General features: G+C 46.4%; 41 protein-coding genes (2 of these 41 cut by a window edge). 19 read left to right on the plus strand and 22 right to left on the minus strand.

All coding sequences use genetic code 11. The annotated features are described in order from the left end of the window. From ACU37H_RS03340 to ACU37H_RS03370, 7 genes are all read left to right on the plus strand, one after another. Positions 1 to 115, plus strand: the 3' portion of a protein-coding gene (locus tag ACU37H_RS03340; RefSeq protein WP_472702946.1) for a carboxyl transferase domain-containing protein. It extends 1,493 nt beyond the left edge of the window; only the last 115 of its 1,608 coding nucleotides appear in the window; the start codon falls outside the window, past its left edge; its stop codon occupies positions 113 to 115. Between the two features lie 111 nt (positions 116 to 226). After that, on the plus strand, positions 227 to 1,018 hold the full coding sequence (locus ACU37H_RS03345) for an enoyl-CoA hydratase-related protein (RefSeq protein WP_472702947.1): 792 nt from the start codon (positions 227 to 229) through the stop codon (positions 1,016 to 1,018). 105 nt (positions 1,019 to 1,123) lie between these two features. After that, on the plus strand, positions 1,124 to 3,190 hold the full coding sequence (locus ACU37H_RS03350) for an acetyl/propionyl/methylcrotonyl-CoA carboxylase subunit alpha (protein WP_472702948.1): 2,067 nt from the start codon (positions 1,124 to 1,126) through the stop codon (positions 3,188 to 3,190). Positions 3,191 to 3,215: 25 nt separating this feature from the next. Next, a complete protein-coding gene (locus ACU37H_RS03355) occupies positions 3,216 to 4,361 on the plus strand; it encodes an acyl-CoA dehydrogenase family protein (protein ID WP_472702949.1) in 1,146 nt (381 codons plus the stop codon). An 84-nt stretch (positions 4,362 to 4,445) separates the two neighbouring features. Continuing rightward, positions 4,446 to 5,303, plus strand: coding sequence for a hydroxymethylglutaryl-CoA lyase-like TIM-barrel protein (locus ACU37H_RS03360; protein WP_472702950.1), 858 nt, complete (start codon positions 4,446 to 4,448; stop codon positions 5,301 to 5,303). Positions 5,304 to 5,357: 54 nt separating this feature from the next. After that, positions 5,358 to 6,050, plus strand: a complete 693-nt coding sequence (locus ACU37H_RS03365) for a CoA transferase subunit A (protein ID WP_472702951.1) — start codon at positions 5,358 to 5,360, stop codon at positions 6,048 to 6,050. 140 nt (positions 6,051 to 6,190) lie between these two features. Continuing rightward, positions 6,191 to 6,850: a CoA transferase subunit B gene (locus ACU37H_RS03370; RefSeq protein WP_472702952.1), complete on the plus strand. Its 660-nt coding sequence runs from the start codon at positions 6,191 to 6,193 to the stop codon at positions 6,848 to 6,850. 258 nt (positions 6,851 to 7,108) lie between these two features. Here ACU37H_RS03370 and ACU37H_RS03375 read toward each other — a convergent pair whose 3' ends face one another. Next, on the minus strand, positions 7,109 to 8,002 hold the full coding sequence (locus ACU37H_RS03375) for a phosphodiester glycosidase family protein (protein ID WP_472702953.1): 894 nt from the start codon (positions 8,000 to 8,002) through the stop codon (positions 7,109 to 7,111). Positions 8,003 to 8,134: 132 nt separating this feature from the next. On the opposite strand from ACU37H_RS03375, the gene ACU37H_RS03380 reads away from it, so the two are divergent. Beyond that, positions 8,135 to 14,407: an alpha-2-macroglobulin family protein gene (locus ACU37H_RS03380; RefSeq protein WP_472702954.1), complete on the plus strand. Its 6,273-nt coding sequence runs from the start codon at positions 8,135 to 8,137 to the stop codon at positions 14,405 to 14,407. A gap of 239 nt (positions 14,408 to 14,646) precedes the next feature. Here the strand turns inward: ACU37H_RS03380 and ACU37H_RS03385 are convergent, their stop codons facing one another. Together ACU37H_RS03385 and ACU37H_RS03390 are read right to left on the minus strand one after the other, a co-directional pair. Beyond that, positions 14,647 to 17,109, minus strand: a complete 2,463-nt coding sequence (locus ACU37H_RS03385; RefSeq protein ID WP_472702955.1) for a glutaminase family protein — start codon at positions 17,107 to 17,109, stop codon at positions 14,647 to 14,649. Positions 17,110 to 17,412: 303 nt separating this feature from the next. After that, positions 17,413 to 18,300 (minus strand): OmpA/MotB family protein, encoded by an 888-nt coding sequence (locus ACU37H_RS03390; RefSeq protein ID WP_472702956.1) that lies wholly within the window; start codon positions 18,298 to 18,300, stop codon positions 17,413 to 17,415. 196 nt (positions 18,301 to 18,496) lie between these two features. On the opposite strand from ACU37H_RS03390, the gene ACU37H_RS03395 reads away from it, so the two are divergent. Beyond that, positions 18,497 to 19,573, plus strand: a complete 1,077-nt coding sequence (locus ACU37H_RS03395) for an NAD(P)/FAD-dependent oxidoreductase (RefSeq protein ID WP_472702957.1) — start codon at positions 18,497 to 18,499, stop codon at positions 19,571 to 19,573. A gap of 25 nt (positions 19,574 to 19,598) precedes the next feature. Here ACU37H_RS03395 and ACU37H_RS03400 read toward each other — a convergent pair whose 3' ends face one another. The 4 genes from ACU37H_RS03400 to ACU37H_RS03415 all read right to left on the minus strand — a co-directional run bounded on the left by ACU37H_RS03400 (position 19,599) and on the right by ACU37H_RS03415 (position 24,517). Further along, positions 19,599 to 21,641 (minus strand): protein-disulfide reductase DsbD family protein, encoded by a 2,043-nt coding sequence (locus tag ACU37H_RS03400; RefSeq protein WP_472702958.1) that lies wholly within the window; start codon positions 21,639 to 21,641, stop codon positions 19,599 to 19,601. Between the two features lie 179 nt (positions 21,642 to 21,820). After that, positions 21,821 to 22,687: a dTDP-4-dehydrorhamnose reductase gene (rfbD, locus tag ACU37H_RS03405; RefSeq protein WP_472702959.1), complete on the minus strand. Its 867-nt coding sequence runs from the start codon at positions 22,685 to 22,687 to the stop codon at positions 21,821 to 21,823. A gap of 6 nt (positions 22,688 to 22,693) precedes the next feature. Continuing rightward, positions 22,694 to 23,242 carry a dTDP-4-dehydrorhamnose 3,5-epimerase gene (gene rfbC / locus ACU37H_RS03410; protein ID WP_472702960.1) on the minus strand — a complete coding sequence of 183 codons (549 nt, stop codon included), beginning with the start codon at positions 23,240 to 23,242 and terminating at the stop codon, positions 22,694 to 22,696. A gap of 144 nt (positions 23,243 to 23,386) precedes the next feature. Further along, the gene (locus ACU37H_RS03415; protein ID WP_472702961.1) at positions 23,387 to 24,517 is read right to left on the minus strand and encodes a DegT/DnrJ/EryC1/StrS family aminotransferase; all 1,131 of its coding nucleotides are present in this window, start codon (positions 24,515 to 24,517) and stop codon (positions 23,387 to 23,389) included. Positions 24,518 to 24,665: 148 nt separating this feature from the next. On the opposite strand from ACU37H_RS03415, the gene ACU37H_RS03420 reads away from it, so the two are divergent. After that, a complete protein-coding gene (locus ACU37H_RS03420; protein ID WP_472702962.1) occupies positions 24,666 to 25,952 on the plus strand; it encodes a 3-deoxy-D-manno-octulosonic acid transferase in 1,287 nt (428 codons plus the stop codon). On the opposite strand, the gene ACU37H_RS03425 is transcribed toward ACU37H_RS03420, so the two are convergent. After that, positions 25,933 to 26,655 (minus strand): DUF8457 domain-containing protein, encoded by a 723-nt coding sequence (locus tag ACU37H_RS03425; RefSeq protein ID WP_472702963.1) that lies wholly within the window; start codon positions 26,653 to 26,655, stop codon positions 25,933 to 25,935. The genes ACU37H_RS03420 and ACU37H_RS03425 overlap by 20 nt on opposite strands. A gap of 296 nt (positions 26,656 to 26,951) precedes the next feature. Between ACU37H_RS03425 and ACU37H_RS03430 the strand changes: the two genes are divergently transcribed. The 7 genes from ACU37H_RS03430 (at position 26,952) to ACU37H_RS03460 (ending at position 31,729) form a co-directional block, all read left to right on the plus strand. Continuing rightward, positions 26,952 to 27,521, plus strand: a complete 570-nt coding sequence (locus tag ACU37H_RS03430; RefSeq protein WP_472702964.1) for a thymidine kinase — start codon at positions 26,952 to 26,954, stop codon at positions 27,519 to 27,521. Between the two features lie 37 nt (positions 27,522 to 27,558). Then, the gene (locus tag ACU37H_RS03435; protein WP_472702965.1) at positions 27,559 to 27,780 is read left to right on the plus strand and encodes a hypothetical protein; all 222 of its coding nucleotides are present in this window, start codon (positions 27,559 to 27,561) and stop codon (positions 27,778 to 27,780) included. Next, positions 27,767 to 28,141, plus strand: coding sequence for a type II toxin-antitoxin system VapC family toxin (locus ACU37H_RS03440; protein ID WP_472702966.1), 375 nt, complete (start codon positions 27,767 to 27,769; stop codon positions 28,139 to 28,141). Before ACU37H_RS03435 ends, ACU37H_RS03440 begins: the two co-directional genes overlap by 14 nt. A gap of 6 nt (positions 28,142 to 28,147) precedes the next feature. After that, complete coding sequence (locus ACU37H_RS03445) at positions 28,148 to 28,795, plus strand: heme exporter protein CcmB (RefSeq protein ID WP_472702967.1); 648 nt, start codon at positions 28,148 to 28,150, stop codon at positions 28,793 to 28,795. A gap of 427 nt (positions 28,796 to 29,222) precedes the next feature. Continuing rightward, positions 29,223 to 29,915, plus strand: coding sequence for an ABC transporter permease (locus tag ACU37H_RS03450; RefSeq protein WP_472702968.1), 693 nt, complete (start codon positions 29,223 to 29,225; stop codon positions 29,913 to 29,915). 10 nt (positions 29,916 to 29,925) lie between these two features. Then, a complete protein-coding gene (locus ACU37H_RS03455) occupies positions 29,926 to 30,126 on the plus strand; it encodes a CcmD family protein (protein ID WP_472702969.1) in 201 nt (66 codons plus the stop codon). Between the two features lie 184 nt (positions 30,127 to 30,310). After that, entirely contained in the window at positions 30,311 to 31,729 is a 1,419-nt protein-coding gene (locus tag ACU37H_RS03460; protein ID WP_472702970.1) for a Glu/Leu/Phe/Val family dehydrogenase, read from the plus strand. 73 nt (positions 31,730 to 31,802) lie between these two features. On the opposite strand, the gene ACU37H_RS03465 is transcribed toward ACU37H_RS03460, so the two are convergent. From ACU37H_RS03465 to ACU37H_RS03515, 11 genes are all read right to left on the minus strand, one after another. Then, the gene (locus ACU37H_RS03465; protein ID WP_472702971.1) at positions 31,803 to 33,497 is read right to left on the minus strand and encodes a RagB/SusD family nutrient uptake outer membrane protein; all 1,695 of its coding nucleotides are present in this window, start codon (positions 33,495 to 33,497) and stop codon (positions 31,803 to 31,805) included. Between the two features lie 81 nt (positions 33,498 to 33,578). Next, entirely contained in the window at positions 33,579 to 36,590 is a 3,012-nt protein-coding gene (locus ACU37H_RS03470) for a SusC/RagA family TonB-linked outer membrane protein (protein ID WP_472702972.1), read from the minus strand. 266 nt (positions 36,591 to 36,856) lie between these two features. Then, on the minus strand, positions 36,857 to 37,906 hold the full coding sequence (locus ACU37H_RS03475) for a glycoside hydrolase family 43 protein (RefSeq protein WP_472702973.1): 1,050 nt from the start codon (positions 37,904 to 37,906) through the stop codon (positions 36,857 to 36,859). Between the two features lie 103 nt (positions 37,907 to 38,009). Continuing rightward, entirely contained in the window at positions 38,010 to 38,969 is a 960-nt protein-coding gene (locus tag ACU37H_RS03480; protein ID WP_472702974.1) for a glycoside hydrolase family 43 protein, read from the minus strand. A gap of 130 nt (positions 38,970 to 39,099) precedes the next feature. After that, positions 39,100 to 40,266: a glycoside hydrolase 5 family protein gene (locus tag ACU37H_RS03485; protein WP_472702975.1), complete on the minus strand. Its 1,167-nt coding sequence runs from the start codon at positions 40,264 to 40,266 to the stop codon at positions 39,100 to 39,102. A 30-nt stretch (positions 40,267 to 40,296) separates the two neighbouring features. Next, positions 40,297 to 42,366 carry a beta-L-arabinofuranosidase domain-containing protein gene (locus tag ACU37H_RS03490; protein ID WP_472702976.1) on the minus strand — a complete coding sequence of 690 codons (2,070 nt, stop codon included), beginning with the start codon at positions 42,364 to 42,366 and terminating at the stop codon, positions 40,297 to 40,299. Positions 42,367 to 42,450: 84 nt separating this feature from the next. After that, a complete protein-coding gene (locus ACU37H_RS03495) occupies positions 42,451 to 44,301 on the minus strand; it encodes a glycoside hydrolase family 2 protein (RefSeq protein ID WP_472702977.1) in 1,851 nt (616 codons plus the stop codon). Positions 44,302 to 44,315: 14 nt separating this feature from the next. Beyond that, positions 44,316 to 45,314, minus strand: a complete 999-nt coding sequence (locus tag ACU37H_RS03500) for a glycoside hydrolase family 43 protein (RefSeq protein WP_472702978.1) — start codon at positions 45,312 to 45,314, stop codon at positions 44,316 to 44,318. Between the two features lie 30 nt (positions 45,315 to 45,344). Then, the gene (locus ACU37H_RS03505) at positions 45,345 to 46,559 is read right to left on the minus strand and encodes a sialidase family protein (RefSeq protein WP_472702979.1); all 1,215 of its coding nucleotides are present in this window, start codon (positions 46,557 to 46,559) and stop codon (positions 45,345 to 45,347) included. A gap of 40 nt (positions 46,560 to 46,599) precedes the next feature. Next, the gene (locus ACU37H_RS03510) at positions 46,600 to 48,126 is read right to left on the minus strand and encodes a RagB/SusD family nutrient uptake outer membrane protein (RefSeq protein WP_472702980.1); all 1,527 of its coding nucleotides are present in this window, start codon (positions 48,124 to 48,126) and stop codon (positions 46,600 to 46,602) included. 51 nt (positions 48,127 to 48,177) lie between these two features. Beyond that, positions 48,178 to 51,222: a SusC/RagA family TonB-linked outer membrane protein gene (locus ACU37H_RS03515; RefSeq protein WP_472702981.1), complete on the minus strand. Its 3,045-nt coding sequence runs from the start codon at positions 51,220 to 51,222 to the stop codon at positions 48,178 to 48,180. 278 nt (positions 51,223 to 51,500) lie between these two features. Here ACU37H_RS03515 and ACU37H_RS03520 point away from each other — a divergent pair, with 278 nt between their 5' ends. Beyond that, a complete protein-coding gene (locus ACU37H_RS03520) occupies positions 51,501 to 54,521 on the plus strand; it encodes a ligand-binding sensor domain-containing protein (protein WP_494407583.1) in 3,021 nt (1,006 codons plus the stop codon). After that, entirely contained in the window at positions 54,511 to 55,284 is a 774-nt protein-coding gene (locus ACU37H_RS03525; protein ID WP_472702982.1) for a response regulator, read from the plus strand. Before ACU37H_RS03520 ends, ACU37H_RS03525 begins: the two co-directional genes overlap by 11 nt. Positions 55,285 to 55,398: 114 nt before the next feature. Here ACU37H_RS03525 and ACU37H_RS03530 read toward each other — a convergent pair whose 3' ends face one another. The 3 genes from ACU37H_RS03530 to ACU37H_RS03540 all read right to left on the minus strand — a co-directional run. After that, complete coding sequence (locus tag ACU37H_RS03530; RefSeq protein WP_472702983.1) at positions 55,399 to 55,602, minus strand: hypothetical protein; 204 nt, start codon at positions 55,600 to 55,602, stop codon at positions 55,399 to 55,401. 275 nt (positions 55,603 to 55,877) lie between these two features. Beyond that, positions 55,878 to 57,554 (minus strand): arylsulfatase, encoded by a 1,677-nt coding sequence (locus ACU37H_RS03535; RefSeq protein WP_472702984.1) that lies wholly within the window; start codon positions 57,552 to 57,554, stop codon positions 55,878 to 55,880. A gap of 47 nt (positions 57,555 to 57,601) precedes the next feature. After that, a protein-coding gene (locus ACU37H_RS03540; protein ID WP_472702985.1) for a sulfatase family protein crosses the window boundary here: on the minus strand, positions 57,602 to 57,671 show its 3' end. Its footprint extends 1,343 nt past the window's final position; the window shows 70 of its 1,413 coding nt (coding positions 1,344–1,413); its start codon lies off the right edge, out of view; its stop codon occupies positions 57,602 to 57,604.

Consider the following 57,671-nt stretch of genomic DNA (forward strand, 5'->3'; position numbering starts at 1 on the left):
CTGGGACGACGGCATTATTGACCCGGCAGACACCCGCAAGATCATCGCCATGGGCATTGCCGCTTCTCTCAATAAGCCGTGGGAAGATACTAAAAATGGCGTGTTCAGGATGTAATGGAGTCATGGCTTATGGTTGATAGACCATAGGGTATTCCATAAAACATTTTAGCTCTTAAAAACAGATAACAACTTTAAGGATCATACCATAAACAATGGACTATTAACCATGAGCAACTTCACTACACTCGACATAGAATACAGCTACAAGACCAGCACCATCTGGCTCAACAGGCCGCAGGTACGCAATGCCTTTGACGAAGTGATGATCCGCGAGTTGATCGAAGCGGTCAAAGAGCAGGGCGAACGTCAGGATGTGCGGGCTATCGTGCTGCGCGGCAGAGGCAAGGTCTTCTGCGCCGGCGCCGATCTCAACTGGATGCGCAATGTAGCCCAATATGATCATGATCAGAATTATGAAGAAAGCTTGCAGCTGGCAGAATGCTTTCAAACCATTTACACCTGTCCCAAACCAACGCTCGCCGTCGTACACGGCGCCGCGATGGGGGGTGCCAATGGGTTGCTGGCCGCCTGTGACTTCGCGTTTTGCGAGGCCGATACGATCTTTTCTTTATCGGAAGTGAAGATCGGTATCATTCCTGCCTGCATTGCGCCCTATATTATCAAGCGCATCGGCGAATTTCCTGCGCGGGAGCTGATGCTTACCGGGCAGCGTATCGACGGCGAGAGGGCACAAAGCCTCAAACTGGTCAACAAATGTTTTAAAGATATACATGAAACGGAAGCCCATTTACAGGCCACCTTACAATCCCTGATGACAAGCGGCCCCCAGGCGATTGCTCATTGCAAGAACCTGATCGACCGGGTAGTAAACGAATTAACAGCGGAAGAAACTTTATCCTATACCGCTAAAATGATCGCCGACATCAGAGCCTCAGAAGAAGGACAGGAGGGCATGGCAGCATTCCTGGAAAAACGAAAACCGGGCTGGGTAGACTAGTGCAAGCTTTGTATTTGTAGCGAAAGCTTAAGCGTTATCTACTGTAGCACAAACACAACGAACTGCTAAACCTGTGACTAATACTAAAAATAGAGCCGAGTTGATATGATACAAAAAATACTAATAGCCAATCGGGGGGAAATTGCTTTGCGCATCCAACGGACGGCACACAAGATGGGGATACCGGTAGTGGCGGTGTATAACCAGGCGGACAGCGATGCCGCTTTCGGGAAACAGGCTGATGAAGCGGTGTTGCTGGAAGGAGCGCAACTGAGCGACACGTATCTCAATATTGAAAAGATCTTATCCGCCGCCCGCCAAACCGGCGCCGATGCTATTCATCCTGGTTATGGCTTTTTATCAGAAAACGCCTTGTTTGCCGAAGCCTGCCAGGAAGCAGCTATTGTTTTTATCGGTCCAAATGCCACGGCCATCAGCACCATGGGAAATAAGATCGCGGCAAGAGCAACAGCCGAGAAAGCCGGTGTTCCTGTAACGCCCGGTATTACCGGCACTGCAGCGGAGCTTTTGGAAAATTATCATAAGATAGGATTTCCATTGTTGATCAAAGCCGCTGCAGGCGGCGGCGGCAAAGGTATGCGCGTAGTAAAAGAAGAAGCTGCCTTCAAAGACGCATTGGAAGCGACTTCGCGGGAAGCCGGCAGTTATTTCGGCGACAGCAGCGTGTATATCGAAAAATATGTAGACCAGCCGCGACATATCGAGGTGCAGATCATCGGAGATCAGCAGGGCCATGTGTGTCATTTGTTTGAGCGTGAATGTTCCCTGCAGCGGCGACATCAGAAGATCATCGAAGAAGCGCCTTCCCCTACTCTCACTCCGGAAGTGAGGCAGGCTATCTGCCAGGCAGCGGTGCAGCTCGCGGCTTCGATTGGCTACTATAGCGCAGGCACCATGGAGTTCCTGGTGGATGAACAGCTCCGCTTTTATTTCCTGGAGATGAATACCCGCATACAGGTGGAACACCCGGTGACCGAGCTCACTACAGGCATCGACATCGTAGAAGAACAGATCCGGATCGCGAATGGAGAACCACTCTCCTTCGCACAAGAAGACATTGCACAAAAAGGGCATGCTATTGAATGCCGCATCTACGCAGAAGATCCGGAAGCCCGTTTTTTACCATCGCCGGGTCAGATCAGCTATTACGAAGAACCTACCATGCATGGCGACGACGGATTGCCTTCGGGATCCTCCTGGAATCAGACCAGCAGGCCTGCTCCGGAAGTAACGATACGGATCGACGGTATGCAAATTGAAACGGGAGATCATATTTCGGGCGACTTTGATCCCATGATCAGCAAACTCATTGTATGGGCTTCCACCCGGGAAGCAGCCCGGCAACAGCTATTGTACGCGCTGCAGCAATATCATATCAAGGGAATCAAAACCAACCTGGATTTCCTGGCCGGCTTGCTGCGGCATTCTGATTATATTCATAACCGGATCTCCACTAAATATATCGATGAACAGCTCGACCAGCTGATTCATCAACAGCAACAGGATCAATTATCGGTAGACATACGGGTGCCACTTGCTGCCGCACTCACCAAAACTTTCGAAGCTACTCTATCCCCGTCCAAAAACATCTGGCAGACCATTGGTTATTGGAGGCATCAATCTGTTGTGGAGCTGATCATCAATGGAAAGCCCCTGCTGGTGCAGGTTGTAGAAGCGACGGCCTCCGAATTGATCTTTATTTATGACCACCAGGAATATCATGCGACATGCCATCATCAGTATGGTATCCATTATCAATTGACTTTGAACGGCCAACTTTATGAGGTAGCGCTGTTCGAACTGCGCCCCGGCCGGTTGGAAGTGTCGTATGACGGCATCACTCACCTGGTGGAAAGAACAGACATTTCCAGTGTCGATGGCGAAGTATTCGCAGTGTCGGAGTCGGATAGCAATAGCGGCACCATCTCATCACCAATGCCGGGTAAGGTCATTAAGATCAACGTGCAGCAGGGAGACGCAGTAAGAAAAGGAGATGTGCTGCTCATCGTGGAAGCCATGAAAATGGAAAACAATATCACGGCTCCTGTTGACGGCATCATCGGAAAGATCAATGTCAGGCAAGGCGATAAAGTAGATGCCAGCTCCCACCTGCTACAGGTAAACCCGGCCGAACCCAACAATACTAACTAAAATATCTAACGATCAAGAAAAATTTATGGATTTCAATTTAAGTGAAGAGCATCAACAAATACGCAGCCTGGTGCGCGAATTTGCCGAAAAGAAAATCAAACCCGTGGCCCAGGAGCTGGATCAGAAAGAACAATTCTCGTATGATCTTACACAGCAAATGGGCGAACTCGGATTACTGGGCATTTACCTCCCACCACAATACGGCGGCGCGGGAATGGACTATCTTTCCTATATCATCGCCGTGGAGGAAATCGCCCGTGTAGACGGTTCACAGGCAGCTACGCTGGCGGCGCATAATTCTTTAGGCATCGGGCCGATCTACAATTACGGTACCGAAGAACAAAAAAATAAACACCTCCCCCAGCTCTGCACGGGGAAAGGGCTGTGGAGTTTTGGACTGACCGAACCTGAAGCGGGCAGTGATTCGCGCGCGTCAAAAACTACGGCCCGGTCAGATGGAGATGATTGGGTCATTAACGGCAACAAGATATTCATCACCAACGGTGCGGTAGACATCAACCTGGGCACGACCGTTCAGACCGTCACCAGTGATCCCAACGGGAAAAAAGAGTTTACAACTATTATCGTAGAGAAAGGTACGCCGGGCTTTAGCCAGCAGGCTATGCACGGCAAGATGATGTGGCGCGCGAGCGACACTTCGCAGTTATTCTTTGATGAATGCCGGGTTTCCAAAACCAACACCTTAGGCAAAACGGGCCAGGGATCGAAGATCATGTTGCAAACCTTAGACGCGGGTCGTTTGAGCATAGCAGCTATGGGCCTGGGTTGTGCGCAGGGCGCTTATGAAATGGCTCTGGCTTATGCGCAGGAACGTAAGCAATTTGGCAAAAACATTTCCAGGTTCCAGGCCATCGCTTTCAAGTTAGCGGATATGGCCATGAAAATAGAACTGGCGCGAACATTTTTATATAAAGCGTGTTGGTTAAAAGATACGAAGCAGCCATTTTCCAAAGAGGCAGCTATGGCCAAACTCTATTGCTCTGAGATTGCAAAGGAAGTTGCCGACGAGGCAGTGCAGGTACACGGCGGTTACGGCCTGATGAAAGAATATAATGTCGAGCGATTTTACCGCGACCAGCGATTGCTGCAGATCGGAGAAGGAACATCCGAGATACAACGTGTCGTTATCGCTAAACATATCGGGTGTTAAGCGAAGCCAATGGCGAATGGCCAATAGCAAATCGTCCATCGTCAGTGGAGCGGAGGCTTGATCACGATTTTCAAACTTTGTTTTATGATCAGTAAGTCACTTAAAATAACAGAAAGTCCGCGCGATGCCCAACAGGGTTTACCCTTTGTCATTCCTGTGGAAACACGGGCTTCCTACATCAATGAGCTGATGAAATGCGGATTTGACGTAATTGATTTCGGAAGTTTTGTATCACCGAAGGCCGTGCCACAAATGGCCGACAGCGACAAAGTACTGGCGCAGATAGACAAAAACCTGTCTGACACAAAACTGCTCGCCATCGTCGGGAATGCCCGCGGGGCAAGAGATTCAGCTGAACAGGAGAAAGTAGACATCATTGGTTTTCCGTATTCCATCAGTAATACCTTTCTTCTGAAAAACATCAATTCTTCGATAGAAAAAATTGATGCTACCGCGCTGGAGATCGGTCATATCAGTTCGGCCAATCAGAAAGCGTTCCGCGTCTTTATCAGCATGGCGTTCGGTAATCCTTATGGTGACCCATGGAATGAAAATATCTTGAAAGATGCAGTGCAGAAGCTGATGGATAGCGGTGTTCAGGCCGTGACCCTGTCTGACACAGTAGGGCTCGCGACTGCCGAATCGATTAAGAGCATCTTTCAATCACTGCTCCCCTCCTGCGCCGGGATTGAGCTGGGGCTTCATATCCACACACAAAAAACAAACTGGCGCGAAAAGATCGCTGCGGCCTGGGAAGCAGGTTGCAGAAGCTATGACGGCGTGATCAATGGCATAGGCGGTTGTCCCATGACAGGCTTTGAATTGCTGGGGAACCTGAACACGCTTGACCTGTTGGACTATTTCAAGGAACAACGGATCGCGCATCAGCTTAATGAAGAACTGATCCGCAAGCTGGCTGTTGATTACAGCGGATTTAAATAAAACATTTGTAAAATACACAAGCATGTAACATATGAAAATGCAAAAAATTAACACATGAAAAAAGTAGTTAACAATGCGAGGGAAGCGATCGCCGGAATACAGGACGGGATGACTATTTTACTCGGCGGCTTTGGACTATGCGGCATACCCGAAAATTGCATCAGCGCCCTGGTAGCGTCGGGAGTAAAACAGCTGACCTGCGTCAGTAATAACGCCGGTGTCGATGACTTCGGATTAGGATTATTGTTACAAAAAAAGCAGATCCGGAAGATGATCTCCTCCTATGTCGGCGAGAACGCAGAATTTGAACGACAATTACTGGCGGGCGAACTTGAAGTAGAACTTATTCCGCAAGGGACGCTGGCAGAACGCTGCCGCGCAGGCGGAGCGGGCATCCCCGCGTTTTATGTGCCCGCTGGTTATGGAACAGAAGTAGCTGAAGGCAAGGAGACCCGTGAGTTTGAAGGCAAGCCACACCTGCTGGAACGTGCCATTACAGGTGACTTTGCCATCGTCAAAGCCTGGAAGGGTGACACCCATGGCAACCTGATCTATCGTGCGACAGCCAATAACTTTAACCAACCGATGGCCATGGCAGGAAAGACCACCATTGCTGAAGTGGAAGAATTAGTTCCGGCCGGCGAGCTGGACCCTACGCAGATCCATACACCCGGAATTTTTGTGCAGCGGATTTTCAAAGGTTCCGGTTATGAAAAACGAATTGAGAAGCTAACGGAGATGAGTTAGGGAGAACGCAATAGGAAGTAGAAAGTAGGGACGTATATAAATAGGCAGCGCGCGGATTACTCCCTGCTTGCTATCCCCCACTCCCTACTTGCCGATTCCTACTAACTAACTACCATCACCGACTCATTAAAAACAATCAAATGTCATTAACAAAAGAACAGATAGCACAACGCATCGCCCAGGAACTTCAGGACGGTTACTATGTCAACCTGGGAATAGGCATTCCGACGCTGGTGGCCAATTATATTCCGGATGGAATGGAGGTGATCTTACAATCAGAAAATGGTTTGCTGGGCATGGGCTCTTTCCCTTCGAAGGGCCAGGCAGATCCTGACCTGATCAATGCAGGAAAACAAACCGTCACGGTGATGCCCGGCGGTGTGTTTTTCGATTCAGCCACCAGCTTTGCCATGATCCGTGGCGGACATGTTGACCTTACCGTACTGGGCGCCTTCGAAGTGACCGATCAGGGCGATATTGCCAGCTGGAAGATTCCCGGTAAAATGGTAAAAGGGATGGGAGGCGCTATGGACCTGGTAGCCTCAGCGAAGAACATCATTGTGGCCATGCAACACACGAGCAAAGACGGAAAATCCAAACTATTAAAGGCTTGCACCCTGCCATTGACCGGTGTGCGTTGTGTAAAAAAAGTGGTGACCGATCTGGCAGTTATGGAAGTAAGTACAGATGGCTTTGTGCTGCTCGAGCGCGCTCCCGGCGTCAGTGTAGAAGAAATTCAAAAAGCTACTGAAGGTAATTTAATCGTAAAAGGAGCAATACCAGAAATGCAGTTTAAATAGCCTCACACGAATGACGCTAATCCTATTGAGTCAGGCAAAATATTCGGGGGCAATTGACATCGACGATAGCGTCCAAACCAGGACTGAAATACGCGTCTGACCGTCCCGGTCTCACGCAGTCATAGCGCCACAAATGTCCAAACAACGCCTATTTAACATCGTAAGATGATGTTTTTGCCAAGCAGGTAAAATCGACAATAGCGTTAAGACCAGGACTTATCCGGGCATTTGTGGCAAACTAACCAATGCTTCGTCTGGTTATTTCAGATACAATACATTAGCCACTTTACGTTCGCCTTCGTGATCCCATTTTTTATTATCGGTCGGATGATTGACCACTCCCTTTCTCCGCACCCATAAGGTAGACGAGCCTCCCCCATCGAAATTGATGGCCGTTTCACATCCAAGCCACCGCATGATCTTCGTAAGCTCAAACAAACTCGTGCCCGCTGAATTAGCATTACGGCCGTCCACGACCAGCATGATCAATGCTCCGTGCTTGTCGATTCCAACACAAGTGCGCGGATGTCTGGCAACATTAAACTTACTGGAATCCAGCACTTCGTTTTTATCGTTATAAAGCAAAAGCGGGCCGCTCAACATAACGTTAGCAGCCGCAAGTTGTTTTTTCCAATCGCTTTCGTCTTCCCGTTTAACGATCCTGGGCCGGCCTTTATGAATAATGACCGCTGCCTTTTGATGAAAGTCGGGCTCATTGTTTTTACCCATATGGCTCTCATTAATTACGTGGCCATCCACCTTGGTAAAATCCACGGCTCCGCCGTTCTTCACATCAAAAAAATTCCCGTTTATCGCTGCGCGTGCGTTATGATTTTGAGCGAAGCTGGTCACCGTACGCAATAACTTTGGCTCTGCAGCCAACGCGAGTTTGTTTTTCCGGCTTTTGCGGACCCTGACATAACTGATATACTCATTAGCCCCGAATAAATTTTTATGGTCAAAATGAAACCGGTACAGGTCTGCTTTTCGACCGATCTGCTCCTTGTGCCATGCAGCATTAACGAAGATGGCCGAATCCAGATCCTGTGCGCGTATCAACAATGGCGCAACCAACATTAACAGGCCGAGAATAAAAGCTTTGTCTACATTAATGGGTCTACTCTTGTTATTTGATTTGAGAGTCCTATCCATTTCCGGTTTAAAAAGTGGCCCGAGGGAAAAATTCATGATTTTTTGATAAAAATACGGTCTTTCTTTATGTAGTTTCGCCAGGTTCTACATCTCAATATAGTGGCGGCTCTTTTGCCCCTTAAAATAACCGGAATGAAAGTCAGTAAAATAATAATCGCCTTAACTGCGTTGATACTTCAGATGACCGCAAACGCTCAAATAAAAAATTACGATGCCGACTGGAAACAGGTTGAGGGATACATGCAGCAAGGTTTACCTCAATCCGCGTTAAAAGTCGTGAAGACCGTATACACCAAAGCTAAAACCGAAGGTCAACAGGCGCAGGTAGTGAAAGCCTTGATCTTTATGACGCAATTGCAGACGGAAAACCGGGACAACAATATCATCACAAGCATTAAAGAGGTAGAGCGCGAGATCGACGCCGCCGGGGAGCCGGTCGCTTCGCTCCTGAGCAGCTACCTGGCGGGTTTGTATCTCCAGTACTTTTCAGCAGAAAGATACAAACTGTATGGCCGTACCAATACTTCGGGATTTAATAAAGAAGATATTGCCACCTGGACAATCGACGATTTTCATCAGAAAATAAGCGCGCTTTTCCTACGTTCGATCGAGAAAGAGGTGCTGTTACAGTCCGTAACCCTGGCTAATTACGATGCACTGATCACAAAAGGAAACATGAGGCGGCTGCGTCCCACCTTATATGATCTGCTCGCGCATCGGGCATTAGACTATTTCAAAAGCGGGGAGCGCGACATCACGCGGCCTGCCGCCCGTTTTGAGATCAACGATGAGGTGGCCTTTGCGACCGCCGAACGATTCGCAAAAGCCTCGTTCTCTACAAAAGATTCACTGTCACTGGAACATAAGGCGCTGCTGATCTTTCAGAAACTGATCGGGCTGCATTTAAAAGATGAACAGCCGGACGCACTGGTAGATGTTGACATCGAGCGGCTGCAGTACGTCTTTTCTAAAATATCGACCACAAAAGCCCGGAACAAACCAGTAGTGATCGTAGACGGCCAGGTGGGTGAAATGACCTCCCTGCAGCCTGCCGATATTCAATCCATTGATATATTAAAAGGTTCATCGGCCACCGCCCTATATGGCAGCCGCGCAGCCAATGGCGCCATTGTGATAAAGACCAGGAATCAAAAACAAACAGCAACGCTCTCCCAACAGCGGGCGCCGCTTGAAGAAAAAGAATGGCTTTACTATACTGCGCTACATGATATAGTAAAAACCTACCCGACCCTGCCCGCCGCAGCACAGGCGCGATACCTGATGGCCGCTTTGCACCAACAGAAAGGATCGGAATACCGGGCCAATGGCGATACCACTCATCGCTATGAACTGGTGAAAGCACAGGATATCGTGGAAGAAATCCTGAAACAACCCCAGGAAAGTGAAGGACGGACCAACGCCTACAACCTGAATCAACAGTTGAAGCAACCCTATCTGTCTTTCCAAATAGAAAAAGTAAATGTTCCTGAAACACCTTTCAGGATGTTGGTGCAGTTCAAAAATCTGCAACAAGTGTATCTGCGCATCGTTCCGGCCACAACCGCGATCAAGAAAGCCGTGCGCAACCCCAGGAATCACAACACCTACTGGAGCCAATTGATCGCAGCAGCGCCGCTCAAAAGCTGGACGCAAGAGCTGCCCCGAAATACGGATCTTCAACAACACACTACCGAAATAAAGATTGAGGGGTTACCAATCGGTGAATATTTTATCATCGCATCTGCAGATGAAGATTTTAAACCGGCTGATAATATTCTCGCTACACAATTGATTTATATCTCTAACATCAGTTTTGCACATTACGGCAACGATTTCTTTGTCCTGCACAGGACGACCGGCCAGCCGCTGGGACGTGCCAGTGTACAAGCCCTTAGGCGAACCTACGATTACAAAATATCCGACTACTCGCAAACGGCATTGGGCACCTATACTACGGATAAAAACGGCTATTTCGAATTTGAGGATATCAGGAACGACGAACGCAACGGTGGTTCTTATTTATTTAATATTTCTTATCAAAAGGACCGGCTTTTCATGGACGATACTGGCAATGATCTATACCTCCATAATGATTATGAAAATGAGGATGAGCCGGAACCTGCCACGTTTCTCTTTACAGACCGCAGCCTCTACCGGCCGGGACAAACAGTTTATTTCAAAGGCATCGCTGTTAATAAAGATCCGAAAGGAAAAAAATCAAAGATACTTACAGGTTATACAACAACGCTTTTTCTATCTGATGCAAATGACCAGACAATAGATAGTATTGAAGTCACTTCCAACGAATACGGTTCCTTTAGCGGAACGTTCCGTTTGCCGGCTAATGGCCTTAATGGAGATTTCACTATTGAAAATGCAGAAGATGAAGGCAGAACGACTTTTAAAGTGGAAGAATATAAAAGGCCTAAGTTTTATGTAGACTTTGAAAAGATAAAAGATACTTATAAGGTCAACGCAACAGTGAACATAACTGGTTTTGCAAAGGCTTATGCGGGTAATAGCCTGGACGGTGCAGGAGTGAAGTATCGTGTGGTGCGCGAGGCCCGTTTCCCTTATCCCTGGCTGTTTTGGGGCCGCTATATGCCGCGTTCCGCACCCCAGGAAATCGCTCATGGCACGCTGGAAACGGACACCGACGGGAAATTTAATATCAGCTTTACAGCCCTGCCTGACCTTCAGATCGATGAAAGCACAGAACCTGTGTTTAACTACCGGGTGTATGCAGATGTAACTGATGTGAATGGCGAAACCAGAAGCGCCGAAGAAGTGGTAGCAGCAGGATATAAATCTTTAATATTGAACGTGACTGTGCCGGATAAGCTGGCGGCAGACAGCCTCCATCAGGTAACGATCAGGACAGAAAACATGTCCGGCGTCTTTCAGAAAAACGAGGTTCATGTGCGGATCATTGCATTGCAACCGGAACAACGCCTACTTCGGACCCGGTATTGGGAACGGCCTGATCAGTTCACGCTTAGTAAAGATGACTACATCCGTTATTTCCCCAATGATATTTACGACCAGGAAGACAAGCCACAAAGCTGGCCAAAAGGAACGACTGTCCTGGAACAAAGAGGCCTCACCGATTCAACAGGCCTGTTCAAATGGCAGCAGGACGGGATCGCACCAGGGTATTATATGATCGAAACGAGCACCCGGGACAAAGACAACCTGGAAGTGAAAGATGTTCGTTATGTTGAGATATTTAATCCGAAAAAACCCGAACCTGTTTATCCGCAATACGTATATAGCACCCGTCCACAAGCCGTAGAACCTGGCGAAACAACCAACATCCATATAGCTACATCAGCGGAAAACGTCTTCCTGATTGAAAATGTCCGCAAAGATCAAAGCCGCTTTTCATTTCACCAACTGAATGAAGGCAGCCGGCGCTTTGAATTTTCAGCGAAGGAAGCGGATCGCGGCGGCTACGGCGTGCATTATGTGTTTGTAAAGGACAATCGTGTATTCCAGCTCAACAAGACAATAGTCGTGCCCTGGAGCAACAAGCACCTGGATATATCCTACAGTACTTTCAGAGATAAAACTTTGCCCGGATCTGAAGAGCAATGGACGATGAAGATATCAGGCTTAAAGAAGGAAAAAGTAGCTGCTGAGTTGTTAGCCAGTATGTACGACGCCTCCCTGGACCAGTTTTATCCGCATCAGTGGAATGCCCCTTCCCTTTGGCAATATTATTATAATCCTGTCAACTGGGATGGCAACGCGAACTTTGGCGATATTGCCGCCAGGACGCAGTACAATATTGATATAACGCATAAGGATTTTGACAAGCGATATGATGTGCTGTTTAGACCTGGAGCATTCAGAGAGTATGGTCAGGAACTGGTGAGGCAGGAACTGATCCAAGGCGCCATGGATGAAGTAGTAGTCGTAGGATATGGAGTGTCAAGAAAAGTTAATTTTGCCGGATCCGTGTCTATAGTCGAATCTGCCGCAGCGCCCAACGCTGCTTCCGGTCAAGCGGCTAAGGAAGAAGATAACACAAGAGCTGCATCATCACAACCGCGAACTAATTTTAATGAAACGGCATTCTTCTTTCCAGACCTCCGGACCGACAAAGAAGGCAATGTCAGTTTTTCTTTTACCATTCCCGAAGCACTAACACGCTGGAAGTTTCAGGCCCTTGCCCACTCAAAAGATCTGGCATTCGCCTACAGCAATAAAGAAATCGTTACGCAAAAAGACCTGATGGTTCAGCCTAATCCACCCAGGTTCTTACGCGAAGGAGATAAAATGGAATTCAGCAGTAAGGTGGTGAATCTGTCTCCTAAAGAAATAACCGGCATAGCCTCTCTTCAATTGTTTGATGCGGCAACGGGGGAAGCGATGGACGGATGGTTTAAAAATGTGATTCCGCAGCAATATTTCACCATTGAAGCGGGCCGCAGCCAGTCTGTGCTCTTCCCTATCGAAGTGCCATATCACTTTAACAAAGCGCTGACCTGGCGTGTGATGGTGAAAGCCGCTGACAGCTCGCTTTCGGACGGAGAAGAAAATGTCTTGCCGGTTGTTACCAACCGCATGCTGGTCACGGAAACCCTTCCGCTACAGATGCGCGGCAGCGGCACAAAGTCCTTTACCTGGGATAAACTGCTCAAAAGCGGCAACAGCGAAACACTCACCACTCAGTCATTAACGGCAGAATACACCTCAAATCCGGCGTGGTATGCCGTGCAGGCCCTGCCCTACATGATGCAATACCCGTATGAATGTGCAGAGCAAACCTGGAATAAATATTATGCGAATACATTAGCAACGCATGTTGTAAGCAGTACGCCGAAGATAAAGCAGGTGTTTGAGCGCTGGAAAACGGAAGACACTGCGGCTCTGCTCAGCAACCTGCAAAAGAACCAGGAATTAAAATCAATCTTACTCGAAGAGACACCCTGGGTGCTGGATGCAAAAAACGAAGCGCAACAAAAGCAGAACATAGCGGTGTTGTTTGACCTGGTACGCATGAGCGGCGAACAGAGTAAAGCTTACGATAAATTAAGGCAACTGCAGAGCCCGAACGGAGGTTTTGTGTGGTTCAAGGGAGGCCCTGATGACCGGTACATGACCCAATATATCATCACGGGTATCGGTCATTTGAAGAAACTGGGCGCGGTGAAAGGATTGCAGGAAGCCCAGCTCAATCGACTCGTTCAGGCAGCACTTCCTTACCTCGACAAGCAAATCAAAGAAGACTATGATGACCTTGTCCGTTCTAAAGCAGATCTGAAAAGCTATGTACCTTCTTATCCTGTCATTCAGTACCTGTATATGCGAAGTTTCTTTCCGAAGGTGAAAATAGCCGAGGCAGCCCAAAAGGCGGTGGATTATTTTGGAGCCCGCTCGCAACAAACCTGGGTCAAACAGAATAAATACATGCAAGCCATGATCGCCTTAACCGGTCACAGAAATCATCAGGAATCGGTTCCGAAAGCCATATTACAATCACTGAAAGAAACCGCGGTTCGCGACGATGAACAGGGCATGTATTATAAAGATGCTGTGCGAGGCTGGTGGTGGTACGAGGCGCCCATAGAGCGGCAGGCCCTGATCACAGAAGCTTTTGAAGAAGTTGCCGGCGATACAAAAACCGCTGATGAGCTGCGAACCTGGTTGTTGAAGAACAAACAAACCAATAATTGGGAAAGCACCAAAGCCACGGCCGAAGCGGTCTACGCGCTACTGCTCAGGGGCGCGGATTGGCTCGGTATTACACCGGAGGTGAAAGTGCAACTGGGCAACTATACGATCATTGGAGGTAACCAGGATGAAACCGCAGAAGCAGGAACCGGTTACATCAAAAAAGTAGTGGAAGGCAACAGAGTAAGACCCGGCATGGGTAATATCACGGTCGCCGTGCAGCAGCCTGCAGGATCTTCATTACCCACCTGGGGAAGCTTGTATTGGCAATACTTTGAAGACCTGGATAAAATAACTCATGCGGCAACCCCCTTGCAGCTGAAGAAGCAACTTTTTATAGAAAGCAATACAGACCGCGGGCCGGTGCTACAGCCTGTGCAGGAAGGCGACAAAATAAAAGTGGGCGATAAAATGAAGGTACGCATTGAACTCCGCGTAGACAGAGACATGGAATATGTACACATGAAGGACATGCGCGCCTCTTCTTTCGAGCCGGTCAATGTTTTAAGTGCTTATAAATGGCAGGGTGGTTTGGGTTATTATGAAACGACCAAAGATGCCAGCACCAACTTCTTTTTCAATTATCTTCCTAAAGGGACTTATGTATTCGAGTATCAGTTGTTCGCCCAGTTAGCCGGAAATTACAGCAATGGCGTCACTACGATACAATGTATGTATGCGCCTGAGTTTACCAGTCACAGTGAGGGCGTAAGGGTGAACATAGAATAGAGCTTGGACCTTCGAGACCGATTACAGGTAGCTGTAACAGACACAAAAAGGCCGCGGTATCGCGGCCTTTTAATTTTATGATCGGATAAATTTTTACTTAAGTGCGCTTGGGGTCTTTGAATCTTGACAATCAATACTAGACGCCCTCATGCCGAACACAGCCGAGGTACCTCCTCCATTTTCAATGATGATGACATAGCTTGAACGGGCTTTACGATAAGGATACTGAAATAGGCAGGTTACTTATTCAACTTATCATCCAGCACTTTCATCCAATACCCTCCTAAAACACTTCTCGCCTGAAATCCAACTTTTTTGCCATCAGTCGTTTCGTGCCAGTCGCTCAGTGGCACTCTGTCCGGAGTTTCTGTAGCGTATTTATATACCGGCTCCACGAGCGCTTTGAAATCCTGCATATCGCGGGTTAATACGGCCGTCCATAAGATCCAGTCGCTCTTGGTATAGGTCTTGCGGCTGTCGAGCGGCAGCCCATAAGTATTTTGATGACGGAGGTAATATTTCATCTCTTTTTCAATCACTGATTTCGGGAAGATGTTGAATTCTAATACCCTGTCCCAAATCAGGTTGTACTTCTGGCTCCAGGTTCCTTTGTTTTCAAAGGCCAGCGCGTAATGATCTCCATCTTCTGCCAGCCGCATCCATTCGGGCACCATCTTAACAGCAATGCCATGGTATTTCTCATACACATCATCCTTGCCTAACATTTTAGCCAGCATCGCGTAGCTTTCAATGCCCATGATCGCTTTGAGTGATAAATTCGCATTCCGCGCAAGATGGCCGGCAAAATCGTCTGTACATAACTGGTTCGCCGGATCAAAGCCTTCTTTCACCAGGTAATCCGTCCAGGTCGTAAGTGTTTGCCAGTGCTGCTTTGCGTAATCTGCATTCCCTTCCACACGCGCGATCGCCGCTGCGAGGATCACCATGTTACCGGATTCTTCCACCGGCATATCTTCACCATACACTTGTCCGTTGGCCAAAGGATAAGTCCCCAGGTCGTGCGCCGCGAAAGGCTTTTTCCATTTGCCGCTTTCGCTGTAATAAAAGATACCGTTCATCATTCCTTTTTCAAGGTCAGGATTATAAACAAGGAACAGCGGAGCAGAAGGATAAGTAAGGTCTACAGTATTGATACAACCATTGCTGAAGTTCTCCTTAGACAACCACAATAGATCACCTTGCGGACTTTGTACTAATTTATGCGCAGCAATCACCTGGCGGTAAGTCATTTCACACAGCTTCGCGTACGCTTCGCCGCCCGACTTCAGCGCATCCTGGTAAATAGTCTGATCTACCTCTTTACATTTTTGCATAACAGCGTCGTATTCGGCGGCAGCTTTTGCCAGCTGATCTTCTATGGTAGAATTGTTATCCTTGTTCCACCAGGGTCGCAGATTCTTTCCAAAATACTGGATCGACCAGATGTCGTCATATCCCAGCAAAATTCTGCCCGAAGCGTTCCTGGCTTTCCCCAGGTTCAGCATCGTAGCTAGTGAGAGCTGTTTTCCGGTAACTTTAGAAGGCACCGCTTTCGTGCCGCCTTTAGCAAAGGCGCTTAACACGGCAGCCTCAGAGTTGGCGATCATTTGTGTGGCATTGCTTTGCTGAGGCACTGCCACATGCACATAACCCCAATCGATGCGCAGATCATCACCCTTCTTGGCCAACACAGGTTGCGCAGTTGTTCCCGCTTTTAAGACGGATAAACCTTTCGAAGTATAACCGCTCGCTACGACTTCCTGTGCAGGCGTGTTAACCGCCAGGTTAGAAGACGTGTTGAACAGGATCTCTACATTATGTGCCGCACCGTTTTTAGACCTGGCATCGAATGTAATATACGACACAGGACGCGCCAGCAGATCCAGATCCGTAAGCACGAGCGGTGAAGTGAAGGTTACCTTCAGATCAACCGGGCCGCAGCTAAAATCGTAAATCGTTTGTGTAGCTTTTAAAGTAATGCTTTTCTGCACCGCATCAGTTACTACAGCGGGCATTACTTTACGCTCCTTTACTAAACCGAAATCCAGGTGACGGCCGCCGGCAGTGTTTTTTACATGTACCGCTAAAACGTTTTTGCCTTTTTTCAAAATACTGGCCGGATTTTTTATCGGGATGTAAATGTATTTATGCACCCATCCGTCTTTGCGATAAATTTCTGTTCCATTCAGGTATACAATGACGTTGTCATCATGATTTAATTTCAGATACACATTCTGCTCATTGTTATCCAGCATGGTAAAAGTCCTTCGCACCCAAAGATCTTCAGAACGCCAGGGCGTTTTGGCTACGCTTTTATCATCGCCAAAGGGCGCCACACCGCCTTTCCATTTACTATCATTAAATCCGTTTTCATACCAGTCACCTGACGGTGCCGCCTCTGTGTACATCGCCCGATAGGCCTTGTCCTCGGATGCAGGCAACAAGACATCGTACGTTTTAGATTCAGCGCCTAAGAACCGGTAGATCTTACCGTCTACTTTGGCATAACCCGTCAAAGACTGGTCGGTGCCGGTCCAATGCCTGGTGGGCGATTCATTCAGTTTGTCTGTGGCCGACCAAATGCTGAAGTAAGGGTCATGTGTAATGAGCGGATAGGCAGGAGCCTGTTGTTGCTGACTCCATCCGAACAAATAAAAAAACAGGAGTAAAAAACTACCTAAGGGCTTTAAATTTCTGGTCATTTAAGAAAATTTTCTTTTAAGATAAATCTGAAATTATGGTTTTGTTATTTATAAGGAAACAGCGGCTTTGCGTCGATGACATCGGGCTAATGTTCGACTTCAAGGCAATCATTTCGTTAATAATAAAAAATGAAGATAAAAGGTTTTGAAAAGAAGGCATTTCAATTTTGTTTCAAAATTTCATCGATTTGTTTCATTCTCAAGCAAGAGGGCTACAGCATTCGCTTGCAGTTTCCGCAACTTACAAAAAAAGCATGGACGCCATTGCATCCATGCTTGATAAATTTATTGATGATTTTGATATTAGATCCCTTCGGGAACTGCCGTAGAATCTTTAGCAGGCGCCTTATCGATCAGGTCCATAAACTGGTCAAGCTTAGGCGTGATGATAATCTGCGTGCGGCGATTCTTAGTTCTGCCCTCTTCTGTTGAGTTATCAGCAACCGGGTTGTACTCTCCACGACCACCAACCGTGAGTCGTTTAGGATCTACGCCGTAATTGTTTTGTAACGCCTGCACCACAGAGGAAGCCCGCAGGGAACTCAGGTCCCAGTTGTTGCGGATATTCGGACGATTGATCGGAACGTTATCGGTGTTACCCTCGATCAGTACATCATAATCCTTGTAGTCGAGAATGATCTTAGCGATCTTGCTCAATGTCTCTCCTGCTCTTTCAGAGATCTCATAACTTCCTGATTTGTAGAGCATGTTATCCGCCAGGGATATATACACTACTCCTTTTAAGACTTTAATGTCAACATCTCTTAATTCGTCCCTGCTGAGTGAGCGGGTCAGGTTGTTGGTCAGCACAATATTGAGTGAATCGCTCTTGTTCTTCTCGTTCACCAGGTGTTGTATATATTTATTGGAAGCGTTGATTTCATCTACCAGTTTGGAGATGTTCACATTTCCTTGCGTGTTCTGATTGATGCTTTTATCCAGAGTAGCCTGAAGCGATGCCAGCGCTTTTTTCAACGAAGCATTGTTCGCACGCTCCTGCGCCAGTTGATCTTCTAAACTTTTAACTCTTGACTGGCTGCTCGCCAGATCTACCTGCGCTGTCTGATACCGGCTATTCAGATTATTGTAATCCGCCTGTAAGGCGCTGAATTTTTTACCGCTGACACATCCTGTCAAAATTAAACCGCTTATCAGCGCCGCTGCCGGCACCAAGCCCATTCGTTTGTTCATTCCTATTTATTTAAGTTCGCAAAAGTTTCAAACGCCTGAAAGCAGGCGCAGAAACATTATTTAATGCATAGGATGACAAATTAAATGCCTAAGTTGCGTCGTCGAGACGAAATATGCAGTAAAGAAATAAGTTATTATTATTAAAAGCAAATTAACAGACTGATTATCAGTAAACAAAAACGATCACCTTAGTAAAATGACGAATCGCGCGAAGAAAGTAATAGTTGTAGGTCAGGGCATTTCAGGGACGCTATTGTCCTGGTTCCTGGAGCAACAGCAGATTGATCACGTTGTGATTGATAACGAACAGGTTGCTACGCCCTCACGCACTGCCGCGGGTTTGATCAACCCGGTGACCGGGCGACGCGTGGTAACGGTTTGGCTCGATGAGCTCATCTTGCCATTTGCCGAAAAAACTTATAATGAAATGGGGGACGCCCTTGCGATCCGGGCGCTTACAAAAACGTCGATTACAGATTTCTTTCCTAACCCTTTTATGCGCGAAAGCTTTTTGAAGAAGCTGCAGCAAAAGGCACCTTATATAGAGCTTGCTGACGACGATCAGCAGCTATCGGACTACTTTAACTATGAATTTGGATCCGGTTTTATCGAACCGGCCTACATTGTTCACCTGCAGCAATTGTTGCCCGCGTGGCGGAAACATTTAAAGGCGAATGACAGGCTCCTCGAAGAAGTCTTTGATTTTTCTGAATTGACGGTTGACGCTGGTAATGTACGCTACAAAAACATCAAGGCGGATCAGATCATATTTTGCGACGGCGTCCAGGGGAATGAGAACCCTTATTTTTCACTGCTGCCGTTCGCGTTGAATAAGGGCGAAGCGCTCATCATTGAGGCACCGGGCTTACCTCCGGATCAGATCTACAAAAAATCGATGATGCTGGTCCCATTTGGAGCGCCGGGAATTTTCTGGACAGGCACCAACTATATCTGGGAATTTGAAGATGACCGGCCTACAGATGCTTTCCGCCAGGCGACCGAACAGACGCTTCGGAGCTGGATCAAAGTACCTTTTAAGGTCATCGATCATAAAGCGGCCATACGACCCGCCACCATTGAAAGACGTCCGTTTGTCGGCTTTCATCCTGTTTATAGAAACGTCGGCATACTAAATGGCATGGGAACGAAAGGTTGCTCGCTGGCACCCTACTTTGCGTTTCAGCTGGGGGAAAATCTGCTCAACGGCGCACCTATTGAAAAAGATGCAGACGTTGCCCGGCATGCCAGGATATTAACCCGCTCTGCGCCATAAAGGTCTCAAGCAGACCTGCTGCAGACTACTGTTGTCGTTTCTTGTATTCTTCGATGGCTTTGTTGAGCCAATCCTTAAACTCCTTCACTCCTTTGGACGGATCATAACCGTAGCCCTGTTGTATCAGCCTTTTTTCATCACCATCCAGGAAAAAATAATTTGGCTGGGAATTGCTACCGAAGCGACTTACCTGAAGGTGCGTGTTATAGTCGCCTAACGTTTCGACTTGCTTTCCCAGATCTTCGGAATAGAATTGCTCGCCAACAGGCAACATGACGCTCGCATCGCGCACGTCAACAAACAAAGATGCGATTACAAATTCGTTTTTGAGGATCGACATCACCTCAGGATCGCTCCAGACCTGCGTTTCCATTTTGCGGCAGTTGACACAATTGATCCCGGTGAAATCAAGCATTAAAGGCTTTTTCAGCTTTCTGGCCACTTCCAGCGCTTCCTTATAATCGAAGTAAGTCACCATGCCATTATTGACCACCACATCGGGTTCATTTTTTTTCATCACATCGGCATACTTCTGAGGTTCCGGTAGTCCGGCTTCACCCTCTCCGGAGGCGCTATTGCGACCGATACCTGAAATGTTAAATCCCCTGGGCAGGTCATCAGCGTTAAAGTCTTGCGTACCCATGGGCGGCAAAAAGGCTCCCAGTCCCTTTAACGGTGCGCCCCACAAACCGGGCGTCAGGTATACCACCGTTGCAAAGGATGCAATCGCAAAGAACAAACGGGTAACTGTCAGGTAGGGAATACCAAAATCATTTTTAGGTAGCTCGTCATCATGCTTGAATTTAAGTTTACCTAATAAATACAATCCCAGTAAAAGGAAGATCACGATCCACAGGACAATAAACACTTCCCTATCCAGAATGCGCCAGTTTCTGGCTAGATCCGCATTGGATAAGAATTTCAAAGCCAGCGCCAGCTCTAAAAATCCGAGCGTTACTTTGATCGCATTAAGCCAGCCTCCGGCCTTTCCTAAGACATTCAGCTTGCTTGGAAAGAAAGCGAACAATGCAAACGGCAAGGCCAGGGCTACAGAAAAGGCAAACATGCCGAGCAGCGGCCCCCAATAACTGCCTTTGGACGCGAGCACCAATAAATTACCAATGATCGGACCTGTGCACGAAAAAGATACAATCACAAGTGTAAGCGCCATGAAAAAGATTCCCCAGAAGCTCCCAGTGCCGGCTTTACTGTCGGCTTTGGTTGACCAGGAACTTGGCAGTTGTATTTCAAATGCACCTAAAAACGAAATACCAAATAGCAGGAAAATAGCGAAGAATATTACGTTGGCAATCCAGTTGGTCGAAAGGTTATTGAGCGCGGCCGGACCAAAAATAAGGGTGATCAGAAACCCAAGGAGTGTAAAAATAAAGATGATGGATAAAGAGTAGATCAATGCATTTTTTACGCCCTCCTTCCTGGTTTTACTTCTTTTGGTGAAGAAGCTAACGGTTACAGGTATCATCGAATAAACACAGGGAGTTAATAAAGCCAGCAATCCACCGCCAAAAGCACCGAGAACGATCCAAAGCAGTGATTTCTCTTTCTCGTTAGATCCCGTGTCCGCAGACGCTGCATCCTTTTCAGGGGTGATGACAACGCGGAAATCTTTTTCCACCGAAGGAAACTCCTCACCCATTTTATACATGTAAGCTACCTTTCCTTTTATGAGCACCGTATCTTCTGCTGGTATATTCAGTTGTTGTATCCACTGCACTGAATCCGCAATGAAACTGACAGGCAGTGAAAGTGTGGGATCTGTTTTCGTTTGCACGGTTCCCTTTTCTGCAAGAGTGCCGGACAAATATTTATCCGCCGTTGTATCGAAAGTTACCTGTGAAAAAACCACGTCATCTGGCGTTTTCTGCAACGCATACAGATCAACCCCTGGCTGGGTCACGCGTGCAGTTATGGTCAAAGCCACTTTGTCCTTATCAATCCGCTCGGGTGTGAACGAAAACTGCACCGCTGTTGAATCCTGCGCGGCAGCTATAACACTGATAAAAAGGGTAAGCAATAAGGTAGCCAGATGTTTGGTATAAAATTTCATTATCTGTTGTTTGATGAAAATTTAAGGCTTTCGGAAACGTTCGAAAAAATTCAAATATATAACGAAAAGCCCGAACAGAATATAACTATATGCCATGCGGGTACAACAGGTATGCGCTGACACCGTTGCATAGCAAAGCTTTAATGATGAATAACAATTAATTGTGCTGATTGTTCAGATCACTGCATTTTGGGAATGCACACGGCCAGGCTCTCCTTCCAATCGGGGATGGATAAGGCATAGGCTTCCTTGATCTTGGTTTTGTCGAGAACGCTCCAGGCCGGCCTTTTAGCAGGTGTAGGATACTGAATGGAAGGAATGGCTTTCACATCGCAACCAGAACCGATCAGCTCCCTGATCTGCAACGCAAATTCATACCAACTGGTTTTTCCCTCATTGGTGTAATGATAAATACCTGGCAGCCATTTATCAGAAGTAATGATCTTCATAATGGCAGCCGCGAGATCCGCCGCGTAGGTTGGCGTACCGTACTGATCGCTTACCACGCTGATCTGGGGCTTGTCCTGCATCAGACGGATCATCGTTTTCACAAAATTTTTCCCGAAGGCAGAATATACCCAGGCCGTCCGGATAATAATGGCATCGGTATGCTGTTGGGCGAGCTGCTCTCCTTGCTGCTTGGTCAGGCCGTAAACGCTTTCCGGCTTTGTTTCCTCGGTCTCTTTATAAGGCTCGGAAGCATTCCCTGGAAATACATAATCGGTTGAGACATGGACTAATTTGGCATGGTGCCTGGTACAGGCTTTGGCCAGATAGGCAACCGCATAGGCATTGATGGCCTCAACCTGAGGACGTTCGGCAGGGTCTTCTGCTTTATCAACAGCCGTGTAAGCCGCACAATTAATACAGAAGTCAGGTTGAAATTGGTCAAAAAGGTCATTGACCGCAGCTTCGTCGTTTACAGGAAGCAGGGTCCTGTCAGCGAATAAAAAATCGACATCCGGAAAATCAGCCGATAGCGCTGTTAATTCTGATCCGAGCTGGCCGGTAGCCCCGGTTACGAGTATTTTCTTTTTTGAGATCATTTTTGATCAAAAGTTGTTTTTGGCATCGCGAAGTGGCGGCAATATCAGGTCTTTGTCAGAAACAATGGCAGCGCCTTCCGGCAATCGCCAGTTGATCGCGAGGTCAGGATCGTTGTAGACAATCCCCCCTTCACTTTCCTTATTGTACAGGGCATCACATTTATACATTACCACGGCCGTTTCACTTAAGACTGAAAAGCCATGCGCAAATCCTGCGGGAATCAATAACTGCTTTTTATTTTCATCAGTCAGCTCTACCGAAAAGACCTGGCCGTAGGTAGGCGATTGTTTTCTGATATCTACTGCAACATCCAATATTTTTCCCTGCAACACTCTTACTAATTTGCATTGGGCATGCGGATGTTGCTGATAATGTAGTCCGCGGATCGTACCATGTTTTGAAAACGACTGGTTGTCCTGTACAAAATTGTATTGAAGACCTTCGGACCCGAAGACCGATTGATTGTAGGCTTCAAAAAAATACCCGCGATGATCTTCAAATACGCGCGGTTCAAAAACAAGTAGTCCCTCGATGGAGGTTTTTGTAAATGGCATTCTATAAACTATAGTAAGGTCTGTTAAAAATTTTATTCCGGTAAATACCCTTTAAATCTGCAATGAGGGCCGTTGGTTTCGTAATGCCGCAAAAGTAGCGATCATCGAGCGATAAATAGTCTTCTTCTTTGTGGCGATTTACGCTCACTTTTTTAAAAATGCCAGAACAGCATTGGTTATGTGCTCCAATTGCTCTTCGTCCATTTCGGTGTGGATGGGAAGTGAGATCACCCTTTCTGTCAGCCAGTCGGTGACGGGCAGGTTCTGCTCACCAATGTTAAAATGCTCAAACATCTTTTGCTGATGTCCTGCTACCGGGTAGTAAATCATGGCGGGGATAGACTGGCCGCTTAAATAGGCTACCAGGCCTTCGCGATCTACATCATTCAGGACCAAGGTATACTGGTGATATACATGAGACGCAAAACCCGTCACCGACGGGATCGTCAACTTTTCATTACCGCCAAAAGCTTTGTCATAATACGCTGCTACAGCCTGCCTGGCCTTGTTGTACTCATCCAGGTGACGCAATTTAATATTTAAGATCGCCGCCTGGATACTGTCGAGCCGGCTGTTGCAGCCCACGACATCATGATAGTAACGTTTACTTTGTCCGTGATTGGCGATCATCTGCATCCTGGAAGCAAGCGCGACATCATCTGTACAAATAGCACCGCCATCTCCAAAAGCGCCCAGATTTTTGCTGGGATAAAAAGACGTGCAACCTATATGTCCGATCGTTCCCGTCTTTTTTCGCGTTCCATCAGAAAAAGCGAAATCGGCGCCGATTGCCTGGGCATTATCTTCGATCACATATAAGTTATGTTTTTTAGCAATCGCCATGATCGCCTCCATGTTCGCCGCCTGTCCGTATAAATGAACGGGGACAATAGCTTTGGTCCGGGGCGTTATTTTCCGCTCAAGGTCCTCCACATCCAGGCAAAAAGTGCTTTGATCCACCTCAACGAAAACAGGCTTTAGCTTTAGCAAAGCCACCACTTCAGTGGTAGCAATGTAAGTAAATGACGGAGTGATCACTTCGTCTCCGGGCTGCAGGTCCAACGCCATCAGCGCGATCTGTAAGGCATCGGTACCGTTGGCGCAGGGAATCACATGAGCCGTACCTAAATAACCGGCCAGGTTCGCAGCAAAATCTTTTACTGCCGGTCCGTTGATAAATGCGCTGCTGCCCATTACATCTAAAACAGCCTGATCAATTTCATCTTTGATCTTTAGATACTGACTGCGGGTATCGACCATCTGGATGGGACGCATAGGAGGTTTTTTTATTTTTAAAGGACGGCAAAAGTAACGAAAGTTACCTACAAATGAAGACGCAGCCAGCCGGCTGCAGCGATTACGGAATGCAGGCGAATAAATCAGCCAACTTTGTTTGGAGCGACGCATTAAACCTGATCTGTCCTTGTTACTTTTGCCGAAAGGCTTTGTTGTGATGGTATTATTGTATAATATATTTATAAGACTCTATCGGGTAGCGATTGGCATTGCTTCATTATTTAATAAGAAAGCAACATTATGGCTCACCGGAAGAGAGGACATTTTTAAAAGGCTGCGCGATGTTATTAAAGCTGACCCGCCCGTGATCTGGATGCACTGTGCTTCGCTGGGAGAGTTCGAACAGGGCAGGCCGGTGCTGGAAGCACTTCGGGCAGACTATCCGGATCATCAAATATTGCTCACCTTTTTTTCTCCATCGGGATATGAAATCAGAAAAAATTACCAGGGAGCCGATGCCGTTTTCTATTTGCCCCTCGACACCAGAAATCACGCGAAGCAGTTTATGGACATCGTGAAGCCCAGGCTTGTTATTTTTGTCAAATATGAATATTGGTATCACTACCTGAATGAAACACGGAAGCGACAAATTCCGGCAATTCTCGTTTCTGCGATATTCCGACAAGATGCCGTTTTCTTTAAATGGTACGGCGGCCTTCATCGAAAGATGCTCACCTGCTTCACGCATATTTTTGTTCAAAATGAATCGAGTCTCAAGCTGATCGGCAAACTGGTAGACCCTTCAAAACTCACGCTTGCGGGTGACACAAGATTTGACCGGGTGGCGGCCATCGCCGCAGGTTTCGAGCCCATTCCGGCCATTGAAGAATTTGTAGCGGAAAAAGAACTGGTGGTCGTTGCGGGAAGCACCTGGCCCGACGATGAACGCATGCTTGAAAAATTGCTTTTGTATAATAAAAAAATAACGCTAATTATTGCCCCTCATGAAATTAGAATCGATCACCTCAATTTTTTAAAGAGTATATTTCCAAGCCATATCCTCTATTCCGATCTTGTCAACAGCACGGCGGCGGAGCATCAGAATGCTGCTCATCGGGCGCTTATCATTGATAACATCGGGATGCTTTCGAGGCTTTATCGATATTCCACGATCAGCTATGTCGGAGGCGGCTTTAAAAAAGCCGGTATTCATAATACTTTGGAAGCTGCTGTATATGGAAAGCCGGTTTTTTTCGGCCCTAATTATCATAAATTCTCCGAGGCAGTTAACTTAATAGAAAAAAGAGGTGGCATATCCTTTAAAACTGAAAGTGAACTACTTCATACATTTTCAGATTTAGTTTTAAATGAAGTAAAATTGGAGGTTTACAGCAATAATGCCGGAGAATTTGTAGCAAATAATACCGGCGCCACCGGGCGAATAACCGCCTGGCTCAGGCAAATCTCCTTTTAACCAGTTGCTCAAATTGCTGAACGACCGGGTTGCCGGCCAACCAGCCATTTTTGGTGCGTAGTTCTCTCCGGATCCAGTATTCTGCCTGTCCGAGTGAGTTGAAGTTATTGATCGTTTTGATACTTCTTTCGAACATGATCTCATCCCCCCTAAATAGCTCCCTGACAAAAACGATTCTGTCCTGCGCGCTAATTGCTTTATAAAGGTCCTTAATGGCATTGCGGCTGGCCTTGGGAGTCGCGGCTTGCTTTGCGGCCCGCGTGCCGGGCTTGCTTTGCCTGGACAAGGTAGGCAGATCTTCAGCGGCCTCGTCCGGCTCTTCCTTGAAACTGAGGGTGGCCTGCGGACGGGGCGTCTTCTTGGCTTCCCTTTGCAATTGGATCAGCTCCTCGTAGCTCGGAATTTCACGCGCCGGGGGTTCCTGCTGCCCTTCATCATCACCGGCACCTTCTACCACTAATTCGAAATACTCTTTCTCATTACTTTCTTCCTCCTCTCCTTCTTTGAAAGCGGTTCCATTCGACAAAGGTTTTGCGTTGGGTACGATAACGGATATACCACTGGTTCCCAAAACATTTACCTCTTTTATATTACCTGCTATTTCATTTTGAAGCAACTGAACCGTGCTGAGCAACTGTTCCAGAGGGACTTTCTTTGAGAACTGCACACTGAGTTTTTCAATCAAACTTCCGATTCTTTCCATTATATATTTTTATGTAGATCCAAGCCAAATGATACAGCGCAGTTGCGCCAACCGCGCCAGACACCACTGTTCTCCAGTGTGTATCTCCTCCAACAAAAACAATACCCAATGTGTTCATGTTCGGAGGTGGCCGGCGCGTCTTAGAGGGTATTCCTATATTCAAGTGAACATAATCTCAAAAATTTGCCTGATGTTGACATGCAGGCGCTACTTTTGAGATCTCTTTCACTCATCATAAAATACGCCAATATAACAGAAATTATTGCGTAGGCTTACGAAAACTGTAAATATTAACAATGTTTATTGAACCGGACATCAGGGGCGACAAACGAGGATGGATCGAAGTGATCTGCGGCTCCATGTTTAGCGGTAAAACCGAAGAACTGATCAGGAGGTTAAAACGGGTGAAGTTTGCGAACCTCAAAGTTGAGATCTTTAAACCAGCCGTTGATACCCGCTATGATGAGCTAAACATTGTTTCTCACGATACAAACGCCATCCATTCCACGCCGGTCGATAACTCCCAAAAGATATTGCTGATGGCACAGGGTGCAGACGTGATCGGGATCGATGAAGCACAATTTTTCGATGACGGGCTGCCCGATGTGTGTGATAAACTGGCCTACCAGGGCATCCGGGTCATCGTGGCCGGCCTGGACATGGACTTTACGGGGAAACCGTTCGGGCAGATGCCCTTCCTGTTGGCGAAGGCGGATTACGTGACGAAGCTCCACGCCATTTGCGTAAAGTGTGGCAATATCGCCAACTTTTCATACCGGAAAATACCTGATGATGACCAGGTCATGTTGGGTGCGATGGATGTGTATGAACCCCGGTGCAGAAGATGCTATACTGACAAATTATAATATCAAGGGAATGAATTTATCTTTTTAAATTTGTGATATGAACGCAGTAAGAAAAATAATTGAAAAGCATTCCAATCCACTTACGATTGATCTTCCTGAAGAATATAAAGACAAACGGGTAGAAGTGATTGTGATGGCGTTGGAAGAGCAACCCGAGCCACCGAAAAAGAAATATGACTTTTCTGATCTTGCGGGCAAGCTGGAATGGAAAGGCGACGCACTGGCTGAGCAGAAAAAGCTAAGAGATGAGTGGCCGTAAATTTCTAATTGACACGAATGCGGCTATTGGTTTGCTAGCAGGTAACAAGGCGCTTGAAGAGCTCCTGGCGAACAGTGAATGGGTATGTATCTCTGTTATTTCGGTTATCGAATTTTTTGCTTTTTCACGGTTGTCCGAAGAAGATAAAGAGCTGTTTAACACACTGCTTGAACGGATAGAGCTGATCAATATAGTTCCGGATATTCAGCGACTAGAAGAAATAGGCAAGCTGAGAATACAGTCAAAGTTAAAAATGCCTGACGCGATCATTGCGTCTCATGCGGTTCAACACGATCTGACACTTATTTCTAATGATAAAGACTTCAATAAGGTTCATAATTTAAAGATCCTTACCTTTTAATATCTCTTGAAACCCATAATTACCTTATTTAAAAAAGAGTTGTTGCTGGAAATCCGCCAGCAATATAGCTTTTATGGCATCCTGCTTTACATGGGAGCGACCATATTCGTGTTGTTCCTGGCCATAGAGGAGCCTGAAAAGGAAATATGGAATGGTCTTTTCTGGGTGATACAACTGTTTATCTGCATTAACGCCGTGGCTAAAAGCTTCATGCAGGAAAGCCGGGCACGAATGCTTTATTTCTACACGATCGCCTCCCCTACACATTTCATACTGGCTAAATTATTGTTCAACTGCCTGCTGATGCTGGTAATGACGATGATCAGCCTCGGGTTGTTTTTTGCTTTCATCGGTAACCCGGTGCAAAAGATACTTCCCTTTACAGGCCTGGCTTTGCTCGGCGGCTTCAGCCTGAGCATGGTGTTTACCTTTTTAGCCGCCATTGCTGCGAAGGCCCGGCAAAACGCTGCTATCATGGCTGTGCTGGGGTTTCCGCTCATCGTTCCGCAACTTATGTTGCTGATGAAGCTGTCTAACACAGCGTTCACCACCACGCAAAGTTTCCAATCGAGCGATATACTGTTGCTCGTGGCCCTTGATTTCCTGGTGGGGTTGCTCTCCGTTATTCTTTTTCCTTTTCTCTGGAAAGATTAACCGTATTTTTAATACAACACGAGCGTTATTATCATCGCCGGCAACAACGAGATTCCTAAAAAAATCAGGTAATCCTTTCGAAGCGGAGATTTGACCATCAGATACCGCACTAAGAAAATAGCCGAAATAACCAATCCTGCGATCATTGACAGCCACGCAATTGCAGCAAGCGCAGATAAACAATGAATCCCTTGCTGAGCCGTTCGAAAACTCATGTACCATAAAAAGAACCACCAACCCAGGTAAAGCACGCTAACGGTGGCCGGGATTTTATGTCGCCGGAAAAGACTCACGCGTTTTATTTTTAATACATATGTTGGTAAAAGGTAACCCACCGTCCGGCAAAAGGCTAAACTGTCAAATCTCAAATCTATAATATAAACTTTCCACTTACTTTTGTGTTTATCAACTTAAATTGATTTCATGTATGCGAAAGTCGTGGTGGAAGATTCTTTGTGTCATTTTATTAGTTTATGCCATCGTCGGCGGATTGTTGATTAAGATCCCCAATCTGCCGGTATTAGGAGAAACGATCCGGAACCTTTTTTATCATGTAGGCATGTGGGCGGCGATGTTTGTACTGTTCACCTGCTCGCTGGTACATTCGATTCGCTACCTGAGTAAAAGCAATTTGAAAAACGACATTGCCGCCAGCCAGTACGCTTCTGTGGGAACCGTCTTCGGCTTGCTGGGTTACGCCACAGGCGCCGTATGGGCCAGCTATACCTGGGCCGATCCCAATAATCCTGCCTTTGATTCGTTTAGCGCAGTAGCGCGCGAACCGAAACTGATCGGCACTGCTGTAGCCCTGCTTATCTACTTTGCTTACTTCATTTTAAGAAGCTCTATACAGGACATCGACCAAAAGGCGCGTATCAGTGCCGTTTACAATATTTTTGCTTTTGCTATGCTGTTCCCAACCATCATGGTGGTGCCGCGGCTGTTGCCCAGCCTGCATCCCGGCCAGGAAGGGAATCCTGCTTTGAATTTTAAAGACGCCAGCCCGGAGATGCGTATGATCGAATATCCGGCGTTCATCGGCTGGGCGCTGCTTGGGGTTTGGATCGCCAGTTTGAAGATCAGGATCCAGTACCTGAAGGAAAAGCATTTTATTAAATAAAGAAATCGTAATGAAATTATTGATGTTTCTTTTTGCCCTGCTCCCGCTGCTTGCCAACGCACAGGCTCAGGAAAATTTGATGTATAGCAACGGACGCATTTATGTGGTCATTGCCGTCCTGCTCATAATATTGCTGGGCCTGGTCCTGTACCTGGTTCGGGTTGAAAGAAAGATCAAAAAACTAGAGACAGCAGAGAAGGTCGAAAACTAATGAAGTTGACAAGGCCGCGATGATCTTTCTTGCAATTTTATGGTCCGGCCGGTTTAGGCTTCGGTTAACAAATGTTCGTAGACTTAGTTAACGTGATCCGATGGAGCGCTTTCTCGCTGATATGTAATAAATGGTTGGCTAAACAAGGGTCATTTTTGCCAGAACAATTTGAAAAATCCTATCTATGACTGATAATAATTATAGTTTTTACGGAGCTGTAGTGAAAAGCTTCAAGAAAGCCGCTGAATTCACTAAATGGGACAAAGGTTTGCTGGAGCAGATCAGCGCCTGTAATGCGGTATACCGCATGCGCTTTCCCGTTAAAAAAGAAGACGGGAGCATTGAGGTGATCGAGGCATACCGTGTTCAGCATTCTCATCATAAAACGCCTTGTAAAGGTGGTATCCGTTTTTCGATGGCGGTGAACCAGGACGAAGTAATGGCCCTTGCTGCGTTGATGACGTACAAATGTGCGATCGTAAACGTTCCGTTTGGAGGCGGTAAAGGAGGGATCAAAATCGATCCGAAAAAGTATACGCCTTATGAACTCGAAAAGATCACGCGCCGCTATACGTCGGAATTAATTAAGAAAAACTTTATCGGACCGGCAGTAGACGTGCCCGCTCCCGACTATGGTACGGGCGAAAGAGAAATGGCCTGGATCGTCGATACCTACACGGCCATGCATACCCATGACATAGACGCAGCCGGCTGCGTGACGGGAAAACCCATCTCCCAGGGTGGTGTTCGCGGTCGTAAAGAAGCCACCGGCCTGGGTGTTTTTTACGGACTCAAAGAAGTATGTTCGATTGAAGAAGAAATGGTGAAACGCGGATTGACACCCGGTGTAGAAGGCAAGAGAATTGTAGTTCAGGGCTTAGGAAATGTAGGGTTTCACTCGGCTAAATATTTCCAGGAAGCCGGAGCGATCATTGTAGGCATTGCGGAATATGAAGGTTCGATTTCTAAACCTGATGGCATCGATGTTAACGAACTGTTTGAGTTCCGAAAAAGAACAGGGTCCATTCTGAATTTCCCCGGCGCGGTGAACCTGGAACATAATGCGGCTGCGCTGGAGCTGGATTGCGATATTTTGATTCCTGCTGCTTTGGAAAGCGTGATCCATGCAGAAAATGCACCGCGCATTAAAGCCCGCATCATCGGGGAAGCGGCCAATGGACCATTGACGCCGGAAGCGGATGAGATATTATTATCGAAGGGTGTATTAGTCGTTCCGGATATGTACCTGAATGCGGGTGGTGTAACGGTGTCTTATTTTGAATGGCTGAAAAACCTGAGCCACGTACGATATGGCCGGATGGAAAAGCGTTTCAACGAAAACATGAACGCACGAATATTGGAAGAAATTGAAGAGCTGACCGGCAAACGCGTCGATGAAAAAAGCCGTTCTTTTATTAAGCACGGAGCTGATGAAGTAGAACTGGTATACAGCGGGCTGGAAGAAACAATGATCACTGCTACCCGCGAGATCATGGCTGAGTGGAAAGCCAACGAAAATATTCCGGATATGAGAACCGCCGCTTATGTAGTGGCCATTAACAAAGTAGCCACTTCTTACGCCGAGCTGGGCATCTTCCCGTAAGAGATTGTGAACAACTGTAAATAAGAAAGGCAGCTATCCGCTGCCTTTCTTTAGTTATTGTCGCCTGAGTAATTTATTCATAACCGTTTGGTTTAATAAATTCAGGGTTGGCGTCTATTGCCTGCTGAGGAATCGGGAAAACTGTTTTGTCTTTTGTGTCTGCAGCTTTATCCCACCAAGCATTCCCAAACCTGTTCCACCTGATAAGATCAGGGCGGCGATGACGTTCACCCAAGAACTCCCTGCCCAGCTCATCTACAAATTCATCGTCAGTCAACCTTGATACATTGGCGGCATAGCTTTGAGCGGGCCAATCAGCAGCAGAGAAGTTGCGCTTCTTCACCGCATCAATGAGCGCTGCTGCTCCGGCCTTATCTCCGGCCCTGTATTTACATTCTGCCAGAGAATAATAAATTTCAGCTAAGCGTATCTCCGGCGCGGAATTGGCCATGAATAATCCTGCAGTACGCTGTAACCATGGAAACTTCAATAACCGAACGCCCGAATTTTCTTCACCAGTTGTAACGTGTGACCCTTCAGACCAGCGTCCGCCCGGCCGCTCAGAAAATCGTCCTACCTGGTCTACGAACACCAACGGCTTCCCACTATACTCCTCTGAGCCGTTGATCTTTTTTGTGCTGTCGTAGCCGTAACCTCGCAAAGCGTCGTGCTCATACAACTGCCCAACTATAAAAAACCCTTCATAGTCACCAGACGCGGATGTGGTTCTGAAACTTTGCTTTCTTTTATCATTACTTGCAAACTTCTCATAAGGCTTTCCTAATTTATGATCATAAAGCGCACCATTCAAATCCCTTGAAGGCGTAAGATGCACACCGTTCCAAGCGCTCCAGTCATTATCAAGCGCGTCTCTCATAGCGTAGTGCATATGTGCATTGTACATCCATCCAAAATTGTATAAATCTAACTTGTGAGGAAATTCGAAAATATTTTCAGGAGAACGATAACCACCTACACCTGAACGGAAGGGTCCGCGGTAATCCGGATCTATGGAATAAGTTCCGTAATCTCCATCTATTATATTTTGCGCCCATTCTGCACATTGTGTATACATTGGCTGACCTATCCATTTTTCCGCGTTTAAGTATAATCTTACCAGCAATGAAGCTGCACCGCCCTGATCCCAACGTCCTACGGATGAATTTTTAGGCAGATTGGGAAGCGCTTCTTTTAGCTCATTTTCTATATAAGCAAATACTTCTTCCGGCTCGGATTGAGGTTTCGATTCACCCGGGTTTTCGATGATCGGCACATTTCTGAAAAAGTCAATCAGGAACATATAAAACCAGGCTTTAAGAACCCTGATCTCAGACAGAAACCGGGTTTTATCTTCTTCTGTCAGCCCTATACTTCCAAAGTCCACTTTCTGGATATCATTGCTAATGGTGATACATTGCATGATACCTTGATAAGGACCCACCCAGGAGCCATTGATCTGGCCTTGTCTCACTTCCCAATTATGAGCATGAAGACGCACCCATTGCCCGTCATCATAGCCGTGCCGCCCTTTCTGTGTCCACACAAACTGATCAGCCGTTAATTCCTGAAGGAGCCAACGGTCGCCGTCCCAACCGCACCAATGTCCATGTTCATATATTCTCACCAGTGCCCTAGTGATAGCATTTTCGTCTGAGTAATATCCTTCTGCAGGAAGCTGACTAAACAGTTCTTCGTCAAGCTTTGTACAGGAACCGAGGACCAGGCAGAAGGTACTTATACTGAATAATAATATTTTAAACTTTTTCATCTGTTATTGTTTTTGTTTTTGGCAGATGCACTGGTCAAATGATACAGATCTTTTGAGGCCAATTTTGCTCAAACCGTCAACTTAAAAATTTAATTGAAGACCTAAAGTGAATGTTCGCGTTATCGGATACAAATCAAGAGAACCTATGCCTGGTTCCAAACCTGTCACATTCGTTGCAGCTGGATCAAGTCCGGAATAATTGGTGATCGTGAATACATTCCGCACGGTTCCATAAACCCGCAAATTGGCGATTTTATATTTTTCCCGGTTCAAATTCGCTGTCCACCCTAAGGTTATATTGTCCATTCTTAAATAGTTCCCGTTTTCAAGAAAGTAATCTGTAATTACCTTGGGAGAAGTAATGTGTCCATTACGATCAAATGCGTCTTTTAAGAGATTGATATCGCTTTGTGCCTGCAATCCATAGTACATCTGATAAAGATTCAGTATTTGATATTTAAACTTCCCGCGAAGGAAAAATGAAAGGTCGAAATCTTTATATCCTATATTGTGTCCCCAAGCCGCTTCGTACTTTGGCATACCATTACCAATAATGGTCTTGTCACTCTCTCCTCCAGCGTCGGACCGGATTTTTTCGCCATTTACTTGTGCATCCTTCCAGATGAGCATTTTACCTTCCTCATCAACGCCCGCATATTTGAATCCCCAGAAGTTACCTATCTCAAATCCCTCCCTCAACATAAATGCAGGTCCTGGATTTCCGGGAGAAGGTAAATTGTACAACGTCCTCTGATCCGCCTGGAATTTATCGTTAGAGAATTTATCCATTCTGGACTTGTTGTAAGATGCGGTAATATTGGTGCTGTAGCTAAAATTTTCTGTTTGAACGGCACTCCAGTTCAGCGCGAGTTCTACGCCTCGGTTGCTTTGAGTACCAACGTTTACCCACATGCGTTCATGCAGATAGGGAGGTACAGGCACCTGGTAATCGTTGATAAGATCACTACCTTTTCTATAGTAAAAGTCAATACTACCTGAAAGCTTATTTTTCAGCAGGGCAAAATCCACACCGAGGTCATACGCTATTTGTCTTTCCCACCTCAGATCCGGGTTGTAGTTATTTCCGGGTCCGAACACGCGCACCCACTGCCCAGCACTATTGAGATACATCCCGTAAGGGCTGTACACGGCAAGCGCAGTGTATCTTGAAAAACCTGAACGACCAGTTACCCCGTAAGAAAACCGCAGCTTCAGATCGTCAAACAAATTGGTGTTTTTCATAAACTCCTCGTTTGTCAATCTCCATGCTACTGAAGCCGCAGGGAAAAAGCCCCATTTGTTCGTCGGACCAAACTTTGTATTCCCTTCATATCTTCCCGAAAGAGACAAATAATATCGTTGTTCATAATTATACATAGCTCTTGCTAAGAAGGCAATGTTCTTTTCCTTGCTTCTGGAAGAGCCCATGATATCGTTGAAGTTTACCGGCTGACCATTGTTCCAATCCCCCTGACCTATATTGTTATATTGAAAATAATCGCTTGGAAATCTTCTGTTAGTTATGAACGAATTATTGTTATTAAACTCCTGATAGTTGTAACCTGCAACAGCCTGGATGTCATGTCCGCCAAATTTTTTCGAGTAGTTACCCAACCACTCCAGGTTGAAATCAGTCCATTTTTCGTTTTCGATTCTCGCTCTTCCGATATAGTTACCCTGAACAGACTCGACAGACTTCGCATTCCAATAAGCTTCATATAGCCTGGAATGTCCTTGTCTTTGGAAATTCAAAACAGTGTTTAGATCCTTAGTGATATTCAATTTCAAATTCAGATCAATAATGGTGTATTCATGCTCTGCTCCTGAAACACGTGTAAGCAAATCCTGGACAGGGTTATAGGTATCGTAACCTTCAAGCGTATTATACATCATGGGATCTTCAGGGTCCATCACAGGAAGCGTCGGATTCAGACTGACGGCCTGCTTAAACGCACCATAGTTAGTGTAATCTTCATGGGCATTTCTATAAGAAAAGTTTCCCCCTATCTCCAGCATCCCATCAAGTGCCTTCTGTAAAAAATTAGCTCTTAATCCATACTCTTTCCGGTCGGTGGCTATGTCAATACCCTGCTTGGTTCTGTAGTTCCCTGAAATTCTGAACTGAGAATTTTCATTACCCCCGCTTGCAGACAAGTAGTGATTCTGACCAATGTTATTTTTACGTATTAATTGGTCATACCAGTCCGTAACAGCGCCAAAATCGGTTCCCCGATCTCTTTCTAAAAACTCCTGTGCGGACAAAACATCAGGTCTCTTTGCTACTACATCATGATCAATGAATCCATCATAGTTAAGTATTACTCGTCCTGCTCTTCCTCTCTTGGTCTGCACCAGGATTACACCTCCAGCACCACGACTACCATAGATCGCCGCAGAACCAGCGTCCTTCAGAACTGTAATAGATGCAATGTCTTGTTGCGATAGATTTCTAAGATCTCCACCGGGCATACCGTCGATCACGACCAACGGTCCGTTACCTGCAGCAAAAGATCCGGCACCCCGAACCTGCAGACTAACACCGGCGTTCGGGTCTCCTACGGCGGTTTGTGACACGGTTACCCCAGCCACCTTACCGTCTACTAACTGCATAGGGTTATTTACAGACCCCTGTAAGAAATCTTTGGCACTCACGCTGACTGCTGCAGTGGTCAAATCTTGCCTCCGTGCTGTACCGTAACCAATCACGACTACCTCGTCAAGGTTTGTCTGAGCGGCAGCTGTCGAAAGGCGGATCGTATCCAACTGAGTCCGGCCATTAAGTGGCTCTTCGTGACTTGCAAACCCTACTGAACTGAATACCAGTGTAGCATTGCCATTGGATACATTAATTGCAAACTTACCCTGCGCATCAGACACAGTTGCAGTGTTAGTTCCTTTTTCCATAATAGTAGCACCGGGGATCACCTCTCCGTTAGAGGATGCAACAACCCCTGAGACACTAACAGGAGGAACCTGCTGAAAAGCGGCTGCATGTGCAATGGTAAATAAACAAATAGTAATAACCGAAAAAACGATTTTGCGCCACGAATGGCATAGCGGGCCCTCATGCGGCCGATTAGGTTCTCTCATCATATGACTTAATTATCAAGTGGTTTACAAAATTCTCATGTATTTCACCGCAATAGATTTTCAGAAATCTGAGCTACGGTTTTTTTAAAACCAATTACAAATACAACAATTGCTGAATAATCATACAGCAAACGATATGGCCTATAGTAAAACGGATACGGGCATAAACACTCCTCGTTTTTTAGCAAAAAACGTACCGGTTTAACAAAATATAAATAGCTTCTCCTATTTTTTTAAGAGAAGCTAATTCAGATCTTTGATACGTTATTTTAATTTCCTGAAGGAACCGCCATCACTTCGCCTGTGCGAACGGGCTTTCCAAAATTCGGCGTGCCATCTTTTTTCCAGGTAAACTTCTGTGCGCGCGGCGTGCGGTGTCCGCCACAACCCTGGCCAGGCTGCGGGTTAGCATGATAAAGAATCCAGTCTTCTTTCCCGTCAGGTGATTTGAAAAAAGAATTGTGTCCTGCGCCATATACACCATTTTCCGGTGCGGCTTTGAAAACAGGTTCGGAACTTTTTTTCCAGTTGGCAGCGTTTAGCAAATCTTTGTCAGCATCAATGGTCAGCATACCTAATGTATAAAAATCAGTCCAGCAGCCACTTGCTGAATACACGATGAAGATCTTATTTTTTCGTTGGAGAAACTGCGGGCCTTCATTTACATTCACCTGGTCGGGCGTTTCACCCTTCAGCCGCCCGTGTGTTTCCCAGTCATATTCAGGACTTGAAATTCTAACCCGCTGGCTTTCAATCGTCCAGGGGTTCGACATTTGTGCGATATAAATATTTTGTTGCCCGTTGTAGTCACCTTCCCATCCCGACCAAACCATGTAGAGTTTGTTTTTATGCTCAAACACATCGCCATCAATAGCCCATTTGTCGGTTGCGTCGGCTACTTTACCTTTAAATACCCATGTTCCCTCCATCGGATCCGGAGAAGCATTTTCAATTACGTACATACGGTGATTCCGGTTCTGCCCGTTGTCTGCAGCAAAATACATATACCATTTCCCTCGCAAGTAAATGATCTCAGGAGCCCACAACTCTTTAGAGTAGGCCTTATTAGCCGGTGGCACCCATATCGTTTTTCTTTGCGCGGTCTTCAGGTCTGCCAGGCTCTTCGTTTTCCATAGCATCAACCTGTTTCCTGTCGTATGCGTATAATAATAATAGCCGTCTTTGTAATAGCTGTAAGGATCTGCGCCAGATGGCAGCAGCGGATTGGTAAACGTCTCCTGGCTTTCCGCCACGCGGGTCATTGAACCGCATCCGGTTAATAACGTCAGGGCAATTAGTAAATGGGCTATTCTGATCATGTCATGGCTCTTTAGTCAGGATGCCGGAATGTCAACCGGTTCTTTTTGATATTGTTATTGCACGCCTTAGATACTCCCGGGCGGCAAAGGTTTAATAAACAGGCTAGTTCTTCTCTAAAAATTTGAACGTGCCTGGGATAGTGACTATCTTATCCGGCTGGCCTTTCTGCTGTTCGAACCGGATACCGATCACTGCGGTTTTACGAGGGGCCACTGATGCATTGCTATAATGGGTATGGAAAACATACCATAAATTGTTATGCTGATCGATAAATACATCGCCGTGACCCGTTCCGTTTTCTCCTATATTTTTGGTAGATATAATAGGATTGCCGCCAAACTTCTTCCACGGTCCTGCCGGATTTTTAGCAACAGCGTATCCAACCGCATAATCCGGGTTCCTGAAGTCATTAGCTGAGTAGATCAGATAATAATACCCCTTGTGATGCAGTATGGTCGGGCCTTCTGCCACTTTCCACTTCACCTGCTGCGTATCTTCCCAGCCGTCTGCGGCTACAATGCATTCTTTTAAGCTCTCATTTTTAATCGATGAAAGATCCTGATTCATTTCCGCCACAAAGATCCTGTTCCCTTGTTGCAGTCTCACGTGATAGAGGTATATCTTGCCGGATGGATCCATCCATACAAAAGGATCGATCATGCGGTTGTTGCTGTCGATTGGCACTTTCGATGCCTGCTTAAATGGTCCCACAGGGCTATCAGCAGTAGCTATCGCGATGTGCTCGCTGGCCGTGTAAGCCATATAATATTTACCTGCATGCTTAAACACCTGCGGCGCCCAAAACCCTTTAGACCCATAGTTGTTCTCTTTCTTCAGAGCCATGCCTTTGTCTTCCCAGGTTTGAAGATTGCTGGAGGTAAACACTTTGAAACCCGCGTCTTTATTGCCACCGCCTGTGCCATACATATAATACCGGCCGTTATCATAAAAGATCGTCGGGTCTGCCAGCAAAGGATTCTTCGGCTCGCCTGTTTGCGCCCAGGCTGATGTGGTAGCCAACTGCAACACTGCGAGTATTGATAGGAATATGATATGCTTCATGGAGGAATGAGTAGTGAATAATAACTAATGATGTTGAGTGATGAATAATGAGTAAGTAAAGTGCTTATTGTCTATTGCTTATTGCCCATTGCTTATTGCCTATTGCTTATTGCCTATTGACCATCAACCATCAACTACCGCCTCCTGTCATCGTTTTGATGAAATCAACTTCTTCCTGTTTGTAAGGCGTACCATCTTTCCTGAATATATCATGAAACCACAACGGCGGCTCAGATGTATACTTCTTCGTCCAGCTGTCCCATGGATAGATCGTTTGTGATTTTCCATCTACAAAACCCCAGTTGACCATTGCCACTTTATTTTCTTTGGCCACGGGCAATGAGCTCTGGAACGTGCTTCCATTGGGCCTTGCCATGTACTCGGTGCAGAACATGGGCTTATTGTAGCGCTTGAGCTGCTGGATCTTTTTAGACAGCGTAGCAGAATCATCATAACAGTGGAAGGATATTACGTCAGACTGCGTGAGCTGCAATCTTTCCAGCGGTTTCAAGGTACTGTCGCTTTCCCAATTACCTGCCCATACACCTGAAGTCAAAGGCTGGCTTGGATTGGCGGACCTTGCCCACTCGAATGTTTTTTCCAGCAAGGGCAATACCAATTTCACTTTATCTGGTGTTTCTACTTTTTCGTAGGAAGCGCCGGTCATGTTATCGGGTTCGTTCCAGACATCCCATAAAACGATTCTTTTATCATTGGCGAACCGTCCGACAACAGCCTTCACGTATTGTTCCATCATCGGGTACTTTGTGGAATCTTTCAGCACCACTTGTCCGGGACTTTGTACCCAGCCTGAATTGTGAACAAATGGTTGAGGCTCGCGCTGCTTACCTGCCTTGGGAAAAGGATCCCAGCAGGAATCGAAAATCGTGAACAATACTTTAATACCATGCTTGTCTGCAATCTCCAGAACCTTATCCATCCGGTCATAAAAGCCCTGCTCATCATTTTGCCAGACAAGGTCGTGCAGATAAATGCGCATGATATTCATGCCGATAGATTCGGCAAGCGCAAATTCTTTTTCAATGGTGGCCGTGTCAAAAGTTTCTGCCTGCCACATCTCTAACTGGTTGATCGCCGAGCTGGGCAGAAAATTAGCGCCCACATACCAGGGCTGGCCGCTATACCATTCGTTAGCTTTTTCAGATGTCCAGATCGCTCTGGTCGCCGTACTATCCGACGATGCTTCCTTATTTCCTGATTTGTTTTCGCTGGTGTTGCAAGACCAAACAAGGCTAACCATCACGATCAGCGCCAGCATCCATTTTTTGTTCAACATAATCTCTGTTTATTAGTTCTAAATCATTTTCTATTTAACAACGGGGAATGCGCTGATGCGCAATCTTGCCGCGCCCATGGGGATCAGTTCAATCGTCTCCACTTTGGCCGCCGTAGATACCGGGCTCTGAGGCAACGTGTCTGTAAGACCATACTGGTCGACTTTCCAGGATGGGATCAATTTTCCTTTGGCCTTAATGGAAAGCGGGACATTCGCCGTAGTGAAAGGGAAGTCATCAGCAGGCCAGTTTCGTTTTTGGACCTGGAAAAACTGATCCGGATCTTCACCGTTATAGTACAAGCCGTAGTTCCATGCCGAGGCAGGCAGGATCTCGTAAGAAGGCCATTTTGTGGCATCTGCAGTCTCCTGCCATTTGGAATCGCCGATTGCCGACTTCTTGCTATCGGCCTTCACATATTGTTCTTTTATTTTGAGCGAATAAGTGAGTGGCCCCCTGTTCACACTAATACTATTTTTATTGGCCGTCCATTGTTCCACTTCAATGTTCATGGGCAACTCAAGTGTTATGTTATCTCCGTTTTTCCAGACCCTGTTGATCCGGATGTATGACGACGGTGCTGCTTCGAGGTTTACCGGAGTGCCATTTATTTTTACCCGGGCTTTGTTGCACCAGGCAGGTACCCTTAAATAAAAAGGGAACGACGCATCCTCCTTCATCGACATGGTAAAGCTCGTGACTTCATCAAATGGATAATGTCCTTTCGATGTAATGCTCACCTCAGCGCCCTTGCCCACTTTGGCTTTGACCACGGCCTCGCAATACAACATGGCGGCCAAACCATTATCGGGCGTAGCCATAAAGACATGTTCTGAATAATAAGGCCATCCCTGCGCATGATTATGCTGACAGCAGCGCGAGCTAAAAGGATTCATCATCAGAAAAGGTCCCCGGTTATCTATCCCCGGATGATGATTTTTGCTATCGCTGATCGACATGTTGGGACTGGTGATATAGCGCAGTGCTTTGAAGTCAGGCATGACCGCGGCCGGGTATGTATTAAAAGCAACGTTCTCTGTGTGGTCCATCCAGAAAGGATCTCCGGTGATACCAGCCAGGATTTCATTGGATGCCATTTGCTCTACCATCCCACAGGTTTCTACGCCCTGGCGCGGATCGGTATATCCTTTTCGCGCATTTTCATCGGCCCCAAACATACCCCCTGGCACATTACCATAACGGTCTCGTATCAAATGAAATACATTATAGGTAGCCGTGAGATCGGCATCATTACCACTTTGGAGGTAATAAGTAGCAGGTTCCCGGAAACATTGTGCAATATTGACGTTATGCCAGTTGGGCAGGCTCGTTGGCTTTCGCCAGTTAGCGGTATTCCGATGAAGTTTCTCCGCCAGTTCCAATAACCATTCATTGCCTTGGGTGCGGTTGTAGAGCCAATACACGCTCAGTATATTGTCGCCACCGCGGCTGTTTTCCCAATAATCTTCGAGCAGCAGGCTGTCCGGAAGACGGGATTGCCAACGAAAGTATTTTTCCATAAAAGGCAGCACCCGCTGATCCTGGCTATATTCATAATAGGACTGCAGGCACCAAAGCATGATCATATTGCCCCATAGATCAGGTTTCCCATCTTTTTCGATCATCGGACCAAAGTATCCGTCCTCGCGCTGACTGTTAAGTGCAGCGTTCAGCCATATCTTCGACTCCCCGATGATCTTCGGATCCTTTAAAATATAGCCCAGGTTGGCATAGCCTTTCAACCAATAAGGCACTTCTTCCCAGCCGTGATCGCCGCTGCCGTCTTTACTTAGCCAGGCATTGTCCTTTTTCGCCAGCCAGGCGCTTATTTCGCCCAGGTGACCGGTCAACCCGTTACGCTGTAGCTCGAGATACTTCGCCAGCCAGCCTTTGGGCTGAATAGTACCCACCGGCAACTTCAGCAAATACAAGGGCTGCAACGGTTTCTTATTGGACACGTAAAAACTATTGGTTCCACTATTATCAGGACGCATAACGTTGGTCACTTCCATTTGCTGGGCATTTACTATGCCCGATAAGGAAAGTGCTAAGAATGCGGGACAAACGCAAACGAGCTTTTTAAGAAGCGCAGGTCGGATCATGTGTCTCATTAATGCTTTAAATATCGAGAGCCGGGTCCCAAACGCTTTGATAAAAGATCAAAATCGCAGCGGCCCGGTTGGTTCTTATTTTACTTTTTCATTCTCGTCATACAGCGCCTGATGTAATTGCTTCAGCTGCGCCTCGGGCATTTTGATCACTTTCCGGTCGTAAGTTAAAATACCGTTTGTCTCCACTTCTACATCCGTCGTTTGTGTATATACGGCCGCTGAAAGGCCCAATGGAATCAATTTTTTCAGGTCGTCCATCATTTTGCTGTATCGCTGCATGAGCTCGGTCTTGTTTTTAAAACTCTGGTATCCCCAGTTGTTTTTATCCTGCCAGGTGTGTCCGTCAACCGGAAGGCCTAAACCACCAAACTCCCCTAACACCAGCGCTTGATCTATGTTTCCGAAGACGGAAGGATCCGGCATATTAGGATCGGGATAATTATGGATATCCAATATGTTACCGGTATAGAAGAAGTTACCACCGCTCGCGCTGTTGACCAGGCGCGAAGGATCATATTGCATCGTCCACTCTGTGATCTCTTTCGTTTTGAATTGTCCCCACGCTTCGTTAAAAGGCACCCACACGACGATCGACGGGAAGTTATGCGCAGCGTCCATGATGGCTTTCCATTCCTTCCGGTAATAGGCTTCAGATTCGGCGCTTCTTTCCTTATCACGGTTATAACCCGAGATTTGACCGGGTCTCATATCCCAACGGTTGCCACCCAGATCACCACTGGGCATATCCTGCCAAACCATGATCCCGACGCTGTCACAGTAATAGTACCACCTCGCGGGTTCCAGCTTAATGTGTTTGCGGATCATGTTAAAGCCCATTTCTTTGGTCTTCACAATATCAAACAAAAGCGCTTTATCCGTCGGAGCCGTAAACAGTCCGTCAGGCCACCATCCCTGGTCGAGCGGACCATACTGAAAGGATATCTTGTTGTTCAATGCCAGCCGATTGATGCCGGCAGCGTCTTTCTGTAGGGATGATTTACGCATCGCAAAATAGCTTTCAGCGTAATCAATTTGTTTAGCACCCCTGTACAAGTAGATATTTAACCGGTACAGGTGAGGTGCTTCCGGCGACCATAATTTTGGGTTGGAGATCGCAATATCCCCTTCTACGCCCGAAGGCAACGTAGCTTCACCAATTTGCTGGTTGCCGTCGAACGCTACGAACTTTACAATATCGCCTGCACGGGCCTGTTCCAGATCAGCTTTCACTTTTATGAGCTTGCTATCAACATCAGGCGTATGTTTTGTTGTTACAATATGCGTCGCCGGCACCACTTCGGTCCAAACCGTTTGCCAGATACCGGTCACGGGTGTATACCAGATACCTTCGGGACTCTTCACCTGCTTTCCCCGGGGCTGCGGACCTTCATCAGTCGGGTCCCATACGCGCAAAGCAATGTCCTGTTTCTTCCCTTTCTTCAAATAGTTGGTGATGTTGAATGAAAACGGATCGAAGCCTCCTTCATGCCGTCCTACTTTCTGGCCGTTTACATACAGATCGCATTGCCAGTCGACTGCTCCAAAATGCAGCAACACCTGGTCAGCTTTAGGTTTGCTGATGGTGGCAGTAGTTTTGTACCACAACAACTGGTCTTTGCCGACGGTCTTACCGACACCAGATAAAGCAGACTCTACAGGGTAAGGAACAAGGATCTTACCATCGAACGCTGTGGGGATGTTCTGTTGTGTCGATGCCGTGATGGCATATTCCCACAGGCCATTCAGATTTTGCCAACCGGCGCGCCTTAACTGCGGGCGTGGATATTCCGGCAGCGGCTGGGCCGGGTTGATTTCTGCCGCCCATTGGGTCATGATCTTTCCCTCGACGAGCTTCCATTGTTGTGCTGAGGAAATGAGTCCAAGAGCAAGCGCAACACAGGTCAGCGACATTGTTTGTTTAAACATTCTTGACATAATTATCACTTTTCTGTTTTCTTTTTACTATATGTTTCGTATAAAATCGGCCATCCGTTTTTGTACTCGATTCGGTCTATATACATCAGCCTTCCATAACGCCTCTTCTCAAAGGCCTCGATGGGTATAGCATGGTAGGCGATCCACTTTTTTCCATATTTGTCCGTAATTATTGAATTGTGGCCAGGAGCTTTCAACATGGTGTTTTGGGCAAGAAGCACACTACTGTTGGTTTTATTGGCTACACCCATCCTCATATAAGGTCCGGTTATTGATGGGGAGCGCGCTACCAAAACCGCATAATTGGCTGTTTCACCACAACAGTTATCTCCTGAATAATATAGATAATAAAAGCCATCATTATAATCGATCCAGGCACCTTCCACCAATCTGGTATATTGAGGTTCCTGTCCGACAGGCATAATAGCGACCTCGGATGATCCTGGCTGAAAGCTTGTCATCGAGTCGGTCAACTGCCTTATTTTAATAGATTGAAATCCCGATCCCCAGGTCATAAAATATTTATCGGAGCGTGCATCTTTTATAACCATCGCATCAATCGCTACAAAACCGGTATCTGATAGTAACGGTGTAGGTCGCGGCATGTAAGGCCCCCCGGGCGTTTTCGAAAATGCGACGCCAATCCCCATCCCCTCCGCAGTATCTTTTGTTTGTGCTGAGAAAAACAACACATATTCTTTAAGCGACTCATTAAAAATGACATGAGGCGCCCAAAAGTCTGAAGAGGCCCATGAAGGTCTTGCAGGCATAGCGTCTCCAATGATCCGCCAATCCTTGAGATCTTCAGATACTGCCACCTGAACGTTTAACACCATCCCGTCTTTCTCGGTGTTCGTGGCGTAGGCATAATATTTATCATCTGCCCGGATAACGGTAGGATCAGGAAAATCAGTATTAATGGCAGGCCGTTTCTGCGAGTAAGCGAGAAACGTATGCAACAATAAAATGATTAAAAAAATAGTACGTTCGCTTTTCAATTTCATTAACCTGATTTTTTAAAGGACCTGCTGCTATTACTTTACCAACCGACCTTTGATCATCCAAACCTCTACCGCACCATTGCTATAAGCATTGGTGCTTGTCAACGCAACGATTGTGTCATCTTCCAGAACTGAAATACTATTCCATAAACCAGACTTGCCGGCAGGTATCTGAAAAGGTTCCGTTTTAGCGGTAAAGTTGGTTGCGGCCTGGTCGCCAACTACGACTTTCATCGTTGCATCATTCAGTGAATTGGCGGGCCGGTTTTCCGTACCCTGGTAAGACAGGATGGTTTCGCCGGATGACAACTGTCTCAGATAAGGCGCGCCGGCATAAATTTTATTATCAAGCGCTTCTTTCAGTGCGTAGATCCGCTTGTCGGATGCTGCCAATACCGGTTTATTCCAGTTTTCTTCGACACTGTTTGTAATAATGTAAGGCTTAAAATTATCGAAACCGTTATCTTCTATAGCGACTGCAATTTGCTGGTTGCCCTTCAACAATATGGGAACCGGCATTCCATCTCTCTTCCCTGACCTGAAACTTATCATCTTCGGTACAGTACTCCAGGCAATCCCGTTATCTGAAGATGACAGCATCGAAATATTCTGTTCGTCTGAGCTGGTATACACCCCTTCATTTGCGAAGAAGAGTTGTATCTCTCCATTGGGCAACTGAATAGCGCATGGCTCCCAACAACCATTTTCAAACTGGTAACCGGCTTTGTAGATCTCACGCCCCGCTTGCCAGGACGTTCCGTTATCAGCACTTATTTTTACACGAATACCAAAATGCCGTGACGGAGATATATCATATGGTCGCGGGTTGTACATCAGCAAAAGCTGGCCGTTCTTTAATTTCAGAATATCCGGAACCGCCATATTGATACCATTTTCCTTTTCAGCAATTATCGCTGCACTGCCCCAGGTAGTGCCGTTATCATGGCTTCTTGTCTGCCATACCGAACCGCCACTCTCATAAACGCATAACAGCTCGGAACTGCTAAGAGGTACAAGTCGGGCATACCCTGCGTAACCGTTCCCACCCGCGGGAGCAGCCACTTTGACGAGCGTGCTTTTATCCCATTGTATTGTTCCGGGTTGGGTTTCACTGGGGGATATTGTGTCACTAACCTGGCTATTAGTAGCTTTTGAACAACTGATAGCACCGGTAAAATAGTGTAGCAACACACATATCGTGAACAGTTTTTTAAAATAACTCTTGTGCAAAGGAGAAATGTTCATCATGTTCCATGCCATTTTAATACAGCGTGATCCGGACCGTAGATTAATAACCGGGGTTTTGTTCGAGATTCGGGTTATTCAGATCTTCGGTCAAAGGAATCGGGAGCCGTATATTTTTACCCACTACAAAGTTGTTGAAATCCGGGTCGCGTTGCGCCACTGCATTCACTTTTTCCTGTGTTTCCAGATCACCCCAACGCTTTAAATCTGCCCATCTTACACTTTCTCCGCAGAGCTCCAATGATCTCTCGATCTTCAACCTGTTGCGAAACAAGTCCTTGTTGGTGCCGATAGCGGGATAAGCCGTCGCGAGCGGCGCCATTTTGGAACGTGCCCTCACTCTGTTCACATAAGTGTAAGCCTCTGAGGTCTGGCCCAATTCATTAAGCACCTCTGCATACATTAACAAGACATCTGCAAATCTGATTAAACGAATATTGATCTCATTAAAATAGTCTTCATTGGTCCGGTAATAATCTCTGGAATACTTTTTAAACCATGCCTCGTCGGCATTCCATTCCCATGACCGTCCATATACCTTGTCCCCGAAGTCCGCTTCAAGAGCAGGGTAAAAAAGGGAATACCTCAGGCGCGGGTCAATTTGATTATCGGTTGTTTTCTCTTTTTTAAATTCTGTCACGAGCCAATATCTTGCCTGACCGTCACTCCAGCCAATTCCGCGTGGCGCAAAAAACTGAGCCCGGTTAGACCCCATGTTGTTGTCAACAAAATCTCCGTCTCCGCCTGTGTTCTCGCTGGAATGCTGGATCTCAAAAACCGATTCCTTGTTATTTTCCTGGGTAGCCCGAAAATTTTCTTTAAAGTCCACCAGATCATACAGATCTTTACCTTCCCCGGTGAAAAAATAGTCAAGGGCTGTTTTGGCTTCAGTCCATTTGCGTTGTTGCATATAAGTTCTTGCCAACATAGCATAGGCAGCTCCTTTGGTAGGCCGACCCAAATCCGCTCCTTCCCATTTCACAGGCAGATCGGTCAACGCATCTTTCAGGTCTGTCTCTACCTGATTCCATACTTCGGCTAATGTGTTCTCCTTGGGCTGCTCTCCCGGATCTACAGGCGGCTCAAGTACAATTGGTATTTTCTCCCAAAGCAAAGCGGCATAGTAGTAATAAAAACCACGCAGGAATTTTGCCTGTGCTAATATATGTTGCTTTTTAGTTTCGTCGCTGAATGATATATCCGGAACATATTTTAGCACCTGGTTACACCTGAAGATAGCCTTATAAGTGTCTCGCCACGTCCAACCATTTCCTTCCCAGAAGTTATAGTTGACATATTGAAACCTTGTCCAATCCGCTAACTCGATCCAGGGACTTTTACTAAACCCTTCGTCAGAAGTCAGATCGAGCCTGAAATACATCCACCTTGCCCAGGTGCCGTCCTGGTAAAACATGGCGTATATGGCGTTTACACCTTTTTGCGCGTCTACTTCCGATTTCCAGAATTCGTCTACTGTGAGCGTGTTAGGATTGGTTTGATCCAGCAAGCTCTTATTGCAAGCTGTAGTAAAGCCTGCTGTAAGTATTAATATTGCGATAATCTTTTTCATCTGTTTATATTTTTGTTTGCGGCGCACTGCGTTTTTTTGGTCACCTTCAAATTAAAATCCGAGCTGTAATCCTATTGAGTACGTTTTCAGATTGGGGTAAGCCCCGAAATCATAGCCTTTTTCAAATACACTTCCATTACTGAACTCAGGATCTAACCCGGAGTATTTTGTAAAGGTGATGATGTTCTGTCCGCTCAGGGATACCTGTGCATTCGAGAAGCCGGCCTTTTTCAGGAGTCCTTCCGGCAGGTTGTAAGCAACACTCAAAAACTTCAACCGAAAAAAGGTGCCGTTCTCCAACCATCGTTCCGTATCACCTCTGGAATTAAGTGTAGATCCGTAATAGGCACGGGGTATATCTGTGTTCGGATTTTCCGGCGTCCATGGCTGAATACCCGCGCGATAGTTAGAGTTATCATCAAACCGGTCCATTACGCTCCTCGGCCCGTTGAAAACAGTAGCGCCGAAAGAACCAAACCAGTCCATATTAAACTCAAAGTTTTTATAGGTAGCACCCGTGTTCAAGCCCAGCTCCAGCTTCGGCCAGGGGCTTGCCACTACCGTCTTATCAGCATTGGTTATTTGCCCGTCTCCATTGTTATCTCTGAAGCGTATGTCACCCGCTTTTGCATTTGGCTGGATCACTTTGCCATCGGCGTTCTTATAATTATTGACCTCATCCTGAGACTGGAACAATCCATCAGTCTGTAAAACATACCACATACCAATGGGTTCACCCAGCTTGGTAACTGTGTTTCCCACGTAGAGCTCATTTCTTCCATACCCCAGTTCAAGGACTTTATTTTTAAGCGTTGTGAGGTTAGCCGTAACATAATACCCAAAAGGATTATCATTATTTCGATAGCTGGCTGAAAATTCAAACCCTTTGTTTTCTAACGTTAAAGCATTGGCCCTTGGAGCATCCCCGTCGTGCCCGGTAGTCATAAGAATAGGCGATTCGAATAACACATCGGAAGTCCGGGCAATAAAGTATTCAGCAGAAACCGAAAGTTTATTATTCAGCACGGAGAGATCAAAACCATAGTTTTGCTGCCTTAATGTCTCCCATCTCAAGTCAGCATTCGCCAGCCTAACCTGAGTAGCGGCCAGTTGTTTCTGCTGATCGGTGCCCATTGCAATAGTCGTTAAAGTGTTAATGAACGCAAGCGATTCATAATAACCGATATTAGAACTTCCCAATGTACCATAGTTGGCTCTTATTTTCAGATCATCGATCCAGTTGGCATTGAAGAAGGCTTCTTTACTGATACGCCATGCTGCCGATACAGAAGGAAAGTTGCCCCATTTCAACCCGGTCCCTAACCGGGAAGAGCCATCACGCCTTACCACGGCATTGATCAAATACTTGTCGTCATATGAATACTCTGCCCGGCCAAAATAAGACAGCAACACCGCTCTGTTTCTATACCCGCCTAATTGTGCATCCACACCCTGATCCAACACATCATAATAGTATCCAGACGAATTGCTTAAGATTTCTCTTTTTTGTCCCCATATCTGTGCATAATCATCTTGTTGAAAAGACTGGCCAACAATAACCGATATATCGTGCCTGGAAAATTTATCCTTGAACGTCATGGTATTTTCGATCAGCTTTGTCACAGACTCTGCGCGGTTTTCATTAGCAATCGATGGCTCATAAGCCTGGTTTAGCGTCCAGTTGCCCGGCTTCCTGAAAAATTTGTAATGATCCCTGCTCGTTTCGTATCCCAGGTTCAGCCTGTATTTCAGCCAATCTGTAAATTTCAGCTCAGACCAGATATTCCCCCGCAACCTCAGATTTTCATTTGTTTGTGCTATCAGGTTGGCAATGGCAACCGGGTTCGTTCCAAACGTACGCGCCTTCGATTCGTCTCCATAGCCGAAACCTCCCGGATTGGCAGCATTATAAACCGGGATCGTAGGCAACAAGCGAACTACATCCAAAATAGGATTTCCGCCCATTTCATCCGTTTTTGCGTTTGTAATAGCAATGTTTTCGCCGATACTGAAAATACCTTTAGACCCCTGCGAGTTGACTCTGAAGCTAAACCGGTCAAAACCTGTGCTGATCACCGTACCCTTGTTTCCAAAATAGCCAAGAGAGGTCAGATAAGACCCGTTTTTACCACCGCCGGAAAACGACAGGTTCAGATCGTTGATCGCACCTGTCCTGAAAGCCTCGTCCTGCCAGTTGGTATTGATGGCCGTATCCAGTTTCTGCCTGGGCACACCCGCGTTATCGTAGGCCATATAATTCAGCCGCTTAAATTCTTCGGTACCGGCAACATCATACCGGGGCATAACCTGAATCCCAGACTTCGCGGAGAAGTCGATCTTCATCGGGCCCTCCTTTCCTTTTTTAGTAGTGATGATGATCACACCGTTTGCAGCACGGGAACCGTATATGGCTGCGGCAGAAGCGTCTTTTAAAATCTGAATAGACTCAATATCGTTAGAGTTGAAATCTCTGTTCGCAGTGGTTATCATTCCGTCAATCACATACAAAGGGTTGGTTCCCGAGACGTTTTTCAGGCCTCGTATCTGTATCTGGGCCTCGGAGCCAGGTTGTCCGCCTCCTCTGACCTTTATACCAGTCGCAAGCCCCTGCATTGCTTCAGCCACGCTGGTAGCCTGCCTCTTTTTTACATCAGAGGCTTTCACTACAGAGACGGCACCGGTCAGATCTTTCCGCTGCTGTGTTCCATATCCCACCACGACCACTTCACCCAGGTCAATGGCAGAAACCTGTAATTGCACATTTATTTCCTGCTGGTCACCAACCTGAATCTCCTGCGAGGCATATCCAACGAATGAAAAGACTATGGTCTGACCAGTGTCTGCGCTGATTGAATAGCTACCCTGCGGATCCGTAACGGTGGCCGATGTGGTTCCACTAACCGCCACACTCACGCCCGACAATGGCTCTTGTTTTTCATTCGTAACCTTTCCGGTTATGGTAGATTGGGCCATCACCGAACTGATAAAGAAAAATGTACAAAAAACAGCGGTAAGTTTTTTGAGAAAAGTATTAGCTCCTGGTCTGGCGCGATGCCCACAAGACGAGCTGGTCCATAGCAATTGTTCCAATTCCATATGACAATCGTTTATTTTTGTAAAAAGAAGTACACCGCTAAATTATCATAAGCCAACTTTTTGTTAACAATAATTCGTCTCATTGTTTCTACAATTTGTCTCAATCTATATATTCGCAATATTTTCAGGTATTTAAAAGCCCGATAGGTGTTGCCTTGCAGAGATTTTTATTATTGATATGGCTACTCGGTTGGTGCTGTGATTCATACGCACAACAGTACCATTTCCGTCACTACCAGGTGGAAGACGGATTGTCTAATAATACTTCTATATGCACTTTGCAAGACAAAAAGGGCTTTCTATGGTTTGGCACGAAAGATGGGTTGAATCGTTTTGATGGCTATAGCTTCAAGGTATACCGAAACGACCCGAATGACAGCTCAAGCATCGGCAATAACTCGATCTGGCGCTTATATGAAGACGATCAACATCTTCTTTGGGTCGGTACCGAGAGAGGTTTATATGCCTATGATGCCACAACAGAGCGTTTCACGCTTTTAAAAGGTTCGCCCCGCAGCGAAATCAGTGGTATTACTTCTGATAAGCATGGCAATCTCTGGTTTGTTGCCGGGTTTAAACTGTACCAATACCTTCCAAAGCAGCAACAACTGATCCTTCACAACAAACCAGACTACCTGCACTTCTGCACTACCGTTAGCCGCACAGATAATGGTAACGTCTGGGTAGGTACCATAGATGGTAATATCGCGACCTACCACGACCAAAGGAAAGAGTTCAGCGTTTTCTCTGTATTCAACCACTCGCGGCCTTCATCATCCAGCTGGATCGAAAAAATTTATGACTCGGGTTTAGGTTTCTTATTTATCGGTACGTCCAATCAGGGCCTTAAAAAGTTTAACATCGAAAAGCAATCCTATGAAGACCTTCTCCTTTACAAGGGTGACGAGACAGATATTTACATCCGTGACATAATTGAGCGAACGGAGGAAGAATATTGGATCGCGACAGAGAAAGGCATTTATATCTACGATTTATCGAAAGACGACGTTTTGCACCTGGTGAAAAACCCCGTTAATCCTTTTGCCCTATCAGATAACGCGGTGTATGCATTTGCAAAGGATAAAGATGGCGGCATCTGGGCCTGTACGTACTTCGGCGGTGTCAATTATTTTCCCCGTCAGAAAATAGAATTTGAAAAGTTTTTTTATACTCCGAATGAAAACTCGCTGAAGGGAAATGCGGTCAGGGAGATCACAGAAGATCACAATGGAAATATCTGGATCGGCACGGAAGACGCCGGCTTGAGCGCCTATGATCCGCGAACAGGCCGCTTCAGCAACTACACGCCGGAAGATGGCCGCAGCGGCCTTGCACATACCAACATACATGGGTTGCTGGTGAATGATGGCCAATTATGGATCGGCACTTTTGAACATGGGCTGGACATTATGGACATTGCAAGCAGGCGCGTTGTCCGGCATTTTTCTTACGGCAGCGGCCCGTTTGATCTTAAAAGTAATTTCATACATTCTTTGTACAAAAGCAAGGCAGGCCGCATCTATGTAGGCACTTCCAACGGATTGTATCTTTATAACAAAAAAGAGCAGAACTTTACCCCGCTCGATTTTTTGCCCTCCAACAACTTTTTCTCAGCCATAACAGAAGACTCCAGCGGCAACATCTGGGCGGGAACCTTTAAGAGCGGTGTTTACTTTTACAACCCCCGGATCGGGAAAGCGGGGCACCTGAAAATAACCTACGGGCAAAGGGAGCGGTTGAGCGAAAACCGCATTACGAATCTCTATGTCACCAGCGAACAATCCTTACTGGTCTGTACAGAAGATGGATTATACGAGATCCACCCAAAGACATTGCAAACAAAATTGTACACTACATCAACCGGCCTACCCAGCAATCTCATTTATAGTGCGATTGAAGATGATACCGGGTTTATCTGGATCACCACGTCTAAAGGCCTGGTAAGATTAAACATGAAAACCGGCGCCACGAGCACTTTCACACAATCGACCGGCCTGCTGAGCGACCAGTTCAACTACTCATCGGCCTTTAAAGATAAAAAGGGACTAATGTACTTTGGCAGTGCAAAAGGGCTCATCCGGTTTAATCCCCTGCAGATCAACAGCAGCGCTAAAGTCGTTCCTCCGCTCTATATCACTAATGTCCAGGTAAACAATGAAGAGCTGGAAATAACCTCGGATGGACCATTGACCTCTTCTATTCTGAATACGAGCGAGCTCACGCTTGGCTACACGCAATCATCGATCAGCATTGACTTTGCAGCGCTCAACTACACCTCACCTAAAACCATCCAATATGCCTACCGGCTGGATGGTATGGACCCCGACTGGAATTATATCAAAACCAACCGAAGAGTGTACTTCACCAATTTATCTCCAGGCATCTATACTTTCTTTGTCCGGTCTACAGACAGTGATGGCGAGTGGGCAGCGAACGAACGGGTGCTTCGTATTAAGATATTGCCGCCCTGGTGGAGCTCGCACTGGGCCTACATTTTATACGGCATCCTTTCGATCATGGGTATCTATGCCGCCATTATGTTCTATCACAACCGGCAACTGTTTAAACAACAGCGCCGGATGGAATTGTTCGAAAGATCAAAAGAACAGGAAATGTTCAACTCTAAAATCGATTTCTTTACGAATGTAGCGCACGAGATCCGCACACCACTTACCCTGATCAAAGCACCGATGGAAAAGCTGATGCGCAGCGCAGTGCTGACGCCGCAGCAGGAGAAATATTTGCTGGCAATGAATAAGAACACAGACCGGTTGACAGAGCTGACAAACCAACTGCTGGATTTCAGACGGGTTGAAGCCGGCGCCTACACACTGACACTCGAAGAAAAAGAAATCACTCAACTGGTGAAAAATATCTGGATTGGTTTCTTACCTTTTGGCGAAAGCAAAGGTCTCAACATGGCAATCGATTCAACAGAGGCGCTTTACTGTAAGATAGATGAAGAAGCGTTCACCAAGATCATCAATAACTTACTGGACAATGCGACTAAGTATGGCAAAACCAGTACATGGGTTCACATGCGGGATCATGAAAACGGTTTTGCTCATATTATCATTAGTAATGACGGCCCCCTGATACCTGAGGCGCTGAGCGAAAAAATATTTCAACCTTTTTTCCGGTCTAAGCAAACGGATAAGATCACGGGAACCGGTATCGGATTACCGCTTGCACGTTCCTTAGCGGAGTTACAGGGAGGATCTTTGTATATGACCACGGACAATGATCTGAATAATTTTGTATTTACATTGCCTTTAGAAAAAAAATCAAATGGAGCATAACAGTAATAAGCCGGCAATATTGATCGTCGATGACCATGAAGATATTCTCGATTTTTTAAAGGACGATCTGAATGAGCTGTATACGATCTTTACCGCCCAGGATGGAATTGAGGCATTGACCGTATTGCGGGAGGAAGTGATCCAGCTGGTGATCAGCGATGTGATGATGCCTGAAATGGATGGGTTTGAACTCTGCGAAAAAATCAAATCGGACTATGAGCTGAGTCACATACCCGTTGTGCTCCTGACCGCCAAGAACACGTTGCAATCGAAGATCCAGGGCCTGAACCAGGGAGCAGATGCCTATATTGAAAAACCATTTTCCCCGGAACACCTGGCGGCACAGGTCGCCAGCTTGTTATCTAACAGGAATAAGCTGAAGGATTACTTTGCGAATTCACCTCTGACGCATATCAAGAGTATGGCGCACACGAAAACGGATGAAGAATTCCTGGAGCGGCTGAATCAATGTATTATCGACAATATTGCAAACGATCAGTTGGATGTAGAACATCTTGCAGTCGCCATGAATATGAGCCGACCTACCTTGTACAGAAAGGTAAAATCGATATCCAATCTTTCTCCGAATGAAATGATCAACATTTCAAGACTTAAAAAAGCGGTGGAGCTGATGAACACCAAAGTGCTTGCGCTGAGCGACATTGCAGAGCGTGTAGGCTATCACTCTCTCACTCAATTTGGCCGTAATTTTCAGAAACAGTTCAAACTGACACCATCGGAATACCAGCAGCAAATCAAATAGCCGGCACAGGGTATATCGCAAAAAAATGAACAAGGCAAAGCAGCCTTCGGAGCTGTGGCCCTGATCATTATCCGCATCCCAAAGTGCGCGGCAACCTTTTAGTTCCTGCGATGGTTATTTCCCAACCGAATCGTTGGCAGCGCCTTCCCAGGTAGAAGTGTCGTTCATGTTGTTCTGTTGTGTGCTGTCCATCACAGCCCCGCTGTTCATGTCCGTTTCAGGATAGGTTGTGCTGTCTTCCATAGACTGATCTGTTTCTGCATTGTTATTACAACTGATAAAAAAAGCTGCGGCCATTACGATCATTAGTTTTTTCATAAAAAATAAATTGAATTTTAAAAGAGTTAAACTAAGTTGCCAAATTTCATACCGACGCAGGACATGCGAAATGCAGGCTGATCAAACAAATCTGTATTTACCTATAAATAAATCGTTTACGACAATAACATTCTGTCTGACCATTATCCTTTATCGAATGAAGCGGGGAATAATTGTCGCAATGTAGAACCACGGCTACGAATCGATTCCAACCATTTAACAACAAAAAAAGCATGATCGTTTTAGGATCATGCCCGGTTATAATAAATAGTTCTCTATCTTGGTTTGGGAAGAACATGATGTTCCCGCGCCCAGTCGTCCCAGCTTTTTGAAAGTGCAGTAACTTTCTCGGGGAATTGCGAGGCGAGATCTTTCAATTCTGTCGGGTCCTGGGCCAGGTCGTATAAACTCCATTTTTTCTGGCCCTGTGTCATGACTAATTTCCAACTGCCTTCTCTGACATATTTAGCGCCCTCATGTTCATTGAACAGGATCGGATGCCCGGTATCTTTTTTGCCATTCAGCACATTGGCGAAACTGCGACCTTCCAATGGAAGGATCTTATTGCCCTTATATTCTTTGGGATAAGTAGCATTGGCCAGCTCCACAAAAGTGGCCATAAAGTCCATCACATGCCCTACCCTTTCTTTGTTGATGCTTCCTTTTTGTTTAATTCCTGCAGGCCAGGAAACGATCATCGGTGTGTGAATTCCTCCTTCTGTTGATTGCGATTTCCAGAGACGGAAAGGTGTGTTAGCCACATTTGCCCAATCGGGGCCGATGGAAAAATAAGTTGTTTGCGGACCGGGCAGCACACTTTTATCTGTGTTGTAGGCAATAGGCTGGCCAGTTCTCGTAGCGCCCGGCCGGTCGAAGCCGGGACCATAGCGCTCACAAAGCTCTGCGCTCGCACCGTTATCACTTAAAAATACAATGATGGTATTGTCCAGCTCGCCGGTTTCTTTCAGCGCCGCGAGCATGCGTCCGATACCCTGGTCCATGCGGTCGATCATCGCTGCATGAACGGCCATCGCTCTTGCATCCCATTCTTTATTCGGGTTATTGATCCAATCGATCTCTCCGGGATGCCTGGGAGAGAGCTTCGTCACTTTGGGATCGATCAGGCCCATTTTTGCCATCCGGGCATAGCGTGCTTCACGGATCGCCTCCCATCCTTTGGTGTACGTGTTCTTATATTTTTCAATATCCTCCGGCAACGCGTGAAGCGGCCAGTGAGGCGCATTTTGTGCGACATACAAAAAGAACGGCTGATCACCTTTCGCCATTTCCCGGATGTACCCTGCCGCTTTATCATTGATCGCGTCTGTATGATAATAATTTTCGGGCACCTCTTTTACAGGCTCTGTGCCTTCTACAAGGCTGAACGGGTCAAAGAAATCGACAACACCCCAGATGGTTCCAAAATATTTTTCAAACCCACGGTTGGTGGGGTATTGCTCGATCGGGGAAAATAAAGGATGCTGCTCCTGGTGGCTCAACCAGCGCAACTGCCCTTCTTTGGTAGGCTGCGTCAATGTATTGGACACATGCCATTTGCCGGTCATGGCAGTGCGATATCCTGCATCTTTCAATACTTCGGCAATCGTTACCGCATCAGTACCAATGTGCCCTTTATAAGCCTGATCGTCCTTCTGCGTGGTCATATCGCCTATGCCCGCATCGTGATTGTACAACCCGGTTAATAGAGACGCACGAGTGGGACAACATCTTGATATATTGTAAAACTGCGTAAACCGGATGCCATTGCCCGCAATCTTATCCAGGTTAGGCGTATTGATTTCGCCGCCATAGCAACCGAGATCAGAATAGCCGAGGTCATCCGCGAGGATCAAAATAATATTAGGCCGCTTGTCTTTGATGGGTTTGCCGGGGTCGGCTGAACACCAGGTAGAAAGGGCCAGAAAACCGATTATGAAATATTGCTTCATCATATTTACTTTTATTACTGCTTGTATACGTTTTTCTAACAGCGGATCATTTAGTCATTAGCGGCGTGTTTGGGTTGGCGGGTCAACGCCTGCATTTCTGTAGCCACGCCCTTATCCCCT

The organism is Niabella sp. ZPM-14, assembly GCF_055693045.2.

What these genes read in the sequence shown, in the direction of transcription:
- ACU37H_RS03475 (WP_472702973.1), bottom strand. Translation starts at nt 37,906, where the DNA reads ATGATCAGAATAGCCCATTTACTAATTGCCCTGACGTTATTAACCGGA.
- ACU37H_RS03440 (WP_472702966.1), top strand. Translation starts at nt 27,767, where the DNA reads ATGAGTGGCCGTAAATTTCTAATTGACACGAATGCGGCTATTGGTTTG.
- ACU37H_RS03415 (WP_472702961.1), bottom strand. Translation starts at nt 24,517, where the DNA reads ATGCGTCCCATCCAGATGGTCGATACCCGCAGTCAGTATCTAAAGATC.
- ACU37H_RS03505 (WP_472702979.1), bottom strand. Translation starts at nt 46,559, where the DNA reads ATGATGAACATTTCTCCTTTGCACAAGAGTTATTTTAAAAAACTGTTC.
- ACU37H_RS03515 (WP_472702981.1), bottom strand. Translation starts at nt 51,222, where the DNA reads ATGGAATTGGAACAATTGCTATGGACCAGCTCGTCTTGTGGGCATCGC.
- ACU37H_RS03480 (WP_472702974.1), bottom strand. Translation starts at nt 38,969, where the DNA reads ATGAAGCATATCATATTCCTATCAATACTCGCAGTGTTGCAGTTGGCT.
- ACU37H_RS03375 (WP_472702953.1), bottom strand. Translation starts at nt 8,002, where the DNA reads ATGGATAGGACTCTCAAATCAAATAACAAGAGTAGACCCATTAATGTA.
- rfbD (WP_472702959.1), bottom strand. Translation starts at nt 22,687, where the DNA reads ATGATCTCAAAAAAGAAAATACTCGTAACCGGGGCTACCGGCCAGCTC.
- ACU37H_RS03385 (WP_472702955.1), bottom strand. Translation starts at nt 17,109, where the DNA reads ATGACCAGAAATTTAAAGCCCTTAGGTAGTTTTTTACTCCTGTTTTTT.
- ACU37H_RS03490 (WP_472702976.1), bottom strand. Translation starts at nt 42,366, where the DNA reads ATGATCCGACCTGCGCTTCTTAAAAAGCTCGTTTGCGTTTGTCCCGCA.
- ACU37H_RS03450 (WP_472702968.1), top strand. Translation starts at nt 29,223, where the DNA reads ATGCGAAAGTCGTGGTGGAAGATTCTTTGTGTCATTTTATTAGTTTAT.
- ACU37H_RS03350 (WP_472702948.1), top strand. Translation starts at nt 1,124, where the DNA reads ATGATACAAAAAATACTAATAGCCAATCGGGGGGAAATTGCTTTGCGC.
- ACU37H_RS03465 (WP_472702971.1), bottom strand. Translation starts at nt 33,497, where the DNA reads ATGAAAAAGTTTAAAATATTATTATTCAGTATAAGTACCTTCTGCCTG.
- ACU37H_RS03455 (WP_472702969.1), top strand. Translation starts at nt 29,926, where the DNA reads ATGAAATTATTGATGTTTCTTTTTGCCCTGCTCCCGCTGCTTGCCAAC.
- ACU37H_RS03355 (WP_472702949.1), top strand. Translation starts at nt 3,216, where the DNA reads ATGGATTTCAATTTAAGTGAAGAGCATCAACAAATACGCAGCCTGGTG.
- ACU37H_RS03395 (WP_472702957.1), top strand. Translation starts at nt 18,497, where the DNA reads ATGACGAATCGCGCGAAGAAAGTAATAGTTGTAGGTCAGGGCATTTCA.
- ACU37H_RS03370 (WP_472702952.1), top strand. Translation starts at nt 6,191, where the DNA reads ATGTCATTAACAAAAGAACAGATAGCACAACGCATCGCCCAGGAACTT.
- ACU37H_RS03495 (WP_472702977.1), bottom strand. Translation starts at nt 44,301, where the DNA reads ATGTTTAAACAAACAATGTCGCTGACCTGTGTTGCGCTTGCTCTTGGA.
- ACU37H_RS03345 (WP_472702947.1), top strand. Translation starts at nt 227, where the DNA reads ATGAGCAACTTCACTACACTCGACATAGAATACAGCTACAAGACCAGC.
- ACU37H_RS03460 (WP_472702970.1), top strand. Translation starts at nt 30,311, where the DNA reads ATGACTGATAATAATTATAGTTTTTACGGAGCTGTAGTGAAAAGCTTC.
- rfbC (WP_472702960.1), bottom strand. Translation starts at nt 23,242, where the DNA reads ATGCCATTTACAAAAACCTCCATCGAGGGACTACTTGTTTTTGAACCG.
- ACU37H_RS03425 (WP_472702963.1), bottom strand. Translation starts at nt 26,655, where the DNA reads ATGGAAAGAATCGGAAGTTTGATTGAAAAACTCAGTGTGCAGTTCTCA.
- ACU37H_RS03510 (WP_472702980.1), bottom strand. Translation starts at nt 48,126, where the DNA reads ATGAAAAAGATTATCGCAATATTAATACTTACAGCAGGCTTTACTACA.
- ACU37H_RS03360 (WP_472702950.1), top strand. Translation starts at nt 4,446, where the DNA reads ATGATCAGTAAGTCACTTAAAATAACAGAAAGTCCGCGCGATGCCCAA.
- ACU37H_RS03430 (WP_472702964.1), top strand. Translation starts at nt 26,952, where the DNA reads ATGTTTATTGAACCGGACATCAGGGGCGACAAACGAGGATGGATCGAA.
- ACU37H_RS03470 (WP_472702972.1), bottom strand. Translation starts at nt 36,590, where the DNA reads ATGATGAGAGAACCTAATCGGCCGCATGAGGGCCCGCTATGCCATTCG.
- ACU37H_RS03485 (WP_472702975.1), bottom strand. Translation starts at nt 40,266, where the DNA reads ATGTTGAACAAAAAATGGATGCTGGCGCTGATCGTGATGGTTAGCCTT.
- ACU37H_RS03535 (WP_472702984.1), bottom strand. Translation starts at nt 57,554, where the DNA reads ATGATGAAGCAATATTTCATAATCGGTTTTCTGGCCCTTTCTACCTGG.
- ACU37H_RS03400 (WP_472702958.1), bottom strand. Translation starts at nt 21,641, where the DNA reads ATGAAATTTTATACCAAACATCTGGCTACCTTATTGCTTACCCTTTTT.
- ACU37H_RS03530 (WP_472702983.1), bottom strand. Translation starts at nt 55,602, where the DNA reads ATGAAAAAACTAATGATCGTAATGGCCGCAGCTTTTTTTATCAGTTGT.
- ACU37H_RS03435 (WP_472702965.1), top strand. Translation starts at nt 27,559, where the DNA reads ATGAACGCAGTAAGAAAAATAATTGAAAAGCATTCCAATCCACTTACG.
- ACU37H_RS03525 (WP_472702982.1), top strand. Translation starts at nt 54,511, where the DNA reads ATGGAGCATAACAGTAATAAGCCGGCAATATTGATCGTCGATGACCAT.
- ACU37H_RS03390 (WP_472702956.1), bottom strand. Translation starts at nt 18,300, where the DNA reads ATGAACAAACGAATGGGCTTGGTGCCGGCAGCGGCGCTGATAAGCGGT.
- ACU37H_RS03380 (WP_472702954.1), top strand. Translation starts at nt 8,135, where the DNA reads ATGAAAGTCAGTAAAATAATAATCGCCTTAACTGCGTTGATACTTCAG.
- ACU37H_RS03365 (WP_472702951.1), top strand. Translation starts at nt 5,358, where the DNA reads ATGAAAAAAGTAGTTAACAATGCGAGGGAAGCGATCGCCGGAATACAG.
- ACU37H_RS03500 (WP_472702978.1), bottom strand. Translation starts at nt 45,314, where the DNA reads ATGAAATTGAAAAGCGAACGTACTATTTTTTTAATCATTTTATTGTTG.